This window comes from Sphingobacterium detergens, from assembly GCF_003610355.1.
In the GTDB taxonomy this organism is placed as follows: Bacteria; Bacteroidota; Bacteroidia; order Sphingobacteriales; family Sphingobacteriaceae; genus Sphingobacterium; species Sphingobacterium detergens.
The window spans coordinates 288,358-329,800 of the sequence record NZ_RAPY01000008.1; the positions used below are offsets into that span (position 1 = coordinate 288,358).

34 protein-coding genes and 1 tRNA gene (1 of these 35 cut by a window edge) are annotated in these 41,443 nt (G+C 40.5%); 18 read left to right on the plus strand and 17 right to left on the minus strand.

Annotation, left to right across the window (positions count from 1 at the left end; all coding sequences use genetic code 11):
- Positions 1 to 593 carry the 3' portion of a malate dehydrogenase gene (locus tag DFQ12_RS27090; RefSeq protein ID WP_120262138.1) on the plus strand. The gene continues 346 nt to the left of window position 1, outside the view, so only the last 593 of its 939 coding nucleotides appear in the window; its start codon lies off the left edge, out of view; the stop codon is at positions 591 to 593.
- A gap of 129 nt (positions 594 to 722) precedes the next feature.
- Entirely contained in the window at positions 723 to 1,178 is a 456-nt protein-coding gene (locus DFQ12_RS27095; protein ID WP_244211865.1) for an aspartyl protease family protein, read from the plus strand.
- 83 nt (positions 1,179 to 1,261) lie between these two features.
- On the opposite strand, the gene DFQ12_RS27100 is transcribed toward DFQ12_RS27095, so the two are convergent.
- Complete coding sequence (locus tag DFQ12_RS27100) at positions 1,262 to 2,482, minus strand: MFS transporter (protein WP_120262139.1); 1,221 nt, start codon at positions 2,480 to 2,482, stop codon at positions 1,262 to 1,264.
- Positions 2,483 to 2,660: 178 nt separating this feature from the next.
- Between DFQ12_RS27100 and fsa the strand changes: the two genes are divergently transcribed.
- From fsa to rnr, 3 genes are all read left to right on the plus strand, one after another.
- Positions 2,661 to 3,320: a fructose-6-phosphate aldolase gene (gene fsa, locus DFQ12_RS27105; protein WP_120262140.1), complete on the plus strand. Its 660-nt coding sequence runs from the start codon at positions 2,661 to 2,663 to the stop codon at positions 3,318 to 3,320.
- A 131-nt stretch (positions 3,321 to 3,451) separates the two neighbouring features.
- Complete coding sequence (locus DFQ12_RS27110) at positions 3,452 to 3,880, plus strand: Fur family transcriptional regulator (RefSeq protein ID WP_120262141.1); 429 nt, start codon at positions 3,452 to 3,454, stop codon at positions 3,878 to 3,880.
- A gap of 257 nt (positions 3,881 to 4,137) precedes the next feature.
- A complete protein-coding gene (gene rnr, locus DFQ12_RS27115) occupies positions 4,138 to 6,270 on the plus strand; it encodes a ribonuclease R (RefSeq protein WP_120262142.1) in 2,133 nt (710 codons plus the stop codon).
- 75 nt (positions 6,271 to 6,345) lie between these two features.
- Here rnr and DFQ12_RS27120 read toward each other — a convergent pair whose 3' ends face one another.
- Positions 6,346 to 6,756: a hypothetical protein gene (locus DFQ12_RS27120; protein ID WP_120262143.1), complete on the minus strand. Its 411-nt coding sequence runs from the start codon at positions 6,754 to 6,756 to the stop codon at positions 6,346 to 6,348.
- A gap of 724 nt (positions 6,757 to 7,480) precedes the next feature.
- Here DFQ12_RS27120 and rpsL point away from each other — a divergent pair.
- The 4 genes from rpsL to rpsJ all read left to right on the plus strand — a co-directional run bounded on the left by rpsL (position 7,481) and on the right by rpsJ (position 11,071).
- A complete protein-coding gene (rpsL, locus tag DFQ12_RS27125; protein ID WP_100340149.1) occupies positions 7,481 to 7,894 on the plus strand; it encodes a 30S ribosomal protein S12 in 414 nt (137 codons plus the stop codon).
- A gap of 19 nt (positions 7,895 to 7,913) precedes the next feature.
- Positions 7,914 to 8,381, plus strand: coding sequence for a 30S ribosomal protein S7 (gene rpsG, locus DFQ12_RS27130; protein WP_046671863.1), 468 nt, complete (start codon positions 7,914 to 7,916; stop codon positions 8,379 to 8,381).
- A gap of 133 nt (positions 8,382 to 8,514) precedes the next feature.
- A complete protein-coding gene (gene fusA, locus DFQ12_RS27135) occupies positions 8,515 to 10,638 on the plus strand; it encodes an elongation factor G (protein ID WP_120262144.1) in 2,124 nt (707 codons plus the stop codon).
- A 127-nt stretch (positions 10,639 to 10,765) separates the two neighbouring features.
- The gene (rpsJ, locus tag DFQ12_RS27140; RefSeq protein ID WP_028070501.1) at positions 10,766 to 11,071 is read left to right on the plus strand and encodes a 30S ribosomal protein S10; all 306 of its coding nucleotides are present in this window, start codon (positions 10,766 to 10,768) and stop codon (positions 11,069 to 11,071) included.
- Positions 11,072 to 11,144: 73 nt separating this feature from the next.
- Here rpsJ and DFQ12_RS27145 read toward each other — a convergent pair whose 3' ends face one another.
- Complete coding sequence (locus DFQ12_RS27145) at positions 11,145 to 11,726, minus strand: porin family protein (RefSeq protein ID WP_120262145.1); 582 nt, start codon at positions 11,724 to 11,726, stop codon at positions 11,145 to 11,147.
- Positions 11,727 to 12,592: 866 nt separating this feature from the next.
- On the opposite strand from DFQ12_RS27145, the gene DFQ12_RS27150 reads away from it, so the two are divergent.
- Positions 12,593 to 14,170, plus strand: coding sequence for a hypothetical protein (locus DFQ12_RS27150; RefSeq protein WP_120262146.1), 1,578 nt, complete (start codon positions 12,593 to 12,595; stop codon positions 14,168 to 14,170).
- Between the two features lie 196 nt (positions 14,171 to 14,366).
- On the opposite strand, the gene DFQ12_RS27155 is transcribed toward DFQ12_RS27150, so the two are convergent.
- Positions 14,367 to 15,500: an AI-2E family transporter gene (locus DFQ12_RS27155; RefSeq protein ID WP_120262147.1), complete on the minus strand. Its 1,134-nt coding sequence runs from the start codon at positions 15,498 to 15,500 to the stop codon at positions 14,367 to 14,369.
- A 117-nt stretch (positions 15,501 to 15,617) separates the two neighbouring features.
- The gene (locus DFQ12_RS27160) at positions 15,618 to 16,250 is read right to left on the minus strand and encodes a porin family protein (RefSeq protein ID WP_120262148.1); all 633 of its coding nucleotides are present in this window, start codon (positions 16,248 to 16,250) and stop codon (positions 15,618 to 15,620) included.
- A 381-nt stretch (positions 16,251 to 16,631) separates the two neighbouring features.
- Here DFQ12_RS27160 and DFQ12_RS27165 point away from each other — a divergent pair.
- Together DFQ12_RS27165 and DFQ12_RS27170 are read left to right on the plus strand one after the other, a co-directional pair.
- Positions 16,632 to 16,702, plus strand: a tRNA-Cys gene (locus DFQ12_RS27165).
- 32 nt (positions 16,703 to 16,734) lie between these two features.
- Positions 16,735 to 16,905 carry a spore protein gene (locus DFQ12_RS27170; RefSeq protein ID WP_120262149.1) on the plus strand — a complete coding sequence of 57 codons (171 nt, stop codon included), beginning with the start codon at positions 16,735 to 16,737 and terminating at the stop codon, positions 16,903 to 16,905.
- A 34-nt stretch (positions 16,906 to 16,939) separates the two neighbouring features.
- Here the strand turns inward: DFQ12_RS27170 and DFQ12_RS27175 are convergent, their stop codons facing one another.
- Complete coding sequence (locus tag DFQ12_RS27175) at positions 16,940 to 17,686, minus strand: copper homeostasis protein CutC (protein ID WP_120262150.1); 747 nt, start codon at positions 17,684 to 17,686, stop codon at positions 16,940 to 16,942.
- A 300-nt stretch (positions 17,687 to 17,986) separates the two neighbouring features.
- A complete protein-coding gene (locus tag DFQ12_RS27180) occupies positions 17,987 to 18,616 on the minus strand; it encodes a hypothetical protein (protein WP_147420490.1) in 630 nt (209 codons plus the stop codon).
- A 630-nt stretch (positions 18,617 to 19,246) separates the two neighbouring features.
- Here DFQ12_RS27180 and DFQ12_RS27185 point away from each other — a divergent pair.
- From DFQ12_RS27185 to DFQ12_RS27195, 3 genes are all read left to right on the plus strand, one after another.
- Complete coding sequence (locus DFQ12_RS27185; RefSeq protein ID WP_147420491.1) at positions 19,247 to 19,576, plus strand: hypothetical protein; 330 nt, start codon at positions 19,247 to 19,249, stop codon at positions 19,574 to 19,576.
- 219 nt (positions 19,577 to 19,795) lie between these two features.
- Positions 19,796 to 20,215, plus strand: coding sequence for a hypothetical protein (locus DFQ12_RS27190; protein ID WP_147420492.1), 420 nt, complete (start codon positions 19,796 to 19,798; stop codon positions 20,213 to 20,215).
- Between the two features lie 47 nt (positions 20,216 to 20,262).
- A complete protein-coding gene (locus DFQ12_RS27195) occupies positions 20,263 to 20,556 on the plus strand; it encodes a Smr/MutS family protein (protein ID WP_120262154.1) in 294 nt (97 codons plus the stop codon).
- Positions 20,557 to 20,599: 43 nt separating this feature from the next.
- On the opposite strand, the gene DFQ12_RS27200 is transcribed toward DFQ12_RS27195, so the two are convergent.
- Positions 20,600 to 21,580, minus strand: a complete 981-nt coding sequence (locus tag DFQ12_RS27200) for a 3-keto-disaccharide hydrolase (protein WP_120262155.1) — start codon at positions 21,578 to 21,580, stop codon at positions 20,600 to 20,602.
- 292 nt (positions 21,581 to 21,872) lie between these two features.
- Here DFQ12_RS27200 and DFQ12_RS27205 point away from each other — a divergent pair, with 292 nt between their 5' ends.
- Complete coding sequence (locus DFQ12_RS27205; protein ID WP_147420493.1) at positions 21,873 to 22,454, plus strand: hypothetical protein; 582 nt, start codon at positions 21,873 to 21,875, stop codon at positions 22,452 to 22,454.
- A 10-nt stretch (positions 22,455 to 22,464) separates the two neighbouring features.
- Complete coding sequence (locus tag DFQ12_RS27210) at positions 22,465 to 23,226, plus strand: leucine-rich repeat domain-containing protein (RefSeq protein ID WP_147420494.1); 762 nt, start codon at positions 22,465 to 22,467, stop codon at positions 23,224 to 23,226.
- Between the two features lie 350 nt (positions 23,227 to 23,576).
- Here the strand turns inward: DFQ12_RS27210 and DFQ12_RS27215 are convergent, their stop codons facing one another.
- The 9 genes from DFQ12_RS27215 to DFQ12_RS27255 all read right to left on the minus strand — a co-directional run bounded on the left by DFQ12_RS27215 (position 23,577) and on the right by DFQ12_RS27255 (position 39,729).
- Positions 23,577 to 25,253, minus strand: a complete 1,677-nt coding sequence (locus DFQ12_RS27215) for a sodium:solute symporter family protein (protein ID WP_120262158.1) — start codon at positions 25,251 to 25,253, stop codon at positions 23,577 to 23,579.
- Positions 25,254 to 25,296: 43 nt separating this feature from the next.
- On the minus strand, positions 25,297 to 27,579 hold the full coding sequence (locus DFQ12_RS27220) for an FAD-dependent oxidoreductase (protein ID WP_120262159.1): 2,283 nt from the start codon (positions 27,577 to 27,579) through the stop codon (positions 25,297 to 25,299).
- A 61-nt stretch (positions 27,580 to 27,640) separates the two neighbouring features.
- On the minus strand, positions 27,641 to 28,318 hold the full coding sequence (locus DFQ12_RS27225) for a GDSL-type esterase/lipase family protein (RefSeq protein WP_120262160.1): 678 nt from the start codon (positions 28,316 to 28,318) through the stop codon (positions 27,641 to 27,643).
- 150 nt (positions 28,319 to 28,468) lie between these two features.
- A complete protein-coding gene (locus DFQ12_RS27230) occupies positions 28,469 to 29,977 on the minus strand; it encodes an SGNH/GDSL hydrolase family protein (protein WP_120262161.1) in 1,509 nt (502 codons plus the stop codon).
- The gene (locus DFQ12_RS27235; RefSeq protein ID WP_147420495.1) at positions 29,977 to 31,422 is read right to left on the minus strand and encodes a glycoside hydrolase family protein; all 1,446 of its coding nucleotides are present in this window, start codon (positions 31,420 to 31,422) and stop codon (positions 29,977 to 29,979) included. The genes DFQ12_RS27230 and DFQ12_RS27235 overlap by 1 nt, the downstream gene beginning before the upstream one ends.
- Positions 31,423 to 31,444: 22 nt before the next feature.
- Entirely contained in the window at positions 31,445 to 34,096 is a 2,652-nt protein-coding gene (locus tag DFQ12_RS27240) for a prenyltransferase/squalene oxidase repeat-containing protein (RefSeq protein ID WP_147420496.1), read from the minus strand.
- Complete coding sequence (locus DFQ12_RS27245) at positions 34,093 to 34,977, minus strand: DUF5017 domain-containing protein (protein ID WP_120262164.1); 885 nt, start codon at positions 34,975 to 34,977, stop codon at positions 34,093 to 34,095. Before DFQ12_RS27245 ends, DFQ12_RS27240 begins: the two co-directional genes overlap by 4 nt.
- A gap of 31 nt (positions 34,978 to 35,008) precedes the next feature.
- A complete protein-coding gene (locus tag DFQ12_RS27250; protein ID WP_120262165.1) occupies positions 35,009 to 36,574 on the minus strand; it encodes a RagB/SusD family nutrient uptake outer membrane protein in 1,566 nt (521 codons plus the stop codon).
- A 17-nt stretch (positions 36,575 to 36,591) separates the two neighbouring features.
- Positions 36,592 to 39,729 carry a SusC/RagA family TonB-linked outer membrane protein gene (locus tag DFQ12_RS27255; RefSeq protein ID WP_120262166.1) on the minus strand — a complete coding sequence of 1,046 codons (3,138 nt, stop codon included), beginning with the start codon at positions 39,727 to 39,729 and terminating at the stop codon, positions 36,592 to 36,594.
- 248 nt (positions 39,730 to 39,977) lie between these two features.
- Between DFQ12_RS27255 and DFQ12_RS27260 the strand changes: the two genes are divergently transcribed.
- Positions 39,978 to 40,988, plus strand: coding sequence for a GntR family transcriptional regulator (locus DFQ12_RS27260; protein ID WP_208642635.1), 1,011 nt, complete (start codon positions 39,978 to 39,980; stop codon positions 40,986 to 40,988).
- The last annotated feature ends 455 nt before the right edge of the window (positions 40,989 to 41,443 follow it).

The window sequence follows — 41,443 nt, forward strand, 5'->3', positions numbered from 1 at the left end:
TCATTGTCTCCAACCCAATGGATACGATGACCTACCTCGCGCTCAAATCAAGTGGTTTGCCTAAAAATAGGATTATCGGAATGGGGGGTACTTTGGATTCAGCTCGCTTCAAATATCAATTGAGTGAAAAATTAAATGCATCGGCCGCAGACCTCAATGCCATTGTCATTGGTGGCCACGGTGATACGACCATGATTCCTTTGATAAAGCACTCCACGTGGAACAGCATTCCGGTCAGTAACTTTCTTACTGCTGAAGAACAGGCGGAGATTGTCCATAAGACCATGGTGGGTGGAGCAACATTAACGAGCCTGATCGGTACGTCGGCCTGGTATGCTCCAGGTGCTGCTACTGCCGCAGTGGTCGAAAGTATTGTACGTGACCAAGGTAAATTATTTACTGCTTCTGTTTACCTCGAAGGTGAATTTGGTCAGGAGGATATTAACCTCGGTGTTCCGGTTGTTATTAACAAAAAAGGCTGGGATCGCATTATTCCATTACAACTGGATGAGGAAGATAAGGAAAAATTCAGCAAAAGTGCTGACGCCGTACGCACGATGAATAATGTATTGAAAGAGATAAAGGTATTGTAATCAACATAAACGAGTGAGAAAAAAGGCTGTTATTCTAAATAACGGCCTTTTTTCATGTTGCAAAAAAGATTTTACTTTCACAGGAAAATAAGGCGGCGCCAAACTTTTTTTTTAATTAAATTTTTGGCTATGTTTGGGAATATGACAACAGTACCTTTTCAAATCTTAGATCTTCAGGGGCAAGGAACACATATTCTCGTTGATGTAACACTTTATGAGCGCAGTTTTAAAATGGTCATCGATACGGGAGCATCTAAAACCGTATTTGATAAAACCCAAATGGGACATCTTTTAGAGGATCAATTGCTGTTGGAACCATCGGAAACCTTATCAACAGGTTTGGGCACCAACTCGATGGAAAGCTTTAACATGGAAATTCCCAGTTTAGCAATCGGTACCTGGCACATCAACAAATTGAAGACCGCCGTACTGGATCTAAGTTCGATCAATTATGCCTATCAGCAAATGGATCTGGAGCCTGTGATCGGGGTATTAGGCGGTGATATTTTCGCCGATTATGGTGCCGTTATTGATTATGCGAAAAAGACATTACGCTTGCGGGACCGAAAAATTAAGAGTAAGTAAGCCAGTAAGATATCCCGTACTAGACTGGTAAGCCTCCGGCTTGCTATACCAGAATCTCAATACGCAATACCAACTACTCAATACTACAGTTTAAAAAGCCGCTTATGGATATGCATCCGCAGGTAAGTATAATAGAGTAGCGCAATAACGATCCCCAGTCCACCCATCAGGTATAAGGTTGTTCGGAGACCACAATAACTCGCCAGGGAACCGATCATAAGTGTACCTATTGGAAAGATACCCTGAAAGGCCATGACATAATAAGAAATAGCCCGCGCCCGGTAGATCGGTATGGCATGCGTCTGAATATAGGTATTGATACTGGAATTTTGCATCATCATGGCAAAGGAAACCAGCATCACATAGACTAAAGCCATCTGTAACATAGTGGAATGCGCTAGGAACAGTAATGCTAGCCCCATCAGTGCAGCCGCTCCCATCACCTGATAGCGGAGATTCGTTCCCGATTTTAGCCTAGCCATATTAAATGCACCGATCATGGCCCCCAATCCGGCAGCACTTTCAAACCAGGAGAATATACGCTCGTCTCCATGAAACATCTCTTTCGCTATCGCGGGCAAGAGTGAGGTATAAGGAATGACGATCAAACTGGAAAAAGTCATGATAATAATCAAGGAAGAGATATGTGGTGAACGTTTGAGGTAGCGAAATCCTTCGACCAATCCCTCCCAGTTGCTACCTTTACTTAGTTGCACCTTTGTTTCATCCACCTTCATCATCAACAATGTAATGATAACGGGTACAAAACTGATAAAATTCAATGCAAAACAGACCAATTCACCATAGGTACTGAGTAAGATTCCACCGATGGCGGGTCCCAGCATCCGGGCAGCATTAAAGATGGTTGAATTGAGTGCTATGGCGTTGGGCAGATCCTTACGGTCGCCGACCAGATACATCATCAAGGATTGTCTACCGAGCACATCGAAGGAGTTGATGACCCCTTGTATCAGCCCAAGAACCGAGAGCCACAACACAGTCTCCAATTTGAGGTAAACCAGCAATGTCAGCATACCTGCCTGTATCATCAGGCCGATCTGCGTCAATAACACCAGTTTATATTTCTTATGTTTATCAACAAAACTTCCGATAAAAGGGGACAAGACCAAGGAAGGTAATAAGGAGATAAACTGAACGAAACCCAACCAGAAGACCGAACCGGTCAGTTCATAGACCAGCCAGCTGATTGCTATTCGCTGCATCCAAGTCCCCATGAGGGAAATTGCTTGTCCTATTACATGTAAACGGAAGTTTCTATAATGGAGCGATCTAAAAATCTGCATATATAAAGATAATACTATAAAAGTATAACAAAAAAGAACGGGAAGAGATTCTATTTTGCAAAAATAATGATGTAATTCATCGAAATAGATGTGTAATACTGGAATATAATCAATAACTTTGCACCTATTATTTTGAACATTAGAATAATCAAATAATTATCATTCAATAACATACACAATGAAATTTTTTATTGACACAGCGAACCTAGAGCAAATCAAGGAAGCCCAAGACTTAGGCGTATTAGACGGTGTAACGACCAATCCAAGTTTAATGGCTAAAGAAGGTATCAGCGGTGATGAGAACGTAATCAACCACTACAAAGCAATCTGTGCAATTGTTGACGGCGACGTGAGTGCTGAGGTTATTTCTACTACTTACGAAGAAATGATCAAAGAAGGCGAAGCATTAGCAGCTCTTGACAGCAAGATCGTTGTAAAAGTTCCTATGATCAAAGATGGCGTGAAAGCAATCAAATATTTCAGCAAAAAGGGTATTAAAACAAACTGTACATTGGTATTCACTGCTGGTCAAGCTTTATTGGCTGCAAAAGCAGGCGCTACATATGTATCTCCTTTTATTGGTCGTTTGGATGATATCTCTACAGACGGATTGGCATTGATCGAAGATATCCGTTTGATCTACGATAACTACCAATACCCAACACAGATTTTAGCAGCTTCTGTACGCCATAGCGCACACATCTTAGGTTGTGCTAAAATCGGTGCAGATGTAATGACAGGCCCATTATCAGCAATGTTAGCATTGTTAAAACACCCATTGACAGATAGCGGTTTAGCAACATTCTTGGCTGACCACGCGAAAGCTGCGGGTAAATAAAATAGACTATACTTCGGTATAGGTTTTGAACCGATAAGGGGAAGATGACAATAATCTTAACCTTATCGGTTTTCTTATGTGGATAAATTCCGTATTTTTGTAATTGATCTAAGGTTATAACGAATAAGTCCATGGAACAATCCAACACTGTATATCCAGAAATTCTGAAACGAAATAGTTTAAAAATCACCCAACCCCGGTTAAAGGTGCTTGAAATTATTTCAACGAAAGATTCGGCTATTTCGCAGCCGGAACTGGAGAAATTGTTGGGTAAGGATATCGACCGTGTGACATTGTATCGTGTATTGGCCAGTTTTGAGGAAAAGGGTATTATCCATAAGATCTTTGATCTACACGGAACCGCTACCTATGCCATGTGTTCCACCAACTGTTCCGAACATGACCATCATGACCAACATGTGCATTTCATCTGTCGGGTATGCAACTCGGTCTATTGTCTGGACGAAATTACATTGCCAAAAGTATCTATCCCCGATGGATTTAGCTTGGAGGCGATTGCCGTTAACGCGCTCGGCGTATGTAATCATTGTAAAAAATAAATCAAACCTACAGCTTCAAAACAATTTTCCGCTTGATCTGTCTATAATTTGGAAATCGGATTCACTCCGATTAGCTCGGCTATTGTACGGGTGAATGCTGATTTTTTTGTACCTTGTATCAATAGCGTAATCATACTGAAGAATGATTGCGCATAGCATTGGTTTATTGTACCTACGGGGTAATAACCGCTATTCGACACACTAGCTATCATACAAATGACTTGATGGCTAATACAAATGAGTAAATAATAAAACGAATGAAGACAAGAAAAGATAATCCCTATAAAGAGGTATTAACCCAACTGATCATCGATATTTTCGAAAAATCAGGAAACAAGCCCCTCAACTATAAACAAGTTTCTTCCAAATTGAATCTGACGGACAACGATTCCAAAGTTGCCATTGCCGATATTTTACAGGAAAATGTACGAAGCGGACTTTTTGTGGAAGTAGAGCGCGGAAAATTTAATCTGAAACAAATTAAAGTATATGTCACCGGAAAAGTGGATATGACAGCAGATGGTTCCGCTTATATTATCCCTGAGGATGAATTTGAAAACGATATTTATATTGCGCCGCGTAAACTAAGACAAGCCCTGCATGGCGATATTGTCAAAGTACACACTTTTGAGAAAAGAAAAGGTGGTCGCAAAAAAGAAGGTGAAGTTATTGAAATCCTACAGCGGGCCAAAACCGACTTTACCGGAACAATCAGCATTTCAAACAATTTCGCATTTTTTATCGCCGATGATCGCAAGATGTTGCACGATATCTTTATTCCACTGGACAACCTGAATGGTGCCAAGGACAAAGAGAAAGTTGTGGTTTCGATCATTGATTGGCCAAGTGGCAGTAAGAATCCGGTAGGAACGGTCAAACATGTTCTGGGTGTCAAAGGCGAAAACAACACCGAGATGAATGCGATCTTGGCAGACTACGGCTTCCCATTGGAATTCCCGAAGAAGGTAGAAGAAGAAGCCAATAAAATCACGGAGAAAATCAGCAAGGAAGAGATTGCCAAAAGACGTGATTTCAGAGGGGTCACCACATTTACAATTGACCCTGCAGATGCCAAAGATTTTGACGATGCCATATCTTTCCAAAAGCTGGAGAATGGCAATTACGAGATCGGTGTACATATTGCCGATGTATCGCATTTTGTGATTCCGGATACCGAGTTGGATAAAGAAGCTTTTAACCGTGCGACATCAGTCTACTTGGTTGACCGTGTTATTCCAATGCTTCCGGAACGTTTGTCCAATGGCGTATGTTCATTACGCCCACATGAAGACAAACTTTGTTTTTCGGCAGTATTCGAAATGGACGAAAAAGCTACTATTCATGAGCAATGGTTTGGCCGCACGATTATCCATTCGGACAGACGGTTTAGTTATGAGGAGGCACAGGAAGTTATCGAGACGAAATCCGGTGATTTCAGCCATGAGATCTTAAAATTGAACGAGCTCGCTTATATCCTTCGTGAACGTAAGTTTAAAAATGGAGCAATTTCCTTTGAAAGTGAGGAGGTTAAATTCACTTTGGATGAGAATGGCAAACCTACAGGTGTATATACCAAAGTACGTAAAGATGCCCACAAGTTGATCGAAGATTTTATGTTGTTGGCCAACCGCAAAGTGGCTGAGTATATCGGTAAGCAAGGCCGTGGTAAAAACAAATTAACGTTTGTATACCGATACCACGATGTTCCGAACCCAGAGACGTTGACTACATTTTCGCAATTTGCGGCACGTTTTGGCCACAAGTTAACCATTAAAACAGACAAGGAAACTGCGAAATCCCTCAATGCGATAATGACGAAGATCGAAGGTAGCAAGGAACAAAATATGCTGACCTCCCTGGCGGTGCGTTCAATGGCCAAGGCAATCTATACAACGAAGAAAACAAGCCACTATGGATTGGCATTTGACTATTATACCCATTTCACCTCCCCTATCCGTCGATATCCGGATGTGATGGTGCACCGTCTTTTGCAGTTCTACCTGGATGGTGGTACAAAGGTCAATGCCGAGCACTACGAGAAAATGTCGGAACACTCTTCACAAATGGAGAAAAAGGCAGCGGAAGCGGAACGCGCATCCATCAAATACAAACAAGCGGAATACCTGCAAGATCAGATCGGTACAGAATATACGGGTATCGTATCGGGTGTGACCGAATGGGGTATGTATGTGGAGATTGAGGAGAACAAGTGTGAGGGTATGGTACGTTTACGTGATATCACGGATGATTTCTATGTGCTAGATGAGAAGAACTATGCCATTATTGGCCAACGGAAGAAAAAGAAATTCCAATTGGGTGATGAGGTTCAGATCCGTGTGAAGAAAGTAGATCTGGATAAACGGCAGATTGATTTTACGTTGTTGTCGTAATACAATCTAGTTAGACATAAAAAAAACGTATCAGCGTTACTGATACGTTTTTTTTATGTGTTGTATTGAAGAAGCTTATTGTTTGGTTCCATCAAATTTAAAAGTTGTTTCACCCTCAGCTAACGGCTTAGATAAATAGCTAACAGTCTTGTTTTTAATCTCGTACAAAAACATTGCTCCGGGTTCGGTAGCTGCTGATTGTATCGAATAATCCGCACTATTTGTTACGCTAAATTCACGAGAAGGCAGTTTCAATGAACTATCTTCCACCTCAACTTTAATACGATTATCACCCACTTTGGTTACTTTAATGGTCTTATTAAACTTCTCACCAACTCCTACGATATCCAAACTTCCTTTATACGTTCCCACTGCTGCATCGATGCTTCCACCTGTCTGAGGTTGATTATCATCATCTTTAGAACATCCCACGAAAGCGAACGCTACCAGCGCCAATACTACTGCATACATTAATTTCATTTTCATAATTTGAATACTTTAATTTGTTTTTACTAAAAAATTATATCTTCGTTTTTAACAAATGTCTTGCCAAAAGAACGCAACAACATGCAGAATAGACAATATACTCAGAAACCAGTAGATAGTCCATTTCAAGAATTCGCATCCTACCCATAGCTACCGAACAATAATAGAGCGACTTAACTGAATTTCTCGTTATGTTCCTTTTTTATTGCGCACCAATTAAAAAAAGTCCGCGGGCAAATCCGATTAAGGACGAAGCAAACAAATAAACAGGCTTGCTGTTCAATTAATCTCCATACGGAATAGCAACAAAGCCCCCTGTTGAAAGATCTGCAGGTCGGTATGACAAGCGCAAAGGAAAATCAACGGGCATATTACCCGGCTTAACAACGTGATTTTGCGTCCTGTCGGTGTCATGTACCCGAGTAAAATATCACTTCTCCCAACTGTCTAAGAGTCTTGGACGGGTGGCGAAGTGCTTTCGGCAGGTGAGTAAATGAAAATTCCACCCGACTAAATCATCTAGACCATGGACAATATACAGAAGAAGGAGCGCGAACTTGTCAACCCATGTGGGGAAATGGCTTCGCTTCAGGGAAAAGAGAGTTTCCATTTCGAAAAAATAATCTAAATTTTATATACTAACTATTTAATATTCAAAACGAAATCAGTATCTTTGCGAACTTAAAATAATTTAGGTATCAAATTTATAAACAAAAACAGGTAAATGCCTACTATTCAACAATTAGTTAGAAAAGGTAGAGTAGCTCTGGTTGATAAGAGTAAGTCACCAGCGTTGGACTCATGTCCACAGCGAAGAGGTGTATGTACACGTGTATATACTACTACCCCTAAAAAACCAAACTCAGCAATGCGTAAAGTAGCTCGTGTACGTTTAACAAACGGTAAAGAGGTCAACGCTTACATCCCTGGAGAAGGTCACAACTTACAAGAGCACTCGATCGTATTGATCCGTGGTGGTCGTGTTAAGGATTTACCAGGTGTGCGTTACCACATCATCCGTGGTGCATTAGATACTTCAGGTGTAGCAGGTCGTAACCAACGTCGTTCTAAATACGGAACTAAGCGTCCTAAACCAGGACAAGCAGCTGCAGCTCCAACAAAAGGTAAAAAGAAATAATTAAACGGAGGAAAGAAAAATGAGAAAATCAAAACCGAAAAAGAGAATCATTTTACCTGATCCAAAGTTTAACGACGTTCAGGTAACACGTTTCGTAAACAATATGATGGTAGATGGTAAAAAATCTATCGCTTATTCTATTTTTTACGATGCAGTAGAATTAGTAGAACAAAAAACACAAGAAAGCGGTTTAGAAGCTTGGAAAAAAGCTTTGAACAACGTTATGCCTGCTGTTGAAGTTAAATCACGTCGTGTAGGTGGTGCTAACTTCCAAGTTCCTATGGAAGTTCGTCCAGACCGTAAAATCGCTTTGGGTATGAAATGGTTAATTTCATACGCTCGCAAACGTGGTGAAAAAACAATGTTTGAAAAATTAGCAGGAGAAATCATTTCAGCTTCTAAAGGTGAAGGTGCTGCTGTTAAGAAGAAAGAAGATACGCACAAAATGGCGGAAGCTAACAAAGCGTTCTCACACTTCAGATTCTAATTTTGAAGACATTCAAAAAAATATGATTACACCGACCTCAGATAAACGAACAATCTTTTATCAAGGTCGGTGTACTTATTTAACATTACATTTAAACACATAAGGCCCATAAGGCCAGCTGCTTAAAAATATTATGGCAAGAGATTTAAAATTCACTAGAAATATCGGTATCGCTGCTCACATCGATGCTGGTAAAACTACAACAACTGAGCGTATCCTTTACTACTCAGGTGTAAACCATAAATTGGGTGAAGTTCACGAAGGTGCTTCAACAATGGACTGGATGGAGCAAGAGGCTGAGCGCGGGATTACAATCACTTCTGCTGCTACTACAGTTTTCTGGCAATACCGTGGTAATAAATACCAAGTAAACGTAATCGATACTCCTGGACACGTGGATTTCACGGTTGAGGTAAACCGTTCATTACGTGTATTAGACGGATTAGTATTCTTATTCTCTGCGGTTGATGGTGTTGAGCCTCAATCTGAGACTAACTGGAGATTGGCAGATAACTATGCTGTTCCACGTATCGGTTTCGTTAATAAAATGGACCGTTCAGGAGCTGACTTCTTGAAAGTTGTTGGTCAAGTAAAATCAATGTTAGGTTCTGATGCTGTAGCATTACAATTACCTATCGGCGCTGAAGACACGTTCACTGGTGTTGTTGATTTAATTAACAACCGTGGTATCGTATGGAATGAGCATGATAAAGGGATGACCTTTACAGAGGTTCCTATTCCTGCAGATATGGTGGATGAAGTTGCTGAATACCGTGAGAAATTATTAGAAGCAGTAGCTGGTTATGATGAGACTTTGATGGAGAAATTCTTCGAAGATCCAAATTCATTGACTGAGCGCGAAATCTTAGATGCTTTACGTAAAGCGGTATTAGATAATGCGATCGTTCCTATGGTATGTGGTTCATCTTTCAAAAACAAAGGTGTTCAAACCATGTTGGATCTAGTAATGGAATTATTGCCTTCACCTCTTGATATTGAGGCTGTAAAAGGTACTAACCCTGATACTGGTGAAGAGATCACACGTAAACCATCTGTAAACGAGCCTTTCGCAGCTTTAGGTTTTAAAATTGCGACTGACCCATTCGTAGGTCGTTTATGTTTCATCCGTGCTTACTCTGGTAAGTTAGATGCAGGTTCTTATGTATTGAACACACGTTCAGGTAACAAAGAGCGTATCTCTCGTATCTTCCAAATGCACGCGAACAAGCAAAACCCTATTCCTTTCATCGAAGCTGGTGATATCGGTGCGGTTGTTGGTTTCAAAGACATCAAAACTGGTGATACACTTTGTGACGAAAAAGCACCTATCGTATTAGAGTCTATGACTTTCCCTGAGCCGGTAATCGGTTTAGCGATTGAGCCTAAAACTCAAGCTGACGTAGATAGATTAGGTATTGGTCTTGGTAAATTAGCTGAAGAAGATCCTACATTCGTTGTTAAAACTGACGAAGAAACTGGTCAAACAGTTATCTCTGGTATGGGTGAGCTTCACTTAGAGATCTTGATCGACCGTTTGAAACGTGAATTCAAAGTTGAGGTTAACCAAGGTGCTCCTCAAGTATCATACAAAGAGTCTATCAACGGTACAACTGAGCACCGTGAGGTATTCAAAAAACAATCAGGTGGTCGTGGTAAATTCGCGGATATCAAAGTTGTTATCTCTCCAGCGGACGAAGATTTCGATTTAACAAAATCACCTCTTCAATTCGTAAATGAAATCGTTGGTGGTAAAATCCCTAAAGAATTTATCCCTTCTGTTCAAAAAGGATTTGAAACTTCAATGAAAAATGGTGTATTAGCAGGATTCCCATTATCAGGAATGAAAGTTCGTTTGATTGATGGTTCATTCCACGCTGTCGATTCAGATTCATTGTCTTTCGAATTAGCTGCTCGTCAAGCATACCGTGAAGGATTGCCTAAATGTTCTCCAGTGTTAATGGAACCAATTATGAAAATAGAGGTTTTAACACCAGAAGAAAACATGGGTGATGTAATGGGTGACTTAAACCGTCGTCGTGGTCAAATGCAAGGTTTGGATTCACGTAACGGTGCACAAGTAATCAAAGCATTGGTTCCACTTTCTGAAATGTTCGGTTACGTAACCCAATTACGTACAATCACTTCAGGTCGTGCAACATCTACAATGGAATTTGATCACTTCGAAGAAGCTCCTCGTAACGTTGCTGAAGAAGTAATCGCAAAATCAAAAGGTAAAATCAAAGGTTCTGTTGAATAATAGAACTCAAGAATAAAGGAACAAAGATTGAAGGATATTATCTTTTATCTTTGTTCCTTAATCAAAAATACACACCGATTGCTAGTTGTGAATAGCTCTAATTAGCAATCATTTTAAATAAATAAAAATGAGCCAAAGAATCAGAATTAAATTGAAATCTTACGATTACAATTTGGTTGACAAGTCAGCTGAAAAAATCGTAAAAACAGTAAAACCTACAGGTGCAGTTGTTAGTGGTCCTATTCCATTGCCTACTGAGAAAAAAATCTACACGGTATTACGTTCACCACACGTTAACAAAAAAGCACGTGAGCAATTCCAATTGTGTGCTTACAAAAGATTGTTGGATATCTATTCATCAAACGCTAAAACTGTTGACGCATTGATGAAACTTGAATTACCTTCAGGTGTTGAAGTAGAAATCAAAGTGTGATAGATTTCAGTCACTGAAAACAAAAAGGGCCTTTCGTAAGAAAAGCCCTTTTTTCGTTTGTTATACTTTTTGCTTAAAACTGGTATCCAACACCTACTGAGAACACGCGATTTTTTAAGGACGCTCCGTCTAACCCAGCTAGGTCTACTAATCCCAAACCATATCCTCCATTTATTAAGAAGCCATTTGATAACTTATAACCTCCTAAAAAATTAAGTCCTGCATCAAATCGTTTCATTCCGTTGTCTCCAAATTCGATATCGACCGAGACTCCGTTCGCTTTCGCTTTTCCACTTAAAGCATATCCCGCATATGGGCCAGCTCCCAAAAATAAATTTCCTGAGCCCGCAGGGACATAATAAACAAAATTAACAGGTATTTCCAAATACATTAAATCTGTTTTCTCACCTTGTGATTTTCCCCCCTTACCTTGCAAAGAAAGCCCTGGTTGAATTGAGAAATTGTTTGCAATTGGTGCATCAACAAACCCCGTTACATAGAAACTAGTTGAAGCATCGCTGCTTATAGATCCACCATCTCCAGAAAATGTATATTTCGGAAAGTTAAGGCCCGCTTTAATCCCATAAGAAGTCTGTGCTTTGGCTCCAGCAATAAAACACAATGCTGCAGCGATTGATAGTAATTTTCTTTTCATAAAAAACAAATTAAATATAGAACTAAAATAGCGTATAATTTACTGAAATACAACTAAAGAAAAAAATAGACTAAGATCTAGTTTTAGATCGTATATCATATATAGCTTCTTTTAATTAAATTTATGGCCTACATTCCTGGTAGTTTTCGTTGCTAAAGCTTCCTTTGGCAGCAACTTTCCAGTCCTTGATACTTCTTTTATCATTTCTTCCAATACCTAGAAGTATATCGCAAAATCAGATCAGCCACCATCTTGTTGTTTTCTTCGTAATGCGAGTTAACGCAAATTCCAACTGCAAATCTTGCAATTTTCAAGCCCCTTTATTGTAATAAGCTTATGGACAAGTTATGGCTAACTTCGCCCTGCTCACGACTTGTAAAAAACATGTGAAAACAGTGAAAGCAAATTAAAAGGAGGACTTAACGTGGACTCACTGTGCAGTCAACCTACTTACAGGGCAAACTTGGTAATAATATGGTCTTAATTTAGTACCCAATAAACATTACGACCAACTGAAGCTTCCCATGAAACATCGAAGTGATTTAGACTTATTCTCCTCGTATTATTAAGATGAACCAATACGCCGAATTCCCTGCTGCTAATGGTGAATAAAAATACTAATAGTCTTATAGATCCAGAGTTGAACCGATAAAATCCATTTGTTTAAAAAGAAGGAGCTACTCCCAACCTAGCTCTATTTGACTCTTTTTTTACATCATCCTCATAAATGACAGCGCAAGTCTAATTGCTTCGACAAATTACTATCGAAAAATCAAGTTAAATTGTCATTAAAATAAACTTAATACAACAAATTAAAAACAAAATATTTATGTTTACGAAACAATTAAACTAAATTCAATTTAATAATGAGAAAAATTTTATTATCAGCTATTTTACTTTCCAGCACTATAGCCTGTAAGAAGGACAACCTCTCTTCTGAGAGCAAGCAACAGCAAGCCGAGCAGAATCTGCTAGATGCGAAATCGGTTTACAAACAAGAGTTTTCTAAAGCTCTTGCTAAAGCTTTAGCTTCCAACTCGGAATTAAGGGCATTTATAAAAAATGAGGCTCTTAAAAAATTTGACCAAGATTATGATGTTCTTTATCAAATGGTGAAAGATGAAGTGATCGGTGATAAGAAATTTAAAGATATCATTGCAGAACAATACGAAAAGAAAGAAAATTTAAATGAATTGGATCGCCTATATCCAACGCTTACAATTTTTGTCCCTAAGCTGCCAATGAATAGTTTTTCTGCTGAAAAGTGGGACACGCAAACAGAAATTCCTCAAGTGGCCTATACATTGAATACAACAGCCAATGTTCCTATTGTGAATGAGAAGGGTGAAGAATATATTTTAGAAGCAAAATATACCCCTTCATTTCCAGTAGTCGTTATAAAAGAGAACGAAGTAGTAAAAGTAAGCTCAGGCGCAGCTAATTCAACTAAGGCTTCCGCTTCTAATGGCAGCGAAGAAAAAGAATCAAATAAACATTTGTTAAAAGGCAGCTTATATACCTTCGAATTTTTAGATGAAGCATTCAATGGTTTAAACGACAAGAATCAAAAATCTTCATCAAAACTTAGAGCATCAACGATAAATGCATCTGCTATTGATTCTAAAATCAAACAAGCTTATGATACCTATAAAAACGCCGATGGGTGGCAACGAGATTATATATATTATGACATTACTCCCGGGCAACCAAAAGGGAAATTTAATTATGACTACCAAGAACATATAACATCTTTTAGTATGAACGACGCTAATAGTTTGGGATTTATTTCGGATCAAGATGGAGATCCTATTAATAATCCAAAATACTATGATCCAAGTGTAAAAGGAAATTTGCCTAGAATCCCGTGGATCGGAGACGCTTTTAGATTTAAAGTAAATATTTTAGTTAACTCAAAAAATGGAGCTGGCCCCAGTTTAGATAAATACTTTACTGTGGAAGCTCAAAATTTATATGATGCAAAATACAAAAAGACTGGAGTCAAAGTAGGGCCGATCATTGTCGGTAGTGGGGTTTGGGAACTCGAATCCATCTCTCCAAAAAAAGTACCTCTCAATATTCCTATATTTAACTGGGACCTTGCCGAATATGCGTCAACCATTAAGATAATCGTAGAGGAGGTCGACGACACAGCAGAAGAAAGCAGATCTGAAACCCGCGTAGTTAAATTCGCTACCAATTTTGGAATTGATGCTTCTTTAGGAAATGAAAAAGCTAAAATTGGATTAAAATTCGGGGCAAGCTTAGAAGAAGATAAAACATCTACAGTATCTTATAAAGTCACTAAACAAAGTGACCAATTAGGCGATGTGATTGTCAATTTTGCAGATAAGATTGCAACGGCTTTTGATGGATCGTCCTATACAACTAGAGAATATAGCTCGGGGATGTATACAATTGGTATTGAACCAAGAAGAGTTCAGTAACCAAACTATCTAAAAGAATTTACCCCCACATTTTAGGGATTAAAAAGTTAAGGGCAAACGGGAGATCAAAAAAGGAGTCTCCTGTTTGTCATTATCAACCAATCTGAACCAGCACTATTTGCTTGCTTTAATTAATATAGGAAAATATCCAAAATAGTGTAACAATCAAACAACCGGGTTAGAGATATTAGTAAAACTACTCCTTCGCCTCATTTTCAATAAACTTCTTCTCGATAGGATTTAAAGAATCGAATAGATCTTTGTAGACCTCATCTTTACTGTTCTCCTCCCCTAATAAAAATCCCCAAGGCTTAAGTTCTTTGATACGGTCCATGACGATCTTAACAATTGCCAAAATAGGAATAGCTAAAAACATACCCGAAATACCCCAAACCATCTCACCGATAATAATAGATAGCATGGCAAATAGCGAATTGACCTTGACCTTTGATCCTACAATTTTGGGGACGATAAAGTTGCTATCAATCATATGCACAATAATCAAAGCTAAGATGACCAGTACAACATGTGTAAATGATGATGTAGCGAAGGTAAGAATAGCGATAATAAGCATTGACGAGAAAATACCCACATAAGGTAGTACGTTGAACACCCCCGTAATTAAAGCCAGCAAGAGGCTATACTTGACACCGATCAGGGATAATGTAACAAAGACCAAAAGGGAAACCAAACTCATCTGGATTAACAGGCCAATTAGGTATTTTTTGACAACATATTGAATCTGATTAACCACGTCCAACACAATCGGACGATCGTCGACACGGTTGGCAAACAGCAGGAATTTAACAATATGCCCTCTGTAGATCAACAAAAAGAATGTATACAGGAATGTGAAGACAAACAGGATAAAAATAGAAGACAAGGACATGATAAATGTACCGAGAAACAGTGTTCCTGAATCAACAGATTTCGAAGCTGTTTTATTAATAAAGTCGATCTGATCTTTGTGCTGTATACCAAACTGCTGGCTAACCCAAGTCTGCAGCTTATCCACGCCATCCATAATCTGATGTTTAAAAGCAGGAAAGTCCTCTTTGAGCAGCGTCAGCTGCGAGGCCAGCAAAAAGAGGCCATAACCCAGAACACCAAAAAACAGAATCACGCTCAGTATTCCGGCCAATGTTCGGGGAAAACGCAACTTCTTCTCCATAAAATTGCTCAACGGAATCAACAGCAAAGCAAATAGAAGCCCTAAGATCATAGGGATAAGTATCGTGTCACCGATCTTCGCCAAATAGCCTAAAAGAAGGATACTAATTAATACGCAGGCTAATTTAACATAGAATGGTAAAGAGAGAAATCTTTTCATGTAGTATACTTTTGAATAAAAATAACAAATTTGGCGCACATAATTTTAACCCAATAAAAAAGTCCCTACAAATTGCAGGGACTTTCTCCTCATAATAAGTTTAAGTACTTATATTTCTTATAGTCCAAAACCGATGCCTATAGACCAAACTCGGTTTTTGGTTGTAAAATTAGAATTCGGAGCAAGATTTGTCAATCCTAAACCATAACCAGCATTAATCTGAAAACCATTGGTTAATTGATAACCTGCCAAGAAGTTTACACCAAAATCAGTACGTTTTAATTCATCTCCATCTCCGCTACCAAATTTTACATCTTCCTCAGTCTTAAGACCAGAATCACCTAAATTACCTTCAAACTTGTTTTTTCCACTAAGAGCGAACCCTACATAAGGACCTGCACCAATAAAGAAATTACCGGACCCACCAGTAGGCAACTTAGCAACTAAATTCACGGGAATATCCAAAGACATAATACTTTGTTTTACAGCAATACTATTGTTATTGTTAGTTTCAGACCATTTACCTCCTTTATTTTGCAAAGACAATCCCGGTTGAATAGAGAAATATGGTGACACAGGTGCGTCTAAATAACCTGTTACAAAAAAACCTGTATTCGATTCAGAACTTCCATTTTCCATTGAATATTTAGGAATATTTACACCCGCACGTAGGCCGTATCCCAATCCACCTTGTGCAAAAGCTCCTAATGAACCAAATAAAATTGCCGCAGATAATAATAGTTTTTTCATGTTTCCTAATTTAATTTACTTTGTTCTTTTTTATCATTTCCTCCCATATATTTCTTGTATGAGATTTCTGACAGTCTTATTTGCAATATCTATTCCAAAATCCATAAACTATTCATATCCACTTCAAAACAAAAGAAAAAACTCACGCCAGATTTTTTTTGAATGTCCTCTAAAAGATACAGTAGGTCGAATAAACTTCAACTTTTTCAACTTCTCCACTTACGATAGACAAGGTGATCCTAAATCTAAAGTGATACCTGTATTAAAAACTACCAGCTTGGTTTTCAGAATAATGTCCAAAAACAGAAAAGTTTTATCACAAAGATTTCTTAATTCCAATTATAAGTTTTATTTTTGCAGACCTTCAAAGGAAAAAAATAGGGTCGGATGGCCGAGTGGCTAGGCTGAGGTCTGCAAAACCTCCTACAGCGGTTCGAATCCGCTTCCGACCTCGTTTTATTTAAACAATAAAAATATTATCAAAATGGGAGTTACACGTTTAAAAAGAAAAGATAGAAGAAATAAAACTGTTTCACGTGTTGAAGTTCAGTTCTTGAAATTAGGAACTAACGTTGAGTTAGGTTCTAGATCAAAAATGAAAGCTGACAACCAAATCGTTAAAAACGATGCTATCTTAAATCAATTAGCTAAGTAAGCAAAAAGAAATTAGCAGCCTTTAAAGTTATACTTTAAAGGCTTTTTAATAAGTCTACCATTTGGTGGACTTTTTCTTTTGAGCTCATCCACTGTGCCTCATCCATTCCCTTGACCTGATCCTGCGAAAACTGCATCTTTGAAGGTTGGCTTTCTTTTGCCGAACTGTGTATAGCGATAGCTCCGGTTTCAGCTAATATCGTCCGAATATTGGAAGCATCCACCCCAGCGCCTGGCATAATGACAATACGCCCATTTGCCTGCTCGATCAATTGTTGCAGTAAAGGTGCCCCCGATAAAGCTGAATTTCTCAAACCCGAAGTCAGTATACGATCGATACCCAGAGCTATAACATCTTCCAATGCAGCAAAAGGATCTTCCACACGATCAAAAGCACGGTGAAATGTCACATGCATCGGACGCGCGGCATCAACCAAACGCTTCGTATTGATCTTATCCACGGTACCATCTGCATTCAATACGCCTATGACAACGCCATCCATGCCCAGTTCCTTACACAGTTCAATATCGGCGATCATTTCCAAGACTTCTTCTTCTGTATATAGAAAGTCTCCTCCACGTGGCCGAATCAGTACGTGTATACCGATATGCACAAGCTCACGCACCAACTTCAATTGACCATATGAAGGTGTAGTTCCTCCATTCTCCAAGTTTTGACAAAATTCAATGCGTGTTGCTCCTCCTTTTTCAGCTTCAATCGCCGAAGCGACTGAATTGGAACATATTTCTAATTGATAATTTCCGATTGCTTTCTCCTTCATTAAATTCAATTTTTAACCTGTTTTTATCCTTTGCGAATAACGCAAAAAAAAAGCAAATTACCTATTTTCTGATATACAGGGAATAGACTTATTCCAATAAAACTTTCATGCTTTCACGAGTACCAACAGCTATGAAAATCGACCGAAGGTTCATTCTGGCCTATAAACCGAGCGTAGCAAGCTCATTGATACCTTGATGAAAAAATAGAATCAATAAAAAATAGAAAATTCGGAAAAAAAAGTGAAATTTCGACCTTAGAGAAGCTGATAAAATGGGAACCGATTAACAGCTATATCACATTATCTAATCCGTAATAACACCGCAGCAGTCCAGTCACTCTCACCATGCTTATTGTACGCTCGTACACGAAAGTAAACCTGCTGGCCTATCTCAAATCCGCTTTTATAGGCTCGAAAAGAACGGCTGGTCTTCTCTTCAGGCCACCATAATGGTTCTCCGTCGGCTGTCAGTCCGGTCGCAAAACAGTAACCATAGAGCATATCTCTTCCTACTGGGGTAAAACCAAAGGCCACTTCCCCACTTACTCGCCCGTCCCTTAAATAAGCGGATGTCGGCATATCCGGCGTCTTACCCACCTTCTTTTCAGATAAAACAGGGAATCCCGACTGATAGAGTTTAACCAGATCTCCATCACACTGTATATTGACATAGTGAACAAGCTGCTGCATCAATTTTGCCAGACGCTCTTTACTTTCCCGTCGGGCTGCACGATAGTATTTTCCACCATTAGTGGCGGCAAGTATGGTATCATGATAATCCGAATGGGCCTCGCTAATCTTGGCTAAGGATGGAACAGGGGCCGGAAACAGCGCATTGTTTTTCATACAGGTCATAATCCGCTCAACAGCCAGTAACATTTCGGCATCGCGCATCCGAATAAATCCTCCTTTCGCTCGTACGTACTTCATAATAATCGGTTTATAACAACCTTTGCCTGAAAGCAACCGGTCTTAAACAAAAATAAGATTATCGCTGACAATCAATAAGCAATTTGATGAAAAATGTGATTATTTTTAACAATTTAGCAACAACTTCTTTTAGGAGATCAGCTTCTTTTTCAAAGAATCAATACACTTTTAGAAAAAGTTACACCCCTTTGCAGCATCACCCTATTACTATTCAGCTCACACTATCCTCTTCTAAGCAATAAGTAAACAGACTCCGCAATGGACCGATCCATCCACGGACAACTGCAAACAGTTTTTAGATAGAGCAAAATACTTCTTGTTTCACCCCGGCCACTATTTACAGCAAAGCACCCCCTTCTGAGTTATTATGGGATGCTTCTTGTTACGAACCAGATACTTGTACAAGATCGGCAACTAGTAATTGAAAGAAGGCAATCAAAGCGCGAAAAAGAGTAGTTTCTTCCTAGCATTAGGCGATCACTTCTTGAAAATCAACAACTATTTTCGTTTTGATGTTACGTAACATCTTTATAGTGAGCAGACACATTTTTCAGAAATGTAGATGCTCCTGGCAAATTACTGGATAGACTTTACGAAAAACCGACCAGAAGTAACATAACACGGTCTACTTTGAGCGTAATAACGCTTACAGGTCAGCAATTATTGATTACAGTTAGGGAAAAAGTGGATGCAAATACGAGCAAAGTAATCTGGCTCAGCGTAAAACAGGCTCATTCTGCAATAGATAAAGCTATCTTCCGCAAACAAACACACACAGTTTATACGAAACCATCTTTAATCATCCGACAAGTTTTCACACGCTCTCAAGAAGAAGTCACTGCTCCCAAAGAAGCGATTAGGGTGAACAAAAAAGTAATCAGTTCTTTTCTGAAAGGATCAGGTTCTGCTAAAAAAGTAGTAGGAATTGTAGGCGAACAGATCAGGGAAAGAGATCGATGACCCGATTTCAGTCCCAGTACCCCCCCTTTTCTTAAGAAAGTGTTCCTCTTTTTTAAGAAAGTAGTTAAAGTTCACCTCATGTTACGTAGCATTGCACGCATCATTAGATATTATTATTCATCACTAGGAAAACAATTCTCCAAACTATTTGTATATACCTTACATGCTTTTATTTAAAACATTAAGAACCAGCACCATATAAACTTTAAGTAAAATATCATGGCTATTATATCAAGAAATATGGAGACACAGGAACGGATCATCAGTACTTTTGAGGAACTCCAGTCCGCTATACATGGTCTAAAAAGCCAGATTGTTGAATTCGAAATGTTGTTTAACCAAGCATGTAATCGGCATATCGCATCTGATTTCAAAAAAGAATGGTTATTGGATCGTATTTCCTCCCGTCATGCAATGATTCTGACCCGACACGACAGCCTACAACTTATCCAGGAAACTGTCTCAGCCTACCGCGATTATGATGGGCTCTTTCTGGATCACCAACAGTTACTTCACAGCATCGAACTATTGATGCTTAATCACGCCGAAGAGGAAGAATATGAAATTGCGGCCATTATAAAAAAATGGCATGAAAAATTTGCACATGCAGTCTATTTCACCCCTGACTTCAGCTATTAAGTCATTGTTTTGTTTTACATTTGCGGCACTGTAAAATATATTGAATCATGCGCAAACCACCCGCTATAGTTGATCTACATGCCGATGCTTTCCTTGAAGATTGGGAAGACTATTCAGCTGACGAACTTATGTTAGAATCCATTGATTTCCTAAGATCCAACTTAGATGCAGCCATTTATTGGGAAATGAACGAAATCAAGTTTATTCACGGAAAGGGAAAAGGCACCTTAAAGAAAATGATATTTAAGGAATTGCAGGAATATAAAGAAAGTGGTTCAATAGACCGGTACTATACTTCTTACCAGAATGAGGATATTGTGGTTGTCGTCATTGGAGTTTAAAAAGAGACCACCTCAAGGGTAGTCTCTTCAATAAATCTTATGATTACTTCATTGCAGGTGTAACCACGACCTTACGGAACTCAACAGGTCCGTGGTCTCCTTGGAAATACAAAGGTCCTGGTTCGGCTTCCTTACTATCCAACGCACCACCGGTAATCCCCGGAATCTCTTGATTGCTGATCACTGTTTTGCCATTCGCTACAACAGTCACCAGACGTCCGACTAGCGTGATATCAAATGTCTGCCATTCACCCGCACCTTTATTCATCATCTCATTTGCTGCGAGGAAACCGTATACGCCAGCAAAAAGCACGGCATTCGGATGCGCATCTTTCGGGCTATCCTCAATCTGTACCTCATAGCGTCCTCTCAGATAGACCCCGCTATTGCTTCCCGCAGGGATTTTAAACTCAACATGCAATTTAAAATCTTCAAATTTTTGTTCCGAAACAAGATTAGAACCCGATTGCGGACTCGTCAGGATCCCATTTTTCACAACCCATTGGTTTGTTTTACCTGTAGCTTTCCAACCCGAAAGATCCTTTCCATTAAAAAGCTGAATTGGTTTCCCCCATTTAACGGCAGCCGTTCTTTTTAACTCAGGTGCACGTACACCTTTAAAGCGATGCGTTTTTCCATCAGGCTCTGTTATCGTGCCCTGCAATGTTCCATTTTGGATCTCACCTTCCACACTTAAGTTCATCTTTCCGCCTTCCCATTGTGGTGGTATCGCAAATTTAAATTTTCCATTTTCATAAAAAACCTGTGAAACAGGTCTTGCACTCCCCGAAGTACTCACATAGTGGCCTACTAGAGTCTTATAACCTGATAATTTCACTTCAAGCCAGGAAGGTGCAGGGGTACCATTGACGTCAACTTCAATATCCCATCGCCCGATCAGCTCTTTTCCTTCAATTTCTTGGTCTTGAACAATTGACTCCTTTATAGAATCTTTAGCGAAAGTTGCTTGCGGTAGCGCAGCAGATGCCAAAAGCACTAAAAGAAATGCCGCTTTTCTTTTCATATTGTTTATGTTTATATTCTAATTGACAATAAATTTCCAGCAATTTAACTGTTTCGGCTCTGGTATCCAAGGGATATCGTGTTAAAAAACGCTAAGAGTTCGCGTCCATTTGACCATATTAACGACAGAATACATACAATTTGGATTATTACGAGCGCATTGTGATAATAGCCAATTGATCACAAAGAATTTCATTCAACAAAAAAGGACCACCTTATAAGATGGAACGTTGGGCACAAAAAGAAAATGTAATTTCGAACAAATTATTACGCGACAATCAGCATTAATGTATATGAAAGCTCCCTTTATTATTCTACTCGTATTACTTTCTTTGCCGGGTTATCTCAGGGCGCAGAAAGATTCGAAAGTGGTTTTCCCGAAGTCTTCTTTTGACGTGGAACAGGCCAAACGCATGATCGGAAGTAATGGAACTGCTACACTAAAAGGTATGATTGCCGGAAAGACCAAGTACCTGAGCAATGTCGTAGAGCTTTATCCTTGCACCAACTATTTTTATGAATGGTATGAACTGAAGAAAAAAGATAAAAAGGGTAAAAAGCAGATCTATATGTCAGATGAGGCCTATAGTTATCGAATACTAACGCGGATTGACACGGATGGTTCATTTGGGTTCACAGGTCTAAATCCGGGAAAATATTATATCAATACTTTGGTCTATGAAACAAAATCTGGAATAGCGGAGCGACAGGTCGGAACCGAAACCATTAGAAGTTTTAATGTTTATGGACATCAATTATCTTCTTATGACAGGCCTATCATGGAAAAATACCAGTACTTATATAATACTGTAGAACGACTGGAGTCCTTTATCGAAATCTCGGCGGAAGGTCAGATTCTTAATGTATCACTTTAAAATCATTGCCATGTCTATCAAATTATTTGTCAGTTGCCTTTTATTGATTAACGTATTTTCAGCGGCAATTGCCCAAGAGGTAAAGATCCCCGATGCCAATTTCAAAAAAAGTCTTATCGCTCAGGGAATTGACAGCAATGGCGACGGAAAAATCCAGCTTTCTGAAGCAAAAAATGTAAAAGTACTATATGTAAATAAAGCCGGTATCACTTCGTTGGAGGGGATCAAAAGTTTCAGCAATGTGGAAGACCTTGGCTTCTATGAAAACGATATCAAAGATGTAGATCTTTCGGGGATGACAAACCTAAAATTTATTTATGGATTTGACACTCATATGGAATCCATGAATATTAAAGGTTGTATCAATGTACTTAACATTAGCTGCCATAAAAATAATTTACGAGAACTTGATGTTTCAGACCAGAAAAAGCTAATTGAACTCAGTCTTGGATTCAACCAACTGACACGTCTCGATATCAGCGGTCTTAAAGACTTAAAAAAAGTGCATGCTTATCTAAATCAGATTCAGGAATTCAAATTTGACAGTAGTCCGCAATTAGAGGAAATATGGATCAATGAAAACAGGATCAGTCACCACCTGGATTTAACAAAATTCCCAAATCTCAAGTTTTTTATAGCGTTTAAAAACCCTATTCAGTCAGTAAATATCGTTGGTCTGGAATTTCTAGAAGATTTCAGCTGTCATGGCTCTCATATCAACACCCTTAATTTAAGCGGCACAAAGCGGTTAAAAGAGATAAGTTGGTATTAAGAGATGGATCTTCTTTATCTATTTTTATTTCTAAGATTAAATAGATTCACCATTTTCAGATTAAAACATAAAGCCAGCTATTTCACAATAGCTGGCTTTAAACAACGCGCTTGCATTTATGCACTTGAATCTAAAAGTAAAAAATTAGGAATTTAACTTTAATCCAAGCATCGATATATTAATCCCAAATTAGACATAAAACCCTAGCCAAAATAATTAAAATCATTAAAACAGCGATTAAAATCCTCACTTGTCCTTAAAAAAAAAACCAAAAATCTAGTCATTTTTCAATAACTGATTCTCAAGTTACCATTTCAGGACGAATATATATACCATCAGTACCGCTAAACCTAATGGATAATAACACGATTAGATGCTCGCCATGGAATCAATGAACTGATAAGTATTACTGTGGCAATTCCACCAACTAATGGAGAACGGTCGGCAAAGAAAAAGCACAGTACATATAGCAACAACGCAATAAAGGTGAGCGAAAATGCAATCATCTTCAATCCAAATTTATTCTGATTTTTCAGTGCCATCTCTTCTTCTATATCAATCTGCTGTACAGCTTCCTTGCGTGCCGCTTTAGTTTGTTTGAGTGCGAGGTACTCTGCACTTATCTTCCCACGTGATTTCGCATACAGTTCGACACAAACCAACAAAACGAAGGGCAGTACAACTCCAAGCAGCATCTCGTTGGCTCGGCTAAGTTTATAGTTTATCAACAAAGGAAAAATAATCTTAAACAGCAGATTGACGCTTAAGCTAACAGCGGTTATATACACAGTAGCCTTTCCTGTCAATCGCTTTGAAAACAACGCCCATATCGGTGGTGCCAATAATGGTCCACCAGTAATGGCACCTATACTTAGGGTGAACTCGACTATTCCACCAATCAGTGGCACGATCAGCGCAACAATAATCATAAAAAACCCAAAAAACCAAGATGATGCGCGAGCAATAAACATCAGCTTTTTTTCTGAGGCTTGTGGATTTAAAGTTCCTTTATAGATATCGTTTGTAAAAACAGCCGATACAACATTTAAGGCCGTATTTGCGGATGCCGAAGTCGAGAAATACATTCCCGTCAGCATCAATCCAAGTAATCCTGCTGGGAGCACCTGCTTACAAACCATGATGTAAGCCGTTTCTGTCGCCAAGCCGGTCAAATCCGGATTGATGGCTTTGTAAACCATTGGCGGAATCATCCACAAAATCGGGCTAGCAATATACAATGCAGCAAATAAATAAGCGACCTTGGAAGCTGATCGTGGCGTATCAACACTGGTATACCGTTGTACAAATGTCCAGTTGCCCCCAATATAAAAAATATGATACAACGCAAAAGCTAAAATAAAACCCCAGGTATATTCACCGTTTACAACATTGAAGAAATCATCTGGCACTTTGTCCAAGAAGGACTGTACACCACCCACTTCCTGAAAAACCAATGGAATGACAATCACAATAGCTGCTGTCAGGACGACAAACTGTAGAATATCCGTCACCATTACGGCCCACAAACCGCCGATGGCGGTATAGGCAATCATTAAGATGCCCAGCACAATGGTAACTGGGATCAGGGGATAGTCCAGCGATTCGGAAACAAGTTTGGCGACAGAATATAACACGGAGCCCTTGAGAAATACCGAAACGATCATGAAGACATAGATGTAACACTTCTGTACAGCACTTCCTAGGCGTTCTTTAATAAACTCCGCCGCTGTAAGATTTCCTGTGGCCTTCCATTTGGGTGCCAGATAAAGCCCTGTAATCAGCCCACCTATACACATGGTCCACTGGATGGTAATCGCTACCCAGCCATGACTATACGCTATTGAACCCCAAGCGACAAAGGTACCTGCTGAAAAAAAACTCATAAATAGGGACATTCCCCCTATAAACCAAGGCACGGATTCACCTCCAGCAAAAAAGGACTTCAAATTTCTTCCAGTTCGTGAAAAGCTTATCCCAACCAGCATGATGAATACTGAAAAAACGATTATGACTACTGTATCTATCATCTTGTATTGACTATTAAATTACTGAATATTATCATATTATAAACTATGCGTAACACCTGATAGCGAAAACGGCTGCTGGTACATCTGGAGAAGGGTGTTCAAGAGATATAATCAGCTCATCTGTAACACAAGGTTCCGGAAGTTCTATCACATTTCTAGTCTGAAAATTTGCCCGCTGCGTGTAAATAATCTTTCCATTTCCATCTTCAATGCTATAATTCCTAACACAAAATGGCATCACGGTCTCAGGATGGGTCATTAATACCGATTCCATCGCGTGATCCCAATCGGTATCAAAATTAACTTCGATCCTTCTTATACGCTGCTTCTGCTTCCATTTAATCGAAATTATTGGCTGTTGATCGTCCGTTGCTGCAACCCAGGCATTCGGACGAATTGTTGGCCGATCAATCCCATTACGCACATTTTCGATCCCAAAGACGGACAGTCCCGATGATAGTTGAATGGCGAGATTATGTCCTTCGGGCCGACGTTGTGGGGTCCAAAATTCAAATGAATCTACTCCAGATTCCGACAGTGCTACTTGTTTACCATTATTTGAAACGGCTTTATTCACTCCATTAAAAACAGAAAGCAATCCAGATATTCGCTGCAGGGTATAGGCCAATCGCACATGTTTGTTTTGGAGAAACGTAAGGAAAACATATTGATCCTCATATATCTTCAATCCAAAATCCAATGTTACTGTCTGAATACCAGGTTTTACACTAATTTTAATTTTCCCTAGCTCCTGATCTGGCGTAAAACCACCTTTCCTTTCACTACTTCTCAACTCGACTTCCAATATTGTTGGCTGCATCGCTTCAATCTCCAAAAGAAAGATAGGCAATGCGCCTGCAACTACAGGAAGAAGTTGTGCTGCGGAAATGTCCAGATTTTTCCACAAAATATTTTCTTTGAAGAATCCTTTAAAGTCCAAATTGCTCGAAGAAGTGAGTTCTGCCTGTTGTACAAGATCGCTGTTATCAGACAAATGAAAACCAGGGATATACTGACCAGATCGTTGCAGTTCTTTTTGCAATTCCGTCATATAATAGGATTGACCAACTTCTCGTGGTGCAAGTTGGTGCTGAACACATAGTTTTGCCGCTATCGCCACAGCCTGCGCAACATAAGCACATGTCGCCATTACCCGAGTCGCACCAAATGCGACATGGGATACGCTGATCAGACGTCCCGCCAAAAAGAGGTTTTGGATATTACGACTATATAAACAACGATAAGGGATATGGAAAACACCTTTACTATGCCATTGGTTGCAGGGCTGACGGTCGCTAAAGACACCATCCGCAGGATGCAGATCGATGGACCAGCCTCCATAGGCTACGGCATCTGGATGTTGACGCTGCTCGACCACATCCTTTTGTGTCAGGATATAATCGCCTTCAAACCGACGACTTTCTCGCTTTCCGGGAACCATTCCAACCCACTCCAATGTCAGCGTGTCGGCTTCAGGAAATTGTCCTGAATTTTTGATATAATCCCACACACCATAGATGATTTTCCAAAGTTCCCATTTGATCTCTTCGGTATCATGTACAGTATCTAGACGCCCCCCATATTCCACCCACCACAACTTGCAGCCATGTTCTTTGGCATTGAAATTTTTGAACCGTGGTATTTCTTTGGTAACATCCATGGCAAAAGCTGGGGCAGTATAAGACACAGATTTTCCGACATCTTTGGTATAGAAATAAAGGGTATGGCCCAAAAGCTCACCATAGGAAGTATCTGGTGCCATAGCCTCATCAAATTCTTCTCGTGTTTCAGCCCCCATGCGAAAAGCAGCTCCGGAGAGAAAACCAATTATACCATCTCCGGAAGCGTCGCAAAATAAAGATGATTCAAGGGTATATTGTGTGGAGTTCTGGCTGCAAAAAGCAGTTAATGATTTGATCCGTTCACCAGCTTCTTTGTGGACTTCATAGACACTGGTATTAAGCAACAATCGGATGTTGGGTTCTTGTTTTACCTTGTCAAGTAAAATCATATCCAATATAACGGCATTACCCTCCGGATTGCGATACACATTTTCAACCAATATTTCGTCAATAACCCCACCTTCTCGACTCCAACGATTGTTGTTACCCATATGGGAAGTGGCACCCAGTATCCACAACCTAACCTCACTGGAGGCATTCCCTCCAAGTACAGACCGATCCTGTACCAACACGACACGCAAACCTTGCCTAGCTGCTGTAATCGCAGCGCACACGCCAGACATACCACCACCCACAACCGCTAAATCGGCGGTAACAACTTCATTCTTTAATGTTCTGGAGATTCCCCCCTTGCTATAAATCATATATACTTTCTTTTTTATCTAGTTTATCACCTTAGTCCCCCTTATACTGGGGCAAATTCGTCTATTTTATAAATTTGGAAATCACATCTTTCCAGATAGTGTATCCTTCAGCTGTCAGATGCAGACCATCTTCCCGATAGTATGCTGATACTAAATCACCATTGACATCCAGCATTTTGGAATATACATCCGCATAGGCAGTTCCAGACTGTTGTTCTAAAAACTGTTTAATGCGCGCATTAACCTCCTCGATCTGTATTTTATCTTTCAATCGGCGCGGTGAAGGTTTGATGGAGATATAAATTATTTCAGCTTGCGGTTTGGTTTTTCGTATTTCACTAAACAAGGCAGCGAACTGCGCTACAATACGATCTGTAGACCAATGCAGCCCAATGTCGTTGTCGCCTTCATAAATAAAAATTTGCTTTGCATTGTATGGTGTAATCAATCGGTCTCTATAGGTATACAGATCGATTGTCTTGGTTCCAGAGACCCCTCTATTCAGCACAGCCCGACCGACGAAATCGTCCTTTAGTGTTTTCCAATTTTCGATGGTCGAACTACCTACAAATAAGATGACATTGTCGGGTGGTGGATTTTGCTTATCCAGACGTTCATAGCGCTGTATCTTCTCCTCCCATTTCTGCTGCTGTGTCAATACAGTTTGGGCATTGGTAAACGATATGCCCAAACAGAGGGACAGACAGCTAAATAGCTTTATTAATTGAGTTGCTTTCATCTAATTATTTTTTTATTCATTAATCGATTTCCCCCTTTAAGACATTATTCATAAGTATTTATTTCCAATGCTATTCATGAGCTCGTTTACTCATTAAATTGGTATTCTAAGGTATTCGTGGGCTCAATCTTTCGGTTCACTCGGTTCACACTACCCTTGGTGATATATCTGTGGTCTCATGTCTCCTATTTCTTGTTTTCTAGTCGTCTTTAAAATTGGTTTCCCACGTAAGAGTATCCGTCCTAAATAAATTACAGAGGAGTCATATTTTGCAGGATGTTGAACAATATCCTCTTGTTGAGATGGCCCCAAAATCAGCCGCTTATCTGCTTTCAATGATGATATACGAAAACTGATTTCATGCTTCCCTTGTGGCAATTTGATCAAATCATATTGACCTCTATATCGATTATTACAGTAGGCATTAAAACGATTCAATGGGGTATTACCGTTATCCCTTGTTATTATTTCATAGGGCTGAAAACTATCTGATTGCAATTTATGTAGGTTTACTCGATGGCCATCTACCCAGACTTCAAGCTGTCCCACCTCAGGTCCACCGATATCAAATAGACCAAATATATCGCCTTCAAAAGCGAATGAACACTGCGCTCCCTCTTCCCCAGCTACCATCACCGTATCAAACCATCCATTGAACGCCTTTAGCTTGGATTCTTTTGTTGAAATCGCCCCCCATTTAACATCAAAATCAGCAATATCGTCGGGTCTGTACATCCCCGCGATATCCCATTCGGAAGAAACTAGCGGTTTGGGCAATGGATGAGACGCCGGTCTTGACAATCCTTTCATTTTGTCAATTCCACGAGCAATGGCCGCTGCATATAGATTGCCTCCGGCTTTAAGCGGATGGATACCATCAGTTGAAAATAAAATGCGTTCTCCAGCAGCTTGCGCATCTCCCTTCCATAACAACTTATCCTGAAATTCCAGATGGGAAATCTCCATTCCCAGATGTACTGTAGGAATACGGTAATGATCGGCTAATGCTTCCAGGGCTTCAATATGTAACGGTATTTTTCCGTTGCGATATAGTTTGGTTTGCCCTCCCAAAATGGCATAAATTAAACAGATATCGGTATGATGGTCATGCTGGATAATCTGTCTGATCATTCCCTCCATGCCCGCAGCATAAGCACCATTGACTGCAAAGTCTATGATAACCAGATCGGGATGCTGTGTCAATACCTGCTCCTGAATTCTAAAGGCTCCCAGATCTGTACCTGTACCAGATACGCCGGCATTGACCCACTTAAATTTGGTGGATGGATAACGTGCCTGCAAATAGGTGGAAATCTGCATTCTGTAACAATAATTTGCCTGTGTCAGACTTCCACCAATAAATGCGACGGTCACATCTTGACCATTGGTAATTTTAGTAAGAAAATTAGGGATACCACCGCGCACTATACACTCGTCATCTCGCTCAAAATCGCTTGGATGAATAAGTTCCTCTTTATCGAGATCCACAGAAAATAATAGCTGCGAGGCGGCACCCTGCGAAGCTGCAATCTTATCGAGCTCCCGGATATTCTGCGCACTCAAATCAGTCATTGTAAAAAAAAGCAATAGGATCGTTATGATTAATTGATAGCTACGCATACCATTTGAATACAAGTCCTCGTAAAATATTTTTAACATCAATCTACAACCGTGATATTCGAAGTAAAGGAATTCGCGACGATATCAGATTGCAACATATTCCTGCCCCCCACTTTTACATTTTTGAAGGTCACGTCTTTAATCATATGCTCCGCATCATAGCCCTCGAAAGTGGCCGCTGTGGCACTGCTGACACAATCAATAAATCGAATATTAGAAATGGTTCCGGGTCTATAGACTGGATTTGAATTCGAGTTCTGCTTAATATACATCAACACGAATCGTGTATTTCCAATGGTCTCATCACGGATCCCTTCGAAGGTGATATTCCTCACATCGGCCCAATCCGAATGTGGTATCGCCACAGAATGACCTCCCCAAGTCATTTTGGCTATATCAATATCCTTGAATGTGAGCTGTTCGACACTACTGGTTTCCAATGAAGAACCTATACGAATACCTACACCCACTTGGTTTTTCCAGATCATACAGTCGTGGGCGCTACAATTTAAAAGTGGTGTTTCACCATCTGCAGCCGCATTTGTTGCGTGCCAACCAAAACCATCATCCCCCGATCCAATAAAACAGTGGGAGAAATGCACATCTTGACATCCTGAACCTAAATCCAAACCATCATTGTTCTGCCCAAAGCTCAGTAGGTTAAGATGGGATACGTTGACATTCGACGAATTGACCATATCCACTTGCCAACCTAAAGCGGCATGCCGGATGCCAAATCCCCTAAGTTCCACATTTTGACTACGGTAGACCTTGACAAAGTTTCCAGCGACAGGAGCGGTACGATCATCAATATAACCTCGACCGATCAATTTGACATTAGACACGTTTTCTATCAATACCTTTCCTCTTAAAATCGCTCCCTCTTCTAAATAATAGGTTTTATTGGACTCAAGTTTAAAAACTCCGTTTACGCCATGATGTATCCCCTTGGCAAAAACAACGGCCCCAGGTTTATACGCACTGTAATCGGGAGATCCAAATAATAGCAAGGGTGCTCGACCAGGGATAGCTAACGCATAATTGTAATATTCCGGGAGGGTAAAGGTCAATTCGTTGCCATTCTTCACAACCGGTATATTCAATCTTTTAGGCGAAAGCGTAAAATTTGAGAATGCACTGCTACAAATAATCTTGACCTGCGTACCGGGCACATAATTAAACAATGCGGTATGTACATCCGTTTGTCCGCCATTTTGGGCCAGATCATAACAGGTTTCTTGCCATACGTCCAAGGTATCATTGTTGACGATAACCTGATAAGCCAGACTTTTCACCATAGGTGAATCCAATTGCCCGGCAGCAGACGCCATTCGTGCAAGTTTATGTTCTACTTGTTGTTGACTCTGCTGCTCATTTTGCTGTAAGCTCTTTTCGATCCCTGTACAACTTAAAAACGTAAACATTAGTCCAAAGAATCCTGGTAAAATCCAACAGTTTTTTAAATGTTTAATGTTGCTATTCATACTATTAGTTGATTTTAAATGGTTATTGATAGTTGATTTTTATTACTTTTAGTCCCGTTGCTGGCAGGGTGATTTTCCACCCTGGAGATGCTGACATTCCGATTTCATTCTCCCCATTGGCATTGAGAAGAAAAGCCTCCCGCTGCTCTGATCCAAATAGACGCCAGGATTGACCTTTATCCACCCTGAGTTGAATCTCCTGCTGATCCACACTATTGTTTAGCAAAACAATATAGAGCTCCTTAGTATCACTGTTCGTTGCCAGGATATAATCTATCTGCGCATTATCGAGGCTGATAAGTCCCTTTTTCATTTTCAAATCGACAGACCTGCCAAATATTCTCCCTTTATCAAAGCCATAACTGCGGTGTGGCCCAACTTTAGGTGTTATAAATCCACTCGGAAAGGAAATTTTACCATTGGAACGAACCGTTGCTTCGGAGAGCAGATAATCGGTAATCCATCCCAATTGCCACCAGGCATGATGTGGAAATGGCCCGGCCCCTTTATTCATTGCATCCCAGTAATAGGAAGCGACTCCGGTATTGGCATCCACAAAAGCATCCCGTCCCCAGGCTGCAGCTCTTGCCATATCTAGCAATAAACTATCTTTCGTCTGTGCATACAGTCTTACAAACAGCCCCGCATGACTCGATAACAGAATAGGGCCATGATGATTTGCAGAGCCCATAATACCTCCATGTTCAAATCCCAGCCCCGCTTGACTGATTTCCCAATCTTGACGAGCGGTCCCATTCACACGTTTGATCTCGCGAGAGGGGATCGGATGCGTATAGATCGAAGTTGTATAGTATCTGGTGACCTGATAAGCTGCTGCTTGATAGCGTGGATCCTTGGTCAATGTATACATATCGAGGAGGGCTTGTATAGACTGTGCTGTTGCAAAATCAGGTGCAAATCGCGTATCACCACAGACACCCAGGAACCATCCTTTTTTTGCGGCATGTTCGACAAACCAGTTTGCGGCCCTAATTGCTCCAGCTCGATATTTTTCGTCCTTTAGCAACTGATGCGCAACCAAGAGTCCATAAAATGTTGGTCGGAGATCGGATAGGTCCTCAAACATGGGACGACCTGACTTATTATCATATGCAACCTCCCAGTGTCCATCGGGATGCATTGTTGACAACAGCCAATCTGCGGCTTTACGCAAGGCTTGTTTAAGATCAGATCGATCTGGTTCAAAAAGCAATATATTGCCGATATCCATCAACATGTAATAGCTGGTGCCAATGGGTTCGCTATACGGCCCCCATTCTTCGGTAAACTGTTGACTGCGATATAGGTAATACTGCCCGGCAGCTGATCCATAAAAGAACCCGGGCTCTCGCTGTTGTTGCTGCAACTTGAAGTTTAGGGCTGCAGGGAGTCGTTGCTGTTTGAGTGTGGTATCTCCAGTCAGTCTAGCCAGCATCCACATCGCACCATAATCAGAGTTTTTCATGGCATCTTTTGCAGATCCATACACGCCACCCAGATAATCCTGAGCACCAATCACCGTATTCCTGTCATTTACGGTCCGCCACTTGGAAGTGCTATCTGCTAAGACATAATCATACATCGCGTAAAGGCGATCCGTTAAGGAACGATTCGTCTCTTTCAATTTTAAAAAATTACTAAACTTATAAACATCTTTTATCACATGCCCTAGGACATTGTACCACGAAGTTTGCTGAATTGTATATCGAAAAGAAAATGTGATCTCTTGTCCTTCGTTCAAGTAAGAGCCAGCCTCACCCAGTACTGGATGATAGAGTGTCGGTGAAAGCTCGTTATTTCTATTCATCAATGACAATCCAAGTTTCCAGTCCGCATGAGTCTTTGTATCATGCAACCAGGGATCCCTTGCAGTTCCGGGTTCAGCTACGGTCGCTAAGGTCACTCCAGATTGTGTCGTTAACAGCGCCGCTAATGTAGAGGCTGTACGTTCACGGACAATGACCGGACGATCAGGGATACCATGTCCGTAAGCGTAGGCATCCACAAAGTCAGGATTGAGCGCTGCTCCTTGGAATAATCCCGGAATCACCGCCCACTGAAACTGCTTGCGATCACCAATCGCTAGTGATGGCGACGACAGGGAATAATAACCGCTTTGTTTCGCTTTTAAAGTCATCTGTACACGGATATCATGCGTATGATCTGGATCAAGGTTCCATTCTTCTGACAGGGCAATTTTTTCGTTTTCGTATTGAAATCTCAACCCCGAGGGTGAAGCTGAAGCCACTATAGTCGGCTGATAGTGTAATACTTCACCAGCTGTATTTAGGCTTACAGGTGATAAACTTTGCGACCAGATTGGAATTACATAACGATATTGAGAGTCTGGAAAATGAATGAGCTTCCCATCGTGATCATAAACAGTCGCAGATTTATCTAGTGGCTTATGTTTAGCGTAAAGGATCGTTCGCTGCTGAGTCGCCATCGTTAGCTGTTTTTTTCCTCCCGCTCCATCTTTCAAGGCGAGGGATTGAAGCTGATAGCCATTTTTACCCTCACGCCAGATCAGTTGCAGCACACTATTTTCTAGGTGGACATCAGCCCCGCTTTGTGCGAAAACACTTGCGAAGCATAAAAATGGCAGTATCATCATCGTCTTCCATACCCCAGCGCAATGACTGTATCGTCTATTTAACCGTTGCATATCGATCATGGTGTAATGGTTATTGTCACTTCGGCGTGCCCTGCTTTGCGACCACTATACCAGTCGGAGGAGGTTTCAAATACAGCTTTATAGACACCTGGGGTCTTGTACACATAGCTGTATTCCCGCAGATTTGAACTAATATTTTTAAGTGCTATTCCTTTGTCCGCAATGGATTCCTTTACTTTAAAACCTTTGCTAATTACCCAATCATCATTATCGGTATCGGATGCAACACCGCCATACATCAATAGCTGTGTTGTCGAAATTGTCCATCCCTTACTGTCATTTAGAAAACTTACGGCATTCCAGCCTGCATTGGATATCGTAGCAACATTCGTCTGCACGCCTTCTGGCGATATTTTTACCGCATTAAAACTGCGAATGACCCATCTGTTCTGTTGCGGCTTTTGAAAGTCTCTATATCGGAACGCCAGATATATCGATCCTGTATCCACTGGACTGAGATAGGATTTTAAGCTTACAGTTCCAGAGGGCGTATTATCTTGCCCGGTGGAGAAAACGGCTTTGTCTGAAATATCTGTCCAGGCGGCTTTATCAACCTCTTCTTTCGTGTAAATTCCGCTGAAATTATTGGAAACCAACAATTTTAGATTGTCATAGATAACACCCCATTGTACGAGTGTTTTGAAATCTACCTGTAAATCGTTATCTGCATAAAGGCGATCTTTCAAGTCATAGTTGTGTCCGTTCTCTCCAGAATAGAATACAATATTGTCAGGGGTTCCCTCAAATCGGAATACAACGGTATCACCTACCTTGTAACTTGAGGCATTCGTCCTGACCTCCATATCGGCACTGGCGATATCCTCTTTCATACAACTGGCACACAATACGGCCAGCATGAGATACATCATCGATATTTTCATCTGTGTCTATTTATTTTGTGATCCACCAGATTTACCAACCTGGATTTTGGACAATCTGTTTATTAATGGTTATCTCTGTATTTGGTATGGGAAACAGCACATTTCTCTCCGTCGTGTTCAGGCCAGCATTACCACCATATCGATGTGCCGCAGGTGCATTGACTGAAATATCGCGTCCCAAGGCATTCATAGTGGGCATATAAATTCCCCAACGAATTAGATCATGTCTCCGGATACCCTCGAAACAAAATTCACGCAGGCGCTCGTCTTTTATATAGTCTAGAAAGGCTATTTTATCCATTCCGCTAGGCGCATCACTATCTCCATTAACCTGATTTAACGCCTTACCAAAAGCTCTCCTACGCACTTGATTGATTGCTTCATAGGCCGCTGTAGTCGGGGATTCGTTGACCTCATTTTCTGCCTCAGCTTTCATCAGTAATACATCGCTATACCTTATAATTGGAAAATTAGTTGAATTGGCACTTCTTACTTTGGTACCGGTCTCATACTCCCGTCTCCATTTTCCAGGGTTTCGATCATAAAGTTGAGCTGCACTATAATATTGTTTTTGCGTAACTCCCGCCGTGGTCACAAATCGGTAAGGGCTGATACTCCAATCGCGCCGCATCGTATCTTTCTGACCAAACAAATCGTATAATTTGGCTGTAATCCGCATTGCTCCGCCTGAATACCCAATACGTTCATCGGGACATTCGATACCGTTCTCAATACCAACCATACCAGCCTGATCGATGTTGCCGATCTTATTTCCAAACATGCCAACTTCCCAAAGGCATTCTTTCGGCTCATTGATATCTTGTGAATGATTGATAAATATTTGCTTATAATTGGGATTGAGCTGATGCTTTCCTGAAGCAATCACTTTATCCGTATATTCGATAACATTTTGATAGCGAGCGTGATCATTGAGCGGCTGTCCCGCCATTTTTAGAAACACACGGGCTAGTACGGCCTGAACAGCCGTTTTGCACACTCTTTCATTAGCCACTACTCCACTTTCGTAAACCAGGTTTTCCGCTTCCTGCATATCTTTTACAATTTGCGTATACAAAGCCGCCAGGGTCGCCTGAGCTGGGTAAGGGTCGTTGGGAGACTGGGTAGAAGATAGTTTTAAAGGAACTTTTCCAAAGAAATCGGTTAGGATATAATAGTAATATCCGCGCATAAAGAGTGCTTCGCCCTTGATGGCGTTTCTTTTGGTGATATCCATCTCTACACGATCAACATTTTCCAATAATAGATTTGCTCTATTTATCCCTTCGTATAAGGTTTCCCATAATCTAGTAATGTCCAAATCAGCAGCGTCCATGACCATCACTCGAATATTGTTGATTGATATATTCTTGAAATAGGCCTCATCACTAACGACAAGATAGCTAAAAAGCCCACGGCTATACATCCGCCCATAGGTGTCAATCAGCCTGTTATAGACTCCATTGAGACTATTCATCAATTCGCTTTCATTTCGAAAATATTTTTCAGTGGTCACAAAGTCAGGTTCTTTATCCAGCAATTTGGAACATGAACTGGTTAGACAGGCAATACATATAGAAAAAATAAAAATGCGTTTCATCTTGATCCAAGGTTAGTTTAAAAATTAAGGTCAATTCCGACTGTCATCGTACGAGGGCGCGGATAAGCGGACCAATCAAACGAAGGTGTCAATGCTCCAGGACGGGTGCTCACTTCGGGATCGAGCCCTGAATATTTTGTCCATGTAACTAGATTTTGTGCAGCGACATAAAGTCGTATGGATTTCATTCGTAATCTTCGGAGCTGATCAGCATTGAAAGTATATCCTAAAGACAGGGTCTTGAGTCGTAAATAGGATCCATCCTCAATTGTTCTGGAAGAATACACTGCTGGCCCCTGACCGCCGACACGATATAGCGCGTTGGTCTGGTTTTCCGGTGTCCAACGATCAGCAAAAGAAGCAAACATATTCAGAAAACCGCGAGCGACAGGATCTCCGCCTTCAAACTCAATGCGATTGGCATTTAAGATATCCCCGCCATAGCTCCATTGTAAAAAAACATTCAGATCGAAGTTTTTATAATTGAAGTTATTGTTAAATCCGCCGATATGTTTTGGATTTGGATTGCCTATTATTGTCAGGTCATAATTGTCAACCTGTCCATCGCCATTGATATCCTTAAAGCGAATATCACCTGGTTTAATGCTTGCTCTGGGGACTCCATTATTGGGTTGCCCCGCTTTCAGTAGATAATTTCCGTTGACGAGGTCAAAATCTGCGTACTGATAGACACCATCAAAAAGATACCCATAAAACAAGGCTATTGGCTGTCCTGGTATTGCGATATAAGGATATGCATTATTGAAATTTCCCCAAGTGACACGTGTTGCCAAACTCGGCTCTCCTTCATTGAGTTCAAGAACTTTGTTTTTATTAAATGCAATATTAAAACTTGAACTCCATGAGAAATTTGGAGTCTGTATGTTTTTGGTCTCCACTGTAAATTCGATACCGCTGTTAGATACCCGACCGATATTTTTGAAGCCTGTCAGGAATCCCATACTGGGAGCCAACGTTGCATTCAATAATAGGTCACGTGTCTCCTTGTGATAATAATCTGTTGTAAGGGACACTCTATTCTTGAGTATGGAGAGGTCGAGACCAACATTGGTTTGAACGGTGGTCTCCCATTTTAAGTTTGGATTTCCAAGATTCGTCGGTACCATTCCCTGACCAGCACTGTTACCTACACTGTAGCCTGAAGCGGGATTCATCTGTAAGGCCGTTAGTGATGCATACTCTGATACACGATTATTTCCGGTAGAACCTATGCCTACGCGCAATTTTGCATCACTGATAATCTTGATCGGTTTCAAAAAGTTTTCCTCTTTCAATCGCCACGCAAAAGATCCCGAAGGGAAATAAGCCCATCTGTTGGATTTCGGAAATTTAGAGGAGCCGTCACTTCTGAAAGACAGTGTCAGCAAATACTTTGATCGATAATTATAATCAACCCGCCCCAAATAAGATATCAGTCCATTGGATGCGTCAGTCACTGGCGCCATCGTAATCTGTCCTTCGTCCAGGCCTTTAATACCTAATGATTCATTGGGTACCAAAATGGACGTAAATCCGTTGGTATAATTTCGGACATCTTGCACAGTGAACCCGACGACCGCCTTTAGCCGATGCCCCCCATTAAATTTCTTGTCATAAGACAGGGTATTCTCATTTAATAGATTAGTGACTTCGTTATTCCAAATAGAACCATTTACTTTATTGTTTGAAAAGGGATGTCCTGCTCTGGATTTTGAGTTAAAGAATACTTCCCGTCGTTGGTTTATACGCGTATAGCCACCAGTAGCCCTAAACGTCAACTCCGATCCCAATTTATATTCCAGATAACCATTAGCAACAAGATTTGTACTGAACAGGGGATTATACTCATTCTGCACAGCGAGATAAGGATTGATCCGTAAATCGGTACCTAAGCTTGGGTCCATATCCGGATCAAACAGATCGTCTATCAAAGAAGCATCCGTCAGCGCATTTCCAGTGATCGGCCGAAACCCCCAGAGCCCATACATCAGGCTCGCAGTCGGGCTAGGTTGAGATTCTGACACCACGGTACCATATCGTTTAAAGGCCGTATAGTTTAGATTCAAGCCTACTTTCAATTTGTTATTTATAGTCTGATCCAACACTACTCTTCCTTGATATTTATTAAATCCACTGTTTAGGATTATCCCATCCTGATCCAAAAATGATCCAGAGATTGCATATCGTGTACGATCGGTCCCCCCACGTATCGCTATAGAATGGTTGTGGGTAACAGCTTTTCTAAAAACTTTGTCCTGCCAATTGATTCCCTCCATATTGTGATAATCTTCAAGGGTTTTACCATCCTTTAGGTATATATTTGTATACAGGGTGGGATTCTGTTCCAATTGATATTTCACGAATTCGTATGGATTTAGCAGTTCTTGCGTTTTTAGGATCTGATTGAGTCCTACCCAACCGTTGTAGTTAATGACCGGGGTTCCAACTTTACCTTTTTTTGTTGTAATAAGAATCACCCCGTTGGCTCCTCTAGCGCCGTAAATCGCTGTCGCAGAAGCATCCTTCAACACCTCCAATGACTCAATCTCTTCGGGATTAATGGTATTCCCAACAGATGTTTCAACCGGAAATCCATCAACGACATAGAGTGGAGAGTTATCTTGTGTCACCGAGTTATTACCCCGAATAACGATATTGAGTTCCGCTCCCGGCTGTCCATCATTTGAACTTACCTTAACACCAGCCACTCGACCGGCTAAGGCTTCCTCGAAATTGGCAACAGGGGCTTTACGCATATCTGTCAAATTAGCTTGACCTACAGCTCCAGTCAAATCGCGTTTGGTTGTTGTCCCATAGCCGATGACAACAACATCATCGAGTATCTGTTCGCTTCGTGAAAGCTGGATATTCTGGGAACGATCCAATTTGGCCGCATGTTTTACAGTAACATAGCCAACCATTGAAAAAAGTAACAATTCACCTTGAGAGATGGGCGATATCGAAAAATTACCCAATGAGTCTGTGGAAGTTGTTACAGTTTTATACTGATTAGATACTGTAACTCCGACCAAAGGAAGCCCTTCGACATCCATCACTCTTCCTTTGACAGAAGTGGGCTGTTGTCCAAAGGAGGACAACGTTAGAAAAAAAATCCCCAATAAAAGCAGAGCCGCCTTTAGATGAAATAGAGTCATAATAGTATTTATAATTAGTTATTCGTTGCAATCTAGTCTGGTCTAGACTGGTTTGCTTTTATAAAAGTATAAATTATATTTGCCCCTGCAAAAAAAAATTAAAAAAAGATGTAGTTTCTTCTTGAGAATATCTTCAAGGGGGGAGAAAATCATCAAACTTATTCCGTTATCTGAATAATATCAAGACTTGCATATAAAAACAAGTTTATCTAAGTTTGACTCTATAATCGTAAATGACTATTCATCACATGTCCACTACAAACGAAACAGGCAAGGGGTCTCGCATGAAGTATCTTCAACTAGTAGATCACATTCATGCATTGATCGAAAAGAACGACCTACATATTGGAGACCGTATTCCCTCTTTAAATCAATTGCAGGACCAACTCGGCATGAGCAAAGAGACGGTTTTGAAAGGTCTTAATTATCTACTCGAAAAAGGGATAATTGAGTCTGTCTATCGCAAAGGATATTATGTAAAGAAAAAACAGGTGGAGCATTCTTATCGTATCCTGTTACTTCTGGATAAAATGAATACCATGCGTGAACAGATTTATCAATCTTTGTTAGTTGAGACCAAGGGGACCGCAGCGATCGACGTCTATTTTCATCATCACAACTTTAATGTCTTTCGCAATATTATCACCGAAAACATCAACAACTATACGCATTTTGTTATTGTTACATTCCTGAAAGATGATCCATCTTCGATCATCAACCTCATACCTCCGAACAAAAGGATTATTATCGATTACAATCAATTGGGACTCTCCGGAAATTATACGGCCATCTATCAGGATTATGAATACGATATTTACAACAGCCTTTCCTTATTGCAGAATAATATTCAAAAGTACCAAAGAATCATATTGATCGCACATCCTGAAGCTTTACATGCCGAACATGTCATCAATGGTTTCGTCCGATACTGCGAAGAGTCAAGCATCAATTATGACATTATTCCAGACGTAGATGAGACAAAGTTTAAGAAGCATACAGCCTTTATCACCTTTAGTCGCTACGATTCGGATGACGTATCCATAATTAAATTGGCAAAAAAACATGGATTTACATTGGGCGAGGATATAGGCCTTATTTCATATAATGATACTGACGTCAAAGAGATCCTTGAGGGGGGAATTACGGTAATATCTACTGATTTTCGGGCGATGGGAAAAGCGGCAGCTAAGGCTGTACTTCAAAAGAAAACTTTAAACGAACGCAATCCTACTCAAGTTATCATTCGGAAATCTCTTTAACATTGTGTGGCTGAGCCTCCTCCGGATCGAACCTCGCAGCTCCTTAAGAGGTCATAGGTTCTCATCCCGCCTAGATACAAAAAAAGCCCTAACTTTCGTTAGAGCTTTTTAATCGGGGTGGCAGGATTGGCTCAGCCACACAATGCCCAAACACGACCCTGAGCCTCCTCCGGATCGAACCTCGCAGCTCCTTAAGAGGTCGTAGGTTCTCGTCCTGCCTAGATACAAAAAAAGCCCTAACTTTCGTTAGAGCTTTTTAGTCGGGGTGGCAGGATTGGCTCAGCCACACAATGCCCAAACACGACCCTGAGCCTCCTCCGGATCGAACCTCGCAGCTCCTTAAGAGGTCGTAGGTTCTAGTCCCGCCTAGAAACAAAAAAAGCCCTAACTTTCGTTAGAGCTTTTTAGTCGGGGTGGCAGGATTCGAACCTACGACCTCCACATCCCAAATGTGG

Bases quoted from the DNA above. Each gene is read 5' to 3' on its own strand.
- rpsG (WP_046671863.1), top strand. From the start codon at position 7,914: ATGAGAAAATCAAAACCGAAAAAGAGAATCATTTTACCTGATCCAAAG.
- DFQ12_RS27100 (WP_120262139.1), bottom strand. From the start codon at position 2,482: ATGCAGATTTTTAGATCGCTCCATTATAGAAACTTCCGTTTACATGTA.
- DFQ12_RS27215 (WP_120262158.1), bottom strand. From the start codon at position 25,253: ATGATAGATACAGTAGTCATAATCGTTTTTTCAGTATTCATCATGCTG.
- DFQ12_RS27175 (WP_120262150.1), bottom strand. From the start codon at position 17,686: ATGAAGGAGAAAGCAATCGGAAATTATCAATTAGAAATATGTTCCAAT.
- DFQ12_RS27155 (WP_120262147.1), bottom strand. From the start codon at position 15,500: ATGAAAAGATTTCTCTCTTTACCATTCTATGTTAAATTAGCCTGCGTA.
- DFQ12_RS27240 (WP_147420496.1), bottom strand. From the start codon at position 34,096: ATGATCGATATGCAACGGTTAAATAGACGATACAGTCATTGCGCTGGG.
- DFQ12_RS27245 (WP_120262164.1), bottom strand. From the start codon at position 34,977: ATGAAAATATCGATGATGTATCTCATGCTGGCCGTATTGTGTGCCAGT.
- rpsL (WP_100340149.1), top strand. From the start codon at position 7,481: ATGCCTACTATTCAACAATTAGTTAGAAAAGGTAGAGTAGCTCTGGTT.
- rpsJ (WP_028070501.1), top strand. From the start codon at position 10,766: ATGAGCCAAAGAATCAGAATTAAATTGAAATCTTACGATTACAATTTG.
- DFQ12_RS27220 (WP_120262159.1), bottom strand. From the start codon at position 27,579: ATGATTTATAGCAAGGGGGGAATCTCCAGAACATTAAAGAATGAAGTT.
- DFQ12_RS27200 (WP_120262155.1), bottom strand. From the start codon at position 21,580: ATGAAAAGAAAAGCGGCATTTCTTTTAGTGCTTTTGGCATCTGCTGCG.
- DFQ12_RS27160 (WP_120262148.1), bottom strand. From the start codon at position 16,250: ATGAAAAAACTATTATTATCTGCGGCAATTTTATTTGGTTCATTAGGA.
- DFQ12_RS27210 (WP_147420494.1), top strand. From the start codon at position 22,465: ATGTCTATCAAATTATTTGTCAGTTGCCTTTTATTGATTAACGTATTT.
- fsa (WP_120262140.1), top strand. From the start codon at position 2,661: ATGAAATTTTTTATTGACACAGCGAACCTAGAGCAAATCAAGGAAGCC.
- DFQ12_RS27225 (WP_120262160.1), bottom strand. From the start codon at position 28,318: ATGAAAGCAACTCAATTAATAAAGCTATTTAGCTGTCTGTCCCTCTGT.
- DFQ12_RS27235 (WP_147420495.1), bottom strand. From the start codon at position 31,422: ATGAATAGCAACATTAAACATTTAAAAAACTGTTGGATTTTACCAGGA.
- DFQ12_RS27110 (WP_120262141.1), top strand. From the start codon at position 3,452: ATGGAACAATCCAACACTGTATATCCAGAAATTCTGAAACGAAATAGT.
- DFQ12_RS27150 (WP_120262146.1), top strand. From the start codon at position 12,593: ATGAGAAAAATTTTATTATCAGCTATTTTACTTTCCAGCACTATAGCC.
- DFQ12_RS27195 (WP_120262154.1), top strand. From the start codon at position 20,263: ATGCGCAAACCACCCGCTATAGTTGATCTACATGCCGATGCTTTCCTT.
- DFQ12_RS27145 (WP_120262145.1), bottom strand. From the start codon at position 11,726: ATGAAAAGAAAATTACTATCAATCGCTGCAGCATTGTGTTTTATTGCT.
- DFQ12_RS27250 (WP_120262165.1), bottom strand. From the start codon at position 36,574: ATGAAACGCATTTTTATTTTTTCTATATGTATTGCCTGTCTAACCAGT.
- DFQ12_RS27120 (WP_120262143.1), bottom strand. From the start codon at position 6,756: ATGAAAATGAAATTAATGTATGCAGTAGTATTGGCGCTGGTAGCGTTC.
- DFQ12_RS27205 (WP_147420493.1), top strand. From the start codon at position 21,873: ATGAAAGCTCCCTTTATTATTCTACTCGTATTACTTTCTTTGCCGGGT.
- DFQ12_RS27180 (WP_147420490.1), bottom strand. From the start codon at position 18,616: ATGAAGTACGTACGAGCGAAAGGAGGATTTATTCGGATGCGCGATGCC.
- DFQ12_RS27170 (WP_120262149.1), top strand. From the start codon at position 16,735: ATGGGAGTTACACGTTTAAAAAGAAAAGATAGAAGAAATAAAACTGTT.
- fusA (WP_120262144.1), top strand. From the start codon at position 8,515: ATGGCAAGAGATTTAAAATTCACTAGAAATATCGGTATCGCTGCTCAC.
- rnr (WP_120262142.1), top strand. From the start codon at position 4,138: ATGAAGACAAGAAAAGATAATCCCTATAAAGAGGTATTAACCCAACTG.
- DFQ12_RS27190 (WP_147420492.1), top strand. From the start codon at position 19,796: ATGGCTATTATATCAAGAAATATGGAGACACAGGAACGGATCATCAGT.
- DFQ12_RS27255 (WP_120262166.1), bottom strand. From the start codon at position 39,729: ATGACTCTATTTCATCTAAAGGCGGCTCTGCTTTTATTGGGGATTTTT.
- DFQ12_RS27230 (WP_120262161.1), bottom strand. From the start codon at position 29,977: ATGTTAAAAATATTTTACGAGGACTTGTATTCAAATGGTATGCGTAGC.
- DFQ12_RS27095 (WP_244211865.1), top strand. From the start codon at position 723: ATGTTTGGGAATATGACAACAGTACCTTTTCAAATCTTAGATCTTCAG.
- DFQ12_RS27260 (WP_208642635.1), top strand. From the start codon at position 39,978: ATGTCCACTACAAACGAAACAGGCAAGGGGTCTCGCATGAAGTATCTT.